Source organism: Shewanella fidelis ATCC BAA-318 (genome assembly GCF_000518605.1).
GTDB lineage: Bacteria > Pseudomonadota > Gammaproteobacteria > Enterobacterales > Shewanellaceae > Shewanella > Shewanella fidelis.
This window is the reverse complement of sequence record NZ_JADX01000004.1, coordinates 515,571-561,595: the sequence shown is the minus strand read 5'-3', so window position 1 is coordinate 561,595 and position 46,025 is coordinate 515,571. Positions and strand designations below refer to the sequence as shown.

42 protein-coding genes (1 of these 42 only partly in view) are annotated in these 46,025 nt (G+C 42.8%); 27 read left to right on the top strand and 15 right to left on the bottom strand.

Annotated features, from left to right (window positions below):
* A partial coding sequence (locus L884_RS21585) for a DUF2753 family protein (protein WP_051435497.1) occupies positions 1 to 427 on the bottom strand: 427 nt, incomplete at its 3' end.
* Positions 428 to 754: 327 nt separating this feature from the next.
* Positions 755 to 1,237 carry a GNAT family N-acetyltransferase gene (locus L884_RS0102430; protein WP_028765998.1) on the bottom strand — a complete coding sequence of 161 codons (483 nt, stop codon included), beginning with the start codon at positions 1,235 to 1,237 and terminating at the stop codon, positions 755 to 757.
* A 223-nt stretch (positions 1,238 to 1,460) separates the two neighbouring features.
* On the opposite strand from L884_RS0102430, the gene L884_RS0102425 reads away from it, so the two are divergent.
* The 6 genes from L884_RS0102425 (at position 1,461) to L884_RS0102400 (ending at position 5,393) form a co-directional block, all read left to right on the top strand.
* A complete protein-coding gene (locus L884_RS0102425; RefSeq protein WP_028765997.1) occupies positions 1,461 to 2,153 on the top strand; it encodes a 5'-methylthioadenosine/adenosylhomocysteine nucleosidase in 693 nt (230 codons plus the stop codon).
* Positions 2,154 to 2,209: 56 nt separating this feature from the next.
* Positions 2,210 to 3,190, top strand: a complete 981-nt coding sequence (locus L884_RS0102420) for a cobalamin biosynthesis protein CobD/CbiB (RefSeq protein WP_028765996.1) — start codon at positions 2,210 to 2,212, stop codon at positions 3,188 to 3,190.
* A 201-nt stretch (positions 3,191 to 3,391) separates the two neighbouring features.
* Complete coding sequence (locus L884_RS0102415; protein WP_028765995.1) at positions 3,392 to 3,769, top strand: DUF2721 domain-containing protein; 378 nt, start codon at positions 3,392 to 3,394, stop codon at positions 3,767 to 3,769.
* Positions 3,766 to 4,389 carry a trimeric intracellular cation channel family protein gene (locus L884_RS0102410; protein ID WP_028765994.1) on the top strand — a complete coding sequence of 208 codons (624 nt, stop codon included), beginning with the start codon at positions 3,766 to 3,768 and terminating at the stop codon, positions 4,387 to 4,389. Before L884_RS0102415 ends, L884_RS0102410 begins: the two co-directional genes overlap by 4 nt.
* On the top strand, positions 4,389 to 4,868 hold the full coding sequence (locus L884_RS0102405; RefSeq protein WP_028765993.1) for a nuclear transport factor 2 family protein: 480 nt from the start codon (positions 4,389 to 4,391) through the stop codon (positions 4,866 to 4,868). The genes L884_RS0102410 and L884_RS0102405 overlap by 1 nt, the downstream gene beginning before the upstream one ends.
* Positions 4,869 to 4,982: 114 nt before the next feature.
* Entirely contained in the window at positions 4,983 to 5,393 is a 411-nt protein-coding gene (locus L884_RS0102400; protein ID WP_028765992.1) for a hypothetical protein, read from the top strand.
* A 40-nt stretch (positions 5,394 to 5,433) separates the two neighbouring features.
* On the opposite strand, the gene tyrS is transcribed toward L884_RS0102400, so the two are convergent.
* Positions 5,434 to 6,630 carry a tyrosine--tRNA ligase gene (gene tyrS, locus L884_RS0102395; protein ID WP_028765991.1) on the bottom strand — a complete coding sequence of 399 codons (1,197 nt, stop codon included), beginning with the start codon at positions 6,628 to 6,630 and terminating at the stop codon, positions 5,434 to 5,436.
* A 127-nt stretch (positions 6,631 to 6,757) separates the two neighbouring features.
* Here tyrS and L884_RS0102390 point away from each other — a divergent pair, with 127 nt between their 5' ends.
* Positions 6,758 to 8,167 (top strand): peptidoglycan DD-metalloendopeptidase family protein, encoded by a 1,410-nt coding sequence (locus L884_RS0102390; protein ID WP_028765990.1) that lies wholly within the window; start codon positions 6,758 to 6,760, stop codon positions 8,165 to 8,167.
* A 57-nt stretch (positions 8,168 to 8,224) separates the two neighbouring features.
* On the top strand, positions 8,225 to 9,334 hold the full coding sequence (locus L884_RS0102385; protein ID WP_028765989.1) for an anhydro-N-acetylmuramic acid kinase: 1,110 nt from the start codon (positions 8,225 to 8,227) through the stop codon (positions 9,332 to 9,334).
* 6 nt (positions 9,335 to 9,340) lie between these two features.
* On the opposite strand, the gene L884_RS0102380 is transcribed toward L884_RS0102385, so the two are convergent.
* Positions 9,341 to 11,488: a winged helix-turn-helix domain-containing protein gene (locus L884_RS0102380; RefSeq protein ID WP_028765988.1), complete on the bottom strand. Its 2,148-nt coding sequence runs from the start codon at positions 11,486 to 11,488 to the stop codon at positions 9,341 to 9,343.
* A 353-nt stretch (positions 11,489 to 11,841) separates the two neighbouring features.
* On the opposite strand from L884_RS0102380, the gene L884_RS0102375 reads away from it, so the two are divergent.
* From L884_RS0102375 to L884_RS0102350, 6 genes are all read left to right on the top strand, one after another.
* Positions 11,842 to 14,607: a TonB-dependent receptor plug domain-containing protein gene (locus tag L884_RS0102375; protein ID WP_028765987.1), complete on the top strand. Its 2,766-nt coding sequence runs from the start codon at positions 11,842 to 11,844 to the stop codon at positions 14,605 to 14,607.
* Positions 14,608 to 14,696: 89 nt separating this feature from the next.
* Positions 14,697 to 17,201 carry an alpha/beta hydrolase family protein gene (locus tag L884_RS0102370; RefSeq protein ID WP_028765986.1) on the top strand — a complete coding sequence of 835 codons (2,505 nt, stop codon included), beginning with the start codon at positions 14,697 to 14,699 and terminating at the stop codon, positions 17,199 to 17,201.
* A gap of 112 nt (positions 17,202 to 17,313) precedes the next feature.
* Positions 17,314 to 18,765, top strand: coding sequence for an alkaline phosphatase (locus L884_RS0102365; protein WP_028765985.1), 1,452 nt, complete (start codon positions 17,314 to 17,316; stop codon positions 18,763 to 18,765).
* 170 nt (positions 18,766 to 18,935) lie between these two features.
* Positions 18,936 to 19,631, top strand: coding sequence for an aquaporin Z (aqpZ, locus tag L884_RS0102360; protein ID WP_028765984.1), 696 nt, complete (start codon positions 18,936 to 18,938; stop codon positions 19,629 to 19,631).
* A gap of 130 nt (positions 19,632 to 19,761) precedes the next feature.
* Positions 19,762 to 20,142 carry a DUF2750 domain-containing protein gene (locus tag L884_RS0102355; protein ID WP_028765983.1) on the top strand — a complete coding sequence of 127 codons (381 nt, stop codon included), beginning with the start codon at positions 19,762 to 19,764 and terminating at the stop codon, positions 20,140 to 20,142.
* Between the two features lie 186 nt (positions 20,143 to 20,328).
* The gene (locus tag L884_RS0102350) at positions 20,329 to 20,721 is read left to right on the top strand and encodes a hypothetical protein (RefSeq protein ID WP_051435503.1); all 393 of its coding nucleotides are present in this window, start codon (positions 20,329 to 20,331) and stop codon (positions 20,719 to 20,721) included.
* A 75-nt stretch (positions 20,722 to 20,796) separates the two neighbouring features.
* On the opposite strand, the gene erpA is transcribed toward L884_RS0102350, so the two are convergent.
* Complete coding sequence (gene erpA, locus L884_RS0102345) at positions 20,797 to 21,147, bottom strand: iron-sulfur cluster insertion protein ErpA (protein WP_012154245.1); 351 nt, start codon at positions 21,145 to 21,147, stop codon at positions 20,797 to 20,799.
* On the bottom strand, positions 21,140 to 21,943 hold the full coding sequence (locus L884_RS0102340; protein ID WP_028765981.1) for a DUF6776 family protein: 804 nt from the start codon (positions 21,941 to 21,943) through the stop codon (positions 21,140 to 21,142). The genes erpA and L884_RS0102340 overlap by 8 nt, the downstream gene beginning before the upstream one ends.
* A gap of 58 nt (positions 21,944 to 22,001) precedes the next feature.
* On the opposite strand from L884_RS0102340, the gene L884_RS0102335 reads away from it, so the two are divergent.
* On the top strand, positions 22,002 to 23,723 hold the full coding sequence (locus tag L884_RS0102335) for a chloride channel protein (RefSeq protein WP_028765980.1): 1,722 nt from the start codon (positions 22,002 to 22,004) through the stop codon (positions 23,721 to 23,723).
* Between the two features lie 62 nt (positions 23,724 to 23,785).
* On the opposite strand, the gene L884_RS21580 is transcribed toward L884_RS0102335, so the two are convergent.
* Positions 23,786 to 24,628, bottom strand: coding sequence for a hypothetical protein (locus tag L884_RS21580; protein WP_051435496.1), 843 nt, complete (start codon positions 24,626 to 24,628; stop codon positions 23,786 to 23,788).
* Positions 24,629 to 25,157: 529 nt separating this feature from the next.
* On the opposite strand from L884_RS21580, the gene L884_RS0102325 reads away from it, so the two are divergent.
* The 6 genes from L884_RS0102325 (at position 25,158) to L884_RS0102295 (ending at position 31,274) form a co-directional block, all read left to right on the top strand.
* Positions 25,158 to 25,478 carry a c-type cytochrome gene (locus L884_RS0102325; protein WP_028765979.1) on the top strand — a complete coding sequence of 107 codons (321 nt, stop codon included), beginning with the start codon at positions 25,158 to 25,160 and terminating at the stop codon, positions 25,476 to 25,478.
* Positions 25,478 to 26,704, top strand: a complete 1,227-nt coding sequence (locus L884_RS0102320; RefSeq protein ID WP_028765978.1) for a sulfite oxidase — start codon at positions 25,478 to 25,480, stop codon at positions 26,702 to 26,704. Before L884_RS0102325 ends, L884_RS0102320 begins: the two co-directional genes overlap by 1 nt.
* Positions 26,704 to 27,093, top strand: coding sequence for a hypothetical protein (locus L884_RS0102315; protein ID WP_028765977.1), 390 nt, complete (start codon positions 26,704 to 26,706; stop codon positions 27,091 to 27,093). Before L884_RS0102320 ends, L884_RS0102315 begins: the two co-directional genes overlap by 1 nt.
* Position 27,094: 1 nt before the next feature.
* On the top strand, positions 27,095 to 27,511 hold the full coding sequence (locus L884_RS0102310; RefSeq protein WP_028765976.1) for a c-type cytochrome: 417 nt from the start codon (positions 27,095 to 27,097) through the stop codon (positions 27,509 to 27,511).
* Between the two features lie 162 nt (positions 27,512 to 27,673).
* A complete protein-coding gene (locus L884_RS0102305; RefSeq protein WP_028765975.1) occupies positions 27,674 to 28,753 on the top strand; it encodes a glucosaminidase domain-containing protein in 1,080 nt (359 codons plus the stop codon).
* Positions 28,754 to 29,117: 364 nt separating this feature from the next.
* A complete protein-coding gene (locus L884_RS0102295; protein WP_028765973.1) occupies positions 29,118 to 31,274 on the top strand; it encodes a TonB-dependent receptor in 2,157 nt (718 codons plus the stop codon).
* An 88-nt stretch (positions 31,275 to 31,362) separates the two neighbouring features.
* Here L884_RS0102295 and lgt read toward each other — a convergent pair whose 3' ends face one another.
* Positions 31,363 to 32,148 carry a prolipoprotein diacylglyceryl transferase gene (gene lgt, locus L884_RS0102290; protein WP_028765972.1) on the bottom strand — a complete coding sequence of 262 codons (786 nt, stop codon included), beginning with the start codon at positions 32,146 to 32,148 and terminating at the stop codon, positions 31,363 to 31,365.
* A 282-nt stretch (positions 32,149 to 32,430) separates the two neighbouring features.
* Here lgt and L884_RS0102285 point away from each other — a divergent pair, with 282 nt between their 5' ends.
* The 3 genes from L884_RS0102285 to nhaD all read left to right on the top strand — a co-directional run bounded on the left by L884_RS0102285 (position 32,431) and on the right by nhaD (position 36,420).
* Entirely contained in the window at positions 32,431 to 33,450 is a 1,020-nt protein-coding gene (locus L884_RS0102285) for an aspartate carbamoyltransferase (RefSeq protein ID WP_028765971.1), read from the top strand.
* Between the two features lie 26 nt (positions 33,451 to 33,476).
* Positions 33,477 to 34,766, top strand: a complete 1,290-nt coding sequence (gene hemL / locus L884_RS0102280; protein WP_028765970.1) for a glutamate-1-semialdehyde 2,1-aminomutase — start codon at positions 33,477 to 33,479, stop codon at positions 34,764 to 34,766.
* Positions 34,767 to 35,172: 406 nt separating this feature from the next.
* A complete protein-coding gene (gene nhaD, locus L884_RS0102275) occupies positions 35,173 to 36,420 on the top strand; it encodes a sodium:proton antiporter NhaD (RefSeq protein WP_028765969.1) in 1,248 nt (415 codons plus the stop codon).
* Positions 36,421 to 36,768: 348 nt separating this feature from the next.
* On the opposite strand, the gene L884_RS0102270 is transcribed toward nhaD, so the two are convergent.
* Together L884_RS0102270 and L884_RS0102265 are read right to left on the bottom strand one after the other, a co-directional pair.
* Complete coding sequence (locus tag L884_RS0102270) at positions 36,769 to 37,779, bottom strand: general secretion pathway protein GspB (protein ID WP_028765968.1); 1,011 nt, start codon at positions 37,777 to 37,779, stop codon at positions 36,769 to 36,771.
* The gene (locus L884_RS0102265; RefSeq protein ID WP_028765967.1) at positions 37,779 to 39,392 is read right to left on the bottom strand and encodes an ExeA family protein; all 1,614 of its coding nucleotides are present in this window, start codon (positions 39,390 to 39,392) and stop codon (positions 37,779 to 37,781) included. The genes L884_RS0102270 and L884_RS0102265 overlap by 1 nt, the downstream gene beginning before the upstream one ends.
* Before the next feature lie 329 nt (positions 39,393 to 39,721).
* On the opposite strand from L884_RS0102265, the gene L884_RS0102260 reads away from it, so the two are divergent.
* Positions 39,722 to 40,960, top strand: coding sequence for a multifunctional CCA addition/repair protein (locus tag L884_RS0102260; RefSeq protein ID WP_028765966.1), 1,239 nt, complete (start codon positions 39,722 to 39,724; stop codon positions 40,958 to 40,960).
* Positions 40,961 to 41,175: 215 nt separating this feature from the next.
* A complete protein-coding gene (locus L884_RS0102255; RefSeq protein WP_028765965.1) occupies positions 41,176 to 41,442 on the top strand; it encodes an Lpp/OprI family alanine-zipper lipoprotein in 267 nt (88 codons plus the stop codon).
* A 453-nt stretch (positions 41,443 to 41,895) separates the two neighbouring features.
* Here the strand turns inward: L884_RS0102255 and L884_RS0102250 are convergent, their stop codons facing one another.
* The 5 genes from L884_RS0102250 to folB are packed head-to-tail and all read right to left on the bottom strand — an operon-like array spanning position 41,896 to position 45,403.
* Positions 41,896 to 42,795 (bottom strand): L,D-transpeptidase family protein, encoded by a 900-nt coding sequence (locus L884_RS0102250; RefSeq protein WP_028765964.1) that lies wholly within the window; start codon positions 42,793 to 42,795, stop codon positions 41,896 to 41,898.
* A gap of 52 nt (positions 42,796 to 42,847) precedes the next feature.
* Entirely contained in the window at positions 42,848 to 43,681 is an 834-nt protein-coding gene (locus tag L884_RS0102245; protein WP_028765963.1) for a putative RNA methyltransferase, read from the bottom strand.
* A gap of 53 nt (positions 43,682 to 43,734) precedes the next feature.
* Positions 43,735 to 44,535, bottom strand: coding sequence for an undecaprenyl-diphosphate phosphatase (locus L884_RS0102240; RefSeq protein ID WP_028765962.1), 801 nt, complete (start codon positions 44,533 to 44,535; stop codon positions 43,735 to 43,737).
* Between the two features lie 22 nt (positions 44,536 to 44,557).
* Positions 44,558 to 45,049 carry a 2-amino-4-hydroxy-6-hydroxymethyldihydropteridine diphosphokinase gene (gene folK / locus L884_RS0102235; RefSeq protein WP_028765961.1) on the bottom strand — a complete coding sequence of 164 codons (492 nt, stop codon included), beginning with the start codon at positions 45,047 to 45,049 and terminating at the stop codon, positions 44,558 to 44,560.
* Positions 45,050 to 45,403 (bottom strand): dihydroneopterin aldolase, encoded by a 354-nt coding sequence (gene folB / locus L884_RS0102230; RefSeq protein ID WP_028765960.1) that lies wholly within the window; start codon positions 45,401 to 45,403, stop codon positions 45,050 to 45,052.
* Positions 45,404 to 45,715: 312 nt separating this feature from the next.
* On the opposite strand from folB, the gene plsY reads away from it, so the two are divergent.
* A protein-coding gene (gene plsY, locus L884_RS0102225; RefSeq protein WP_028765959.1) for a glycerol-3-phosphate 1-O-acyltransferase PlsY crosses the window boundary here: on the top strand, positions 45,716 to 46,025 show its 5' portion. It continues 302 nt past the right edge of the window; 310 of the gene's 612 nt are visible here — the first part of the coding sequence; the start codon lies at positions 45,716 to 45,718; the stop codon falls past the right edge of the window.

Here is a 46,025-nt window from a genome sequence, read left to right as displayed (position 1 = left end):
AATGCAACGACGTTTGTCGCATACCTATTTTCTCTGCCGTTTGCTCTAACGCAGAAATGCAGTCATCACAAATAGGGTGACGTTTCGCGAACTCAAGCAATGGCGGAATAGTCAGACTTAAACTTTGAAAAGCAGAACTTCGTACCTCATCACTTACCGAGCGATCGTCAGATAGACTTTGAATCTCTTGATGAGCATTTTTTAAGTAATGTAGCGCAGCCTCTGTTTTGTCTTGGCACTCGAACAAATGCGCTAAGTTATGCATCGCCGCGACCCATCCAAATAGCAGCTCCCTATCGCTAACTTGGTGCGACCACTGACTCTCTATCATTGCCACAGCTCGCTGATAACAATACTGTGCATCCATCCAAGCAGCCTCTTTAAAGTGTTGATTACCAGAGTTCATAAGTTGTTGCCAATTTTCCATTTCACCACCAATGCAATAACACAAGATTTAAAACGATATGAATGACAACCTAGTTGCGACTGTTTCGCCGCCGCTATCATCCATCACCATTCATCTAAGAGTTCTAGATGATAATGATTATCAATTACATTAGCATGAGTGATAAATTCGCTCAAATGCCAAACCGATAATTTACGTATGTAAAGAACTCAGCTGAAATGAAAGAGACACCCTGGATCGTTTTGGAATAGATATTAGCTGCAAAACACCTGCGAAACAGGTTTGAAAATAGAAGCAGCTGCAGGCGTTGCAGCTATCAATGAGGAGGAACTAACAGAAAAAATACTATTAGAGCGTTAATGTCATAAATACACTATAGGGATCGGTTTTATAATCGGCAAAAGGCTCGCATTCTATAAAGCCAAATTGCTCGTATAATCTTTTAGCTGGCAAAAAAGCAGCCATTGCCCCCGTTTCTAAACTTAATTTTTTATAACCACGATTTCTGGCTTCAGCGATAATATGATTAAGCAACATTTGTGCGACCCCCTGTCGGAGAAACTGACTTGCAGTGCGCATCGACTTTATCTCACCATGGGTCAAGTCCAATTCTTTTAACGCACCGCAACCAGCCAACTGTTCGGCTTGAAAACTGACTTGCTGTTGATTGTTTTGCCATACGCTCCAAAATGTTACCTCTTTGGCTGCAAGCCCAGAGACGTCAAGTGCGTGTACACTTTCAGGTGGCGAATGTAATGCCATATCTTTATGGTGCTCAGCAAGCAATGACAGCACAAGAGGGTGTTGCAATTGCCCTAATAATATTTCCATAATCCCCCGAGTTAACTAAATAAATTGCACTTAATGTGACCTGATACTTTAAAATACCTCTATAGTGCCATCAAGCAAAGAAAGTCCCCTTTTAAGGCAACCGTTAAACAATAAACTGACTATTGCCCTACTTCTCATCTTATTTATAAGCCTTTTTCACTAACGCTAAACACCGTGGTATATTAGCGCCCATATTTCATTAGGTTGTTAAAAAGGTCATTTCATGAAAATCGGCATTATCGGCGCTATGGAGCCAGAAGTTGCGCATTTAGTTGCGTCAATGACAAACCCAAGCTCTAACACCATCGCAGGTATCGAGTTTGTTGCGGGTCAATTAGCAGGTAAAGAAGTGATTGTCACTCGCTCTGGTATCGGCAAAGTTACAGCCAGTATCGCAACAACACTGCTTATCGAAAAGTACGCTCCAGATGCCATCATCAACACTGGCTCTGCAGGTGGTTTTGTTGACGATTTAGCCATTGGCGATATCGTTATTTCATCAGAAGTGCGTCACCACGATGTTGATGTTACCGCTTTCGGTTATGAAATTGGTCAAATGGCACAACAGCCTGCTGCGTTTATTCCTGATGCAAACTTAGTTAGCGCTGCGCAAAAAGCTGTTGCAAGTCTTGGTGAAGTAAAAACCATTGAAGGCTTAATCTGTACCGGCGATAGCTTTATTTGTGATCCTATGCGTACCAAGACGATGTTGGAAAACTTCCCAACTATGGCGGCATGTGAAATGGAAGGCGCGGCAATTGCACAAGTATGTCATCAATTTGGTGTACCTTTTGTGGTTATCCGCTCACTGTCTGACAATGCTAACAACGACTCGCCAGTTGATTTCGATGAGTACATTGTTAAAGCAGGGCATCACTCGGCATTAATGGTTATTGCGCTACTTGAACAACTTTAAGCTAAACAGCTTTAGTCGTTTCATAAAGTAGAATAAAACAAGGATAGCGCGGCAATATGGTTCCAGAGTTTACTAAAATCTTTTCCCAAGATAGTCAGCTTTACACTGGAGCCTTAGTGCTTTTAGTGTCAGTTTTACTGGCACGCATCGCCCCTTTGCCACGCAACCTTCAACCACTTGAATGGCTATCTCAAGTCGCCAAAAACCTCAGTGTTAAAGTCAATCATACTCGCCGAGCCAGCTCGCAGCAGTTAATAGCTGGCACTTTAGCAATGTTGCTGCTTATTGTTCCTTTCTGGGCGTTAATTAGCTTTTTTGTTGAACTAGCTGAGTTTCCTTGGTTTTTTGAAGCTATTGTTATTTACCTTTGCTTACAAGACGATCACTTTCGTTATATCGCTAATGAAGTCGTCATATCAATTAAGCGTGATAATAAAGTCCGCGCTCGCAGTTTATTAGCACCTTGGCTTAACCGCTCTACACAGTCACTATCAAGCGTGGGCTTATGTAAGGCAACAATTGAACGACTTTCAACGACCTCCATTTATGGTACCGTATCGGCTATTTTGTTTTACTCAATTGGCGGCATTCCTTTATTTATTGTGGCTAGAATGCTTAAACAGCTTGAGTTTTGCTGGCCTATTTATAATCCACAGTACCGTCACTTTGGCATGCCTGTTTACGCGTTAAGCACGGTTATCCACTTTATTCCGGCTAAATTATGGTCACTAAGCCTTGCCATTCAAGGGGGGCCACAAAGCTTAGCAGCAATGTTTAACCCTAAAGTGAATGGTGTGCCGATGAACGAATATCAAACCTGTGAAGTTGTTGCCTGTGCGCTTAAGATTGAACTTGGTGGGCCAGTCAAATTTAACGACCTCAAAGTCAATATGTCAAAACTCAATTATGGCTGTCATCCCCAAGAGAATGATGTACAAAGAGCGCTAAAAATCAACTCAATCGCCTTTAGTTTATGGGCGCTGGGGATCATTGTGCTACCGGGGATCTGGGCCGCATTAAGGGTTATCCAAAGTTAGCTGAAGCAAAACTCATGTAGCCTATTTCAGTTATCATCAATAAGTCGACTAGCTGCAGTGTGAATATTATTTAAGTTTACTCAATTCTCGGCGCTTATTTGCTCACAAGAATGTCACTATCTTGTATAAATTGTTGGCATTGGTATCATCCCTTATACACTATGTTATCTCGGTTTAAGGCAGATCCTTTTGTTCGATAATATTCACGTTTCTCTGACAACGCCCGCGTTACTTTTTCCAGCAATCTCATTGCTGTTGTTAGCCTATACTAACCGCTTCTTTTCGTTAGCCGCACTGATCCGCAACCTAAGTGCAGATGGTAAACCCATTCAAAGCGATCAAATTAAAAACTTGCGTCAACGCATTAGCATTATCAGACGTATGCAAGAGTCTGGGGTTCTCAGTTTTGCACTTTGCGTGTTATGCATGATTTTTATCTACATAGGTTTTAATAAAACAGGCTCATTTATCTTCGGTTGTAGCCTGCTATTACTGCTGTACTCTCTGCTATTATCCGTTATCGAAATTCGCATTTCAGTTGATGCACTAAATATTCACCTTGAAGAGATGGATAAATGATCGATTGGATCTATTTTTTTGACCTTTGCGGTACTGCTGTGTTTGCCCTATCTGGTGCACTTGCCGCTGGTCGACATAAGATGGATCCTTTTGGTGTATTAGTTCTCGCCTCGGTCACCGCTATTGGCGGAGGTAGTATTCGTGATGCGTTATTAGGCACCACGCCTGTATTTTGGATCCAAGATCCCAACTACATTATTGTTATTTTAGCCACTGTAATACTGAGCTTTGTTTTTATCCGTAAGCCTAAGCGCGTGCCACGTTATATTCTTCCTGTAGCTGATGCTTTTGGTTTGGCATTGTTCACAGTTATTGGTGCAGAAAAAGCATTAAACCTTGGTTTAGACGGTATGACAGCGGTAGTCATGGGATTGATCACTGGTGTTGGTGGCGGCATTATTCGTGATTTATTGTGTCAACAAGTCCCTATGGTGCTACGCACGGAGATCTACGCAACCGCATCGATTGTCGGTGGCATAAGCTATACCATTAGCCTTTATTGGGGCGCAGCCGATATGTTTGCCTTATTATTTGCAATGAGTACCGCTCTCATGATTAGATTAGCTGCGATTCGTTGGCACCTTTCCTTACCTGCTTTTGATTTAAAGACACCGCGATAATGAAATTAGGATTTGTTAGTTTACTATTTTTGCTTATGAGTTTGCCTGCTAGCGCCAACATTGGCGATATGCCAAAAGAGCAGCAACTTGCAATAAAATATATCCAAGCCCTCACCCATCAAGACTATACCGGCTTGAGTCGTTTCTATAATCGAGAAAGCGTGTTTAACGACAGAACAGCTGGTCGAAAATATACTGGCAAGCGTCATATCCTTCAGTTTTTAAAACGTGCCCACCGTGGCGTGCTTGAATACAACTTTAATATTGAACATATGTTCAATACAGGCTCATTAGTGGTGTTAATAGGAAATTATCGTTATAAAGGCCCCGGAGAGTTATTTGGCAAACCAGGCAGAATTATTGATATCGCCATTCCTGGAGTCACAACATTAAAGTTAGATATGACCCACGAACGAGTAACTGAACATCAAGACTTAATCGACTACCAAACCATGGCTGATCAACTCGCAGTTCAATAGTGCTAGGCTAGATAAGCAAAACAGCGGCCATAGATCACATTTAGTCCAATTCAATGGAAACTTTTTAGTAATCGTCAGTCAAAGTAATAAGAACTTTGTAAGCTGTAGGTTGTTATGAGAGTTATCAATGTTATTCGCGCTTTTATACTACTATCACCACTGACGTTAAGTCCTGCATTCGCAATTGAGCAGCCCATAGTCGTGTCTTTCGCCGATCAGCCTATCAATACCTTTAACCAGCAGCTAAAACAAGCTCAGCAACAGCATCGAGACTGGAGTCAACAACCTGAATCAATTTCTAAGCACTATGCAGGGGCTAATTTTCGCGTTGCGAAGGTAAAGCAGTACCAAGGTAAAGTGTTGACTTACAATGTTAGCGCAGGTAATAGCAAGCATCCTAAAATGCTACTGATCCTGTCAATGCAAAAACAGCGTAATAATTGGAAGCTAGATGGCGCCAGATTGACCTGGAAATGCAAAAACGGCCAGCATTTTAGTACTGACCGTTGTTCAATTAACGATTAACAAGCTGATGGCTTGTTAATCTTACTAGCATAAAAGCAGATTAAACTAGCGTAATTTTAGCGAACTTGCGCTTGCCAACTTGGAATACGCCTGAAGTACCAGCAGTTAATTGTAGACGAGTGTCTTCAATCTTATCGCCATCAATCTTAGCTGCGCCTTGTTTGATCATGCGCATTGCATCAGATGTCGAGCTTACCAGTCCTGCTTCTTTTAATAAGTTTGCAATAGCGATACCTTCACCAGCAGCAATCTCTAACTCTTGAATGTCATCAGGGATATTGCCTTTCTGGAAGCGGCTAATAAACTCTTGATGCGCAGCTTCTGCAGCGGCATCATCGTGGAAGCGTGCGATGATCTCTTTTGCTAAAGCAATTTTTACATCACGAGGGTTGGCCCCAGCTTCAACGTCAGCTTTAAACTGTTCGATTTCGGTCAATGGACGGAAAGATAACAGCTCAAAGTAGCGCCACATTAACACGTCTGAAATAGACATGATTTTACCAAACATCTCACCTGCAGGCTCACTCACACCAATGTAGTTGTGGGCCGACTTAGACATTTTCTTAACGCCATCTAAACCTTCAAGTAGTGGCATCATGATAACCGTTTGCGGCTTTTGACCAGCAGACTTCTGTAGCTCACGACCCATTAATAGGTTGAACTTCTGATCTGTACCACCCAATTCAACGTCAGCTTCTAGTGCAACTGAGTCATAGCCCTGTAGTAACGGGTACATAAACTCATGGATGGCAATGGCTTGACCTGAACCGTAACGCTTTTTAAAGTCGTCACGCTCCATCATACGCGCCACGGTTTGTTGCGACGCTAGGCGGATCATGCCCGCAGCACCTAATGGCTCTAACCATGAAGAGTTAAATTCAATACGTGTCTTAGCTGGATCTAAGATTTTAAACACCTGCTCTTTATAAGTTTCAGCGTTGGCTAAAACCTGTTCGCGCGTCAGCGGTGGACGAGTGCTGTTCTTACCACTTGGATCACCAACCATACCGGTGAAGTCACCAATCAAGAAAATCACTTCATGGCCTAGCTCTTGGAAGGTACGCATCTTGTTTAAGATTACCGTATGACCAAGGTGAATATCAGGAGCTGTTGGGTCTGCGCCAAGTTTAATTTTTAACGGACGACCTTCTTTTAACTTCTCCAGCAAGTCCGCCTCGAGTAATATCTCGTCGGTGCCACGTTTTATTTCTGCTAATGCTTGCTCTAAATCAGCCATTTTGGCGCTTACTCCTGGGAGCCTAATCAAAAAAATATGGGCACTAATGTTACTTGTTAGCAAGCACAAATGAAAGTGTGTAAACTAAAGGGATCACTAAGAAAGAGTTAATTTGGTATCAAGGTCAATGGGAAAGGTTATAACTTTATTTAAATTACTGCCAAAATTACATCAAATGCTCTTATGCGGTTTAGTTTTTGTCACGTTAATTATTATCTTTATGCCGTCAGAAGAAGTACAGGCATCAAAACAAACCCCTTCTGCAAACGGAGAATATGAGGTTAATACACGTTATGACGTTCCATTAGCCTTTAGAGAACCCACTCCACCATCCGCGACATTAAGCGGATCAACACCCGAACAACGCAACCGTAAGCAGCAACTCGCCCCGAGTGCGGCTAAAGACAGCGTTACAGTCACGGAAACAGCTGTTAAACCAGAGCCACCCGCGCCCAAACTTAACGAAAAGCGCTTTCAAGTAAAAAGCGGTGATACTTTAGCAGCGCTTTTTGAACGTGCCGGCTTAACAGCCAAAGACGTTTATGATGTCACTCAGTTACCAAAGGCGAAAAAAAACCTGCTTAAAATTATGCCAGGAGATAATCTCGTCATCGCAAAAAGTGAAGATGGTAAGCTGGTTCAACTTAGGTATCACCTCGATAAAATTACCACACTTATTGTTGATAATGGCCCTGAGGGTTATAAAGAATCAATTGTTAAAAAAACCGTAGAAGCCCGCTCAAAATTCGCCAGTGCAACCATTGAAAATAACTTCTGGAATGCTGGCGTAAACGCAGGCCTAACACCAAATCAGATCATGCAGCTGGCAACGATTTTTGGTTGGGATATCGACTTTGCTTTAGATCTGCGCAAAGGTGACGAGTTCTCAATGATCTTTGAGGAAGAGTTTGCCGATGGTGAATTTTTGAAAAACGGCAATATTCTCGCAGCAGAGTTTATTAACCAAGGCGACCGCTATACGGCCGTGCGCTATAAAGACGGCAGTTATTACTCAGAAGATGGCCGCAGCATGCGTAAGGCTTTCCTGCGCTCACCCGTTGATTTTAAGTATGTTAGCTCGAGTTTTAATCCACGACGATTACACCCTGTAACAGGTCAAGTAAAAGCCCATCGTGGAGTGGATTATGTTGCTGCAGTTGGTACACCAATTAAAGCTGCTGGTAATGGTCGAGTCATTAAATCAAGCTACAACCAATACAATGGTAATTATGTGTTTATTAAGCACAATGATACTTACACCACCAAATACCTACACCTGACCAAGCGCAAAGTAAAAACAGGTCAATCTGTTAAGCAAGGGCAAATTATTGGCACCCTAGGTTCTACAGGGCGAGTCACAGGGCCACACTTACATTATGAGTTCATTGTTAACGGCGTACACAGAAATCCGCGCACAGTTAAATTGCCAAAATCGGATCCTATCGCCAAAAAGGAAAAAGCCCAGTTCGCTCAGCTAAGCAAAACCATGATGGCAGAGCTCGCTCAGCATAAACAAGTTGCGATTGCAGCGCACTAGCGCTGCCCGCTTTCCCATGTATTGTTGCTAACAAGCGCATTAAATAGGTCTGAAACTATGCAAAACAGTTATTATGTAGGCTTAATGTCTGGCACCAGTATGGATGGTATCGACGCTGTATTAGTGAGTTTTGACGGTGATATACCAACATTAATAGCCTCTCACACAGAAGCACTACCACAAGCATTACTTTCGAGCTTACAAAAGCTTTGCCTACCCGGGAACGATGAAATCAATCGACTTGGCCATTTAGACCGAAGCATGGGGATCTTATTTGGCAAAGCAACCAATGCCCTGCTAGCCAAGGCTAAAGTCGATAAGTCACAGGTTGTTGCTATTGGTAGCCACGGCCAAACAGTGCGACATATGCCTAATCTAGACATGGGGTTTACTCTGCAAATTGGCGATCCAAACACCATCGCCGTTGAAACAGGTATTAACGTAATTGCTGACTTTAGGCGCAAAGATGTTGCCCTAGGTGGTCAAGGTGCCCCTCTCGTCCCGGCCTTTCACCAGCACGTATTTGCCAGCCCAGATCACCAGCGCATCATTTTAAATATTGGTGGCATAGCTAATATCACCTATTTACCGGGCAACAGTGATGCCGTAACAGGCTTTGACACAGGTCCAGGCAATGGCTTAAGTGACGCTTGGATCCAGCACCAACTCGGTCAGCCTTTCGATAAAGCGGGCGCCTGGGCGAAGTCGGGCACAACCGATCAAAAAATGCTAAAGCATTTACTATCTCACCCTTACTTTGCACTTTCAGCTCCCAAGAGCACAGGTAGAGAGCTGTTTAATCAAGCTTGGGCGGAACAACAACTATCCGAATTTGGTTACCTCAATGAGGCCGATATCCAATCGACTTTATTAGATTTGACCTGTTATAGCATTGCAAACGACGCGCTAAAATTGGTAGAGAATGGCGAAATGTATGTGTGCGGTGGCGGTGCCTATAACGATGAGTTAATGTACCGATTACGCAAGTTATTGCCTAATTATAAAGTGGTGACGACAGCAGAACTTGGTATGGATCCGCAATGGGTTGAAGGCATTGCTTTTGCTTGGTTAGCCATGCGCTATCACTTAGGGTTACCCGGCAATCTGCCAGCTGTGACAGGCGCATCAAGAGAAGCCGTACTTGGCTCCTTCTACCCTGCTGCGTAAGCTAGGTTAATACAACAGCTTGTGCTGTAGCTTTATCACATCACGTTTATAGTTTTGCGATAAGGTCATCAGCAAGCTGTTGCCATTAGCAATATAGGTCATTGACCCCGAACGCGGAATACTCCCCGGTGGCAGCTTTAAAATAGGTGTGATCAAACCAGTATTGAAACGCCAAAAGTTAATCAATTGGTAACCTTGACGGTTTTGCCTAAAATACACGCCTTTATCATTCGCCACCCAGTTATACCCTTCACCAAAATGGTTCGCACTTATCAGTTCAGTGACTGAATCTGGATTTGCTAACGACAACACCCATAAACCACCTTTTCCAAGCTGAGTAAACACTAACTTATCGTCATTAATCATCTTACCTAAACGCATATTTACCGGGCTAATCACCTTAGGCAGACGATTATCAAGATAGAACTCGGTGATGCCATCTTTACTGCGTGCTAACACCATCTCATCATTCCAGCCCCAACTTGGACGATTATGATCTAAATATGGTGTAGCCAAGATACTTATATTGGCAGTTTGCATATCCAATACATGTATTTTATTGCCTTCGTTCTTATCATCCGGCGCTAAGAAGGCCACTTTACTGCCATCATGTGACCAACTTGGATAGGCTACTCGGCGTTTAAGATCGGTATGCTGTCGGCGCTGCTTACCCTCTATATCGCTCGTCCAAATTTCATTGAATCCGGTTTCATTAGATACATAGACAATGCGCTTAGCTTGCTCTGAATAATCAGGGTTTCGGTAGCTATATTCGACCTCTAATAGCGGGAATGTGGCTGTCGGGATAGATTGCTCTAATGCAAATGAGGCAACGCTATAGTCACGCATGTAATTTGAGTACACCAGCTCATCACTATTTGGGATTGAGCGTGGGTAGCTCATCCCTTCAACCTCTAATGGCATCACTTTAATATCATCAATACCAACGATATAGCCATTACGCACCCCGGAGTTTTCTGTACTAAAGATCAGCCGTTCACTGTCTTGGTGCCAACTCAAACCACGTATATCTTCAAGACCAAAGGTTAAACGTTTTTCGGCTCCGGTCTCTATATTAACGATAAATATGTCCTCTGAAATATTACCAAAGCGCCGAGCAATCGCCAGCCATTGGCCATCGGGACTAAAAGCAAGATCTCTATCGCGATAGCTGCAGCCTTCACTGCAGGATAAGCGTTGTGGGCTTGGGTCGGCTTCACGCAAAGATAACTCATATAAGCCTGAACCAGCGCCTTCTGAGCCGTCCCAGATGTATACCAAACGGCTACTATCAGGCGCGATATCAATCGCTGAGCTATAGCTATAACACTCAGCCAACCGACTAGCTTCATTACTGGCTAAATCTAACTTAGTTAAATAGCATTTATTTTCGCTGCGATGTTCAGAACCGTAATAAAGACTTCCACCATCAGGGCTCCAAATAGCTCTTATTTCTGAGCTTTTGGTAGAGGTTAAACGCTTAGGTGTTTCTGTCGGATTTTGTAGATCTTTAAGATATAAACTGGAATATCGATTACTGCCTCTACTGCCATACACTAACCAGCGGCCATCAGGCGAAACAGCCGGATAAAGCTCTGATCCCGCTGCGGTTGTTAGATTTTGTTTCAGCGTTGGTACATAGCGAATGCTATCTTGATAGAGGTGGTAACCCCACATGGCTATCACCAGTAGAAGCGCAACGAAACCGCCAAATTGTAATCTGCGATTAAACACAGTTAAGCGGGATATTTTCAGTTCAGCCTGTTGAAAAAGGTCAAGGTCATCGACTAAGTCCGCTTGGTTAAATTCAGGCTCAAGTTGCAAGCGATAACCGGTTTTACGTACGGTCTCAATAAGCTGCTTATCACTTACCCTGCTCAGTTGTTTACGTAAATGCCATATCGCGTTAGTTAACGCTTTACTACCAACATAGCTATTACCTTCCCAAATAGTGTCAATTAACTCCTCTCGAGTCACCACATTCGGATAATGACGCGCTAAATAACTTAATACCTCAATGAATTTTGGTTGAATTGAGACCTTTTCAATACTCTGGTTAGTATCAGTTATCTGATAAAAATTTAAGCTATTATCACTAGGATTAACCTCACAGCTACCTAGTCTAAACATCGCTTCTTTTCTAATTTCCACCATACAAACTCCACTTTAAACCACAGGCCTAATCCCTACATACCCCTGCAACCTCTTAAAAACAACATCTATTCAACATAGATAAACGTTTCAGCACCAGACAAAAATATACAATAACTAAATGAAAAATAAAACAATAGATATTAAATAGATTTATAAACAACATAGAAACGACTCTCATCCTGTTGCTGGTAAATAACAAAATAATTACAACTAACCTCAGTTGACAACCAACAGCATTGTAATTGGAACATCGACCATTTCTGCCCCTGGAATGAACCGGACTGAATCTGACCTTGTCGTGCGCAAACAAGATTTAGACGTAGACAAAATTATAAGAAAAGGACAGTAACCAAATGAAACCTAACATGAAGCTATCAGCGATAAGTTTAGCCGTTACTATGGCTGCACTTACCCCTACAACCTTGTTTGCGGCAGAGGCAGCAGATAAGTCAAATGCGAAAGAAGAAATTGAAAAGATTGAAGTAACGGGTTCACGTATTAAACGTGCTGATTTTGAAGGTGTCGCGCCAGTAACCGTGATTACTGCAGACGATATTGCCAATAGTGGCCTAAACTCAATTTCAGAAGTACTACAATCATCAGTCGCCAACAATGGTGGCTCATTAAATGGTGAAAGTGACGGTTACACCGATAGCGCAAGCTCTGTCAACTTACGCGGAATGGGCGCAAACCGTACCCTAGTATTAATTAACGGTCGTCGTCAGGCATCATTCCCGAGTGCCGCAGGTGGTACTTCTAACTTTGTTGATGTATCGGATATTCCGACCGCTGCCGTACAACGCATTGAAATCTTAACAGGTGGTGCATCAGCAATTTATGGTTCAGACGCCGTAGGTGGTGTAGTCAATATCATCTTAAAGCAAGAATTTGATGGGGCAAAAGTCGCAGCTAAGTATACCGACCCAACTCAAGGCGGTGGTGAGCAACTCGACCTATCTTACCTGCAAGGTTTTAATACTGATAAAAGCCAAACCTTGTTAATGCTTGAATATAAAAAAGTTGAGTCAATCCAAACTTATCAACGTGATGATCTATATAGCCCTGCATACTATGAAAATGAAGATGGCGAGCTAACGTGGGGCGCAGGACCATTTGGTGATGCCGCACCTTCTAGCTGGTCTTCAAGAATCACTGATTACAGTAAAGTTTATCACGGAGATAAATACGTCAATCTTAATGAGCAGCAATGTAGTGATCTGTTTGGCGACAAGGGCATTTACCGCCCAGATTACAAATACGGTTGTTACTATGACAAATACGCCGACCGTGGCCTACAGTCAGCTTATGATCGGGTTAACTTAGTACTGAATACTACTTACGAGTTAAACGATGACTGGCAGCTATACGGTATGATCAATGCTTCTTATAAAGAAGCCACTAAATATAAAGATGAAAAAGGTTTTGGTACTAGCATCTATCAAGATGAAGTGACCGGAGCACTAAGTTATGACAAGTACGAGTTTGAAGATGACAACCGTTTCTACCTTGCTCGTAGAATGGAAGAATACCCAGGACCGCGTACCTATGATACTCAAAACACTAAAGCAGCCATCTCATTTGGCGCTGACGGTACTATAGGTGATTATGAGCTAGATATCTCTTGGTCAAGCAGCTACAACAAGTATGAAAAACAAAACCATCACATGGTGAGCGCTGATGCACTGCTTGATATTGTTACCTTTGATCCAAACGATGCCGATCCTTCTAAATGGTATCCACATAATGAGCTAACCACAGAACAAGCAAATATGCTTATTGCTGACTCGACTAAAAACTCAGATTCAAGCATGCACCAGTTCCAAGCGGTATTTACCGGTGATCTAATGGAGCTATCAGCTGGTACTGTTGGTTTTGCAACAACCGCAGAATGGGCACGTGAAAGCTATGAAGATACTCTGGATGAAGTCACTTCAAGCGGTGGTTTAATCGGTATGGGTGGCACTGGTGGTAAAGGCGACCGTGACCGTGTTGCTGTTGCCGGTGAACTACAAGTTCCTTTATTAGCAAACTTGCCAGGAGTTAAATCGTTAGATTTGTCTGCAGCATTGCGTTACGACCAATACTTAGATGATTCAGATGTGGGTGGCGCAACTACGCCTCAAGTAGGTCTTTCATACCGTCCTATTGAAGAGGTTATGATACGCGCTAACTGGGGTAAGAGCTTTAGGGCACCAGATATGCACCGTCTGTATGCAGGGCGAACTATCGGATTTGGTGGCACCGATTATCCACACCCGACAATTCCAGGTGAGATTTACGAAGATGACTACCGCTCACTCACTCAAGGTAACTTAAACCTAGAAGAGGAGAAAGGTGAGTTCTGGAACCTAGGTCTTGTAGCCAATATCACAGATAACGCCGACATCACGGTTGACTGGTGGAACATTGAGCTTGAAGGCGCAGTGAAAACTATCTCTACTGATGAAATGTTAGCCGATGACTCATACTACCAAACAGGCAATTACAATAGCTGTGAAGAGATGGATGTGGTTGGTTACCTGACAGAGTATGACGATGACGGCATCGAAAATATTGCTTGTATGCGTAAAGGCCCTATCAACAGTGCCTATGAAGCATCTGAAGGTATCGACACTAGCTTTAATTATCAGTTCCCAGAAACCGCGATTGGTGACTTTAAATTTAAAGTTGCAGCCTCTTACCTAATCAAGAAAGAGTACCAAGAGCGTGTTGATAGTGACATTGAAGAGCAGACTGAAACCGATTACTTCCCTAAGTGGAAAGGTAACGCTAGCCTAAGCTGGAGCTATGATGATTTCAGAGCAACAATCGCTTATTACTATACTGGTGAAGCCAAAGGCATTGATCTGTTTGAATATGTTGACGCTAACGGTGATGATGTTGAGTCAATGGAAACCGATACCTTAGATCCATACCAAATCGTCAATATTACCCTTAGCTACTACGCACCATGGGATGGCAAATTTACTGCAGGTGTAAAAAACCTAACTGATGAAATGCCACCGCTATACGATGAGCGTAACGATAAGCACAACGACTGGCCTTTTTACGAGGACGACAACAGCAGTTACTCAGCAGTAGGTCGTAGCGTATTTATTGGCTACTCGCAGAAGTTTTAATCTGGTGTAAACCTCCAATCACCACCAGACGCTTAGCGCCCTCTCTGGGCGCTTTTTTCTACCGTTAGCGTTATTGTCAGGAGATAAGAATGTCTCGAAAATCGCTCTTAAAGTTTGCCCTGATAGCTATTTGCAGCCCGCTATTTATTAGCAACGCAATAAGCAGCACCTATAAACTACCTAGCCAGCCACTACAAAATGTCGTCGAACAGACTAAAAATGTAAGCACTCGCTTATCTCCTGATAAGCAATGGCTTGCGGTGCTTACACCAAGAACACACCTAACCATAAACAACTTAGCCGCCAATGAACGTAAACTAGCGGGCCTAAGAGTGTCTAAACAATCACTCACGCCAAGCCGTGTTAAATATAGTTACTCGGCTATCGAGTTAGTTAATCTAAATAACCCAACCACAAATATCCAACTACCACTAGCAAACAATATGCAGGTAGCAAACGTTAGCTTCTCTCCAGATAGCCGCTTTTTAAGTTATATTGGCTTAACTGAAATAGGCGCCAATCTTTATATTTATGATATCGCAAAAGATGCCACAACCCAGCTAAATACAGGCCGCTTAAATGCCACTTTAGGGCTAAAATATCTCTGGAAAAATAACAGCAAAGGCATCTTTACTAACCTAGCAATAGCCCATGACACCCAAGCAAAAGCAACACTTGCCATTGCACCAAACATCAGTCAAACCATAGGCAAAAAAGCACCACGACGTACCTATCAAGACCTATTAAAAAATCCCCAAGATGAAGCTGAATTTTCTGCACTCACCACCAGCCAACTAAGCTTAATTGACCTGCAAGGGAACTCTATCGCCATAGGTAAGCCTGCAATCAACATCAGCTATAGTTTATCGCCTGACGATAAATATCTGATAGTAAAACGAGTAAAAGCGCCCTTTTCTTATATGGTGAAATACTATGACTTTGCACAAAGTGTAGAATTATTTAGCACAAGCGGTGAGCACTTAACTACGCTTGCTCAATTAGAAAGCAGTGAATATCGTCCACCGGGCAGCGACTCTGTTAGAAAAGGTCCACGGCTCATCCATTGGCGCACAGACAAACCAAGCACTTTAGCGTTTGTAAAGGCTTTAGATAAAGGAGATAGCCGCTTAAAGACTGCTTTTCGCGATCAATTACTGCAACTAACTGCTCCTTTTAATCAGCCACCTACACCACTGACCAAAACCCCTTGGCGGATCAGTAAAGTTCAGTGGGGAGAGCTCAATACTGCAGTCATTACTGAGCGCCAATCAGATAAAAAACAGATGCGCGTCAGCCTATTAGATACGTCAGCTAATAGTAACCAACAGCTTTCACTTTGGTACCAAAAAGCGATTCGCGACACCTACAAAGATCCGGGCCGACTTTACCGCCAAACGATAGATATCAATGGTGAGCAGCTAGGCCGTGTGGTGAAACTGTATAATAATGGTTTTTTACATTACGGCTTAGGTGCCTCTCCCCAAGGCCTAAAGCCTTTTCTAAAGTCATTACCTATTGAGCAACATAAGCCACAAGTGCACAAGACTCAAACCTTGTGGTCATCTGCCAATGACAAACTTGAGAGCATCAAATACGTAGTAAACCTCGAACCCTTACAATTAATTATTAGCAGACAAACCGCTGATACCCCGCCTGAATTAGTGATGCTTGATACTCAATCGGGGCTAGAGCGTAGTTTATATAAAAATGATCAGCCGCTTCAGGCCTACAAAGGCATGACCAGACAACTGGTGAATTACACCCGTAATGATGGTCTGCCCTTATCAGGCATTTTGTACTTACCAGCAAACTATAATAAAGCCGATGGTCCACTTCCCGTTTTAATGTGGGCTTACCCTAGAGAGTACAAAAATGCTGAAGTGGCCAGCCAAGTGAATTACTCAGCTAATCAATATCAACACATCAGCAGCAAAGGTCCCGTGCCATTTGTCGCCAATGGTTATGCGATTTTTGACAAAGTTGCAATGCCAATAGTTGGTGAGGGTAATGAGAAACCCAATGACAGCTTTAGGGATCAACTTGTAGCCAATGCCAGTGCCGCCATCGACACCTTAGTTAAAATGGGGGTAGCGGATAGAGAACGTGTCGCCATTGGGGGACACTCTTACGGCGCATTTATGGTGGCAAATCTACTTGCGCATTCAGATCTGTTCGCAGCAGGAATTGCCCGAAGCGGCGCTTATAACCGCTCACTAACGCCATTTGGTTTTCAGCATGAAAAGCGCAACTTCTGGGAGGCGCCAAGCCTGTATCAACAAATATCACCTTTTACTCATGCCGATAAGATTGATGAACCTTTGTTATTAATGCATGGCGAAATGGATTCAAACTCTGGAACTTACCCTATGCAGTCAGCAAGACTATTCAAGGCCATTAGAGGATTAGGTGGACAAGCTAGACTAGTCACCTTTCCTTACGAAAGTCATAGCTACAAAGCCAAAGAGTCAATCATGCATATGCTTTGGGAGCAGGAAAATTGGCTTGAGCAATATCTAAAACAAGCCCCTTCAGCAAAAACGGATACCGCCTTTGGTCAGTCCGTTACCAATGACACACAAGTGACTTTCCATTAACAAACCGATAGTGGGCTTAAGTCTGAAATGATGGCGTCTTTAGGCGCCATCTGCTTAGTTGCTCAAACACTATCACCACAACCAATTCATATAATAAATGGAACTTAGCCCTATGACACATTCAACACGCTTTTCCCGTTTAGTGGCGCTCCAATCTAAACTGATATTTGGCGGACTCATTGCTAGCTTAACTGCAACTTACACTTTTGCTCAAAGCCATGATAACCATAGCAACTCAGCGCCTTTTGCTCCGGTTATTGCGACAGAGTACTTACCAAAGAACATCATCTACCTCATCGGTGACGGTATGGGACCGGCTTACACCACTGCCTACCGTTATTATGCTGACAATCCACAAACAAAATCAGTCGAAAAAACTATTTTTGACCAACTACTTGTTGGCATGTCAAGCACTTACCCTGATGACGATACCTATGTCACTGACTCTGCCGCAGCAGCAACCGCGTTAGCCACAAGCTACAAAAGTTATAATGGCGCGATAGCCGTTGATCATCAACATGGCGCATTGCCAACCATTTTCGAAATAGCCAAAGCACAAGGAAAAAATACGGCGATTATTGTGACATCGCAAATCAACCATGCCACGCCTGCAAGCTTTTTAGCCCACAATGAGAGCCGTCGTAATTACGACCAGATTGCCGATAGCTATCTCAGCAATCTGGTGCACAAGCGTCCTGTAGCAGACTTGATGTTAGGTGGCGGCACACAATATTTTGTCAGAGCAGATCGAGATTTGACGATTGAATTCCAAGAGTTTGGTTACCAGTATGCTGATCAACTAACAGAGCTAAATAGCATAGACAGCCTACCAGCCTTAGGCTTATTTGCACCTAAAGGGTTACCGGCAGCCATAGAGAGCAATGACCCGTTAAGACTCACAACTATGACAGCCAAAGCACTAGAGTTATTAAGCCAACAAGATGCGCCATTTATTGCCATGGTTGAAGCAAGTCAAATTGATTGGTGCGGTCACAGTAATGATATTGCTTGCGCAATGACTGAAATGCACGACTTTGCCAAGACGCTGGCGCTAGCTAAACGTTATGTCGACTCCCATCCCGATACACTACTTATTGCAACAGCCGATCACTCAACAGGCGGACTAACCCTTGGCAGAGATGGTACCTATCAATGGCAGGGTCAGCTACTGCATCAGGTGCACAGCTTACCTCGCAGTATTGCCAAATTGATAATGGAAACGCCAAACGTACTGAATGACTTAAATGCATTTAGTGTTTTTTTACGCCCGCATATCAGTATCGATATAGAAGATAGAAAACTAGATGGCTTGCGTAAAAAATTGAATTCTCGACTAGCTCAACATAAAGCTGAGCAAATCATCACCGACGATCTAAAGCAAGCTATTGATAAGTTGACCTATACAGGATGGACTACTGGTGGGCATGACGCAATCGATGTGCCTGTTTATGCCTACGGCAAAGGTGCACTGTACTTTAGAGGTCATAAAGACAATACCGAAATCGCGTCAACCTTAATTCAAATGGTACAAGACGAGCGTTATCGACAAACTCCAACACAATAATCAAATAAATAACGTTAATAAGTAGCTAGTTAATTTAATAGCTACTTAATTAGCATTTTATTGGAACTGGAGTATATTTAGCTTGTTGGGCAACAGCAGTAACATTGCCTTTTTTTACAGTTAGTGCGCCAAGCTCGTTAAAGCCACTAACCTATACTAGGAGCTGTTATATGAATATGACGCAAAAAATGACTGCTGAGTTTATTGGTACACTTTGGCTGGTATTAGGTGGTTGTGGCAGTGCAGTGCTAGCTGCAGCCTTTCCCGAAGTCGGTATCGGCTTACTTGGGGTTGCCTTCGCTTTTGGTTTAACGGTGCTGACAATGGCATTTGCTATTGGCCATATTTCCGGTTGCCATCTGAACCCTGCGGTCTCTATTGGGCTATGGGCCGGAGGACGTTTTCCCGCATCAGAGCTGGTGCCCTACATTATTGCTCAAGTTGCTGGTGGTATTGCTGGTGCAGGTATTTTATATCTCATAGCGTCTGGACAAGATGGCTTTAGCTTATCTGCAGGCTTTGCATCAAACGGCTACGGTGAGCATTCTCCCGGCGGTTACAGTTTAACTGCAGCGCTAATCTGTGAAGTCGTCATGACGATGTTTTTCTTAATTATCATTCTTGGGGCTACCGATGCTCGCGCCCCTAAAGGCTTTGCACCGATCGCGATAGGCCTTGGATTAACCCTTATTCACTTGATCAGTATTCCAGTAACAAACACCTCGGTAAACCCAGCCCGTAGTACAGGGCCTGCATTATTTGTTGGCGACTGGGCAACCTCCCAGTTATGGCTATTTTGGGTCGCACCTATTGTGGGAGCGATTATTGCGGGCGGCATTTACAAAATCTTTGATGCTAAAGAATAGGTAAAATAACAGAGCTGATTTAAGCTCTGTTTTCTTTTTCAATAGCCACCTAAATGTTATTATCCATCTCAATCGGCGCGCTTTGCTTATTTTCTAGGCTCGCCTCATTTACTATTAAGAGATGTACACCATGAGCAACAAAAGCAAAACACTTAAGCAACTCACTGAAATGACACCAGAAGCTCGCTACGACTACCTAGTTGAACAAGTGAAAGAACAGCAAACATTGTGGTCATTACAGGATTTAGATGGTTGTGTTATGTTGACCACTGAAGAGGAAGATTGCATTCCAATGTGGCCTACTGAAGAAGCTGCTGCATCATGGGCTGTTGATGACTGGGCTGATTGTCAAACTTTAGCTATCCCTGTTGACGAATGGTTAGAGCGTTGGGTGCCAGGAATGCAAGATGACGACTTATTCGTAGCAGTATTCCCAGTACAAGATGATTTAGGTGTAGTGATCCCACCTTACGAGCTAGAAGAGCGTTTAGTACCTAAAAAGCGTCACTAATCATTAAGCTCCTGTGATGGCGGGCGCTTTAGCTTGCCATCTTGATTTTTTATCTGCTCATAAAACTAAAAAGAGAATGAATAAGTGGATAGTGAAAAAACTGTACCCCCAGCTAAACCTGAAGCTAGCCCCACCTCGCTCGATCCCCAAACCGCTAAAACCAATAAAGAACCTGCTCCAGTAAAGATGCCTAAGCGCCTAATGCTGTTACTTGTGTTTTTAGTGATGATTTCTATCAGCGGGTTAATGGCTAAACAAGGTGTGCTTTTCTGTATCTTAACTCTGTTTATGGTGCTGGCTATTATTGGTAAACAAAAAGCAGGGTTATTGATGTTGAGAGTATATACCTCACTACAATTAATTATTGCTAGTGCATTGCCAATAATGCTGCAAGATCCTGATAACATGGTACCTTCAGAGCCGTCTAGCTATGGCATTGGTAGCTTTAGCATCCAGTTACCTGATTGGGTGGTGTTTGGTTTACTGATCATCATATCATTGGTGCAAGTTTGGATAGCCTTTACCCCAAAAGTCATTCGCTACTTTAGCCGAGCATTAAATCTAAATATCATGCGTTAACAGATATACTTCAGCAAAATGCAGATACAAAAAAGCCGTCAAAAGACGGCTTTTTTAATGGTTAACCACAAGTGGTTAAACAGAGAAACTTGCACCGCAGCCACAGGTCGTGGTTGCATTTGGGTTCTTAACAAAGAAGCGCGAACCTTCAAGGCCCGAGGTATAATCAACCTCACCACCAACAAGATATTGCAGGCTCATTGGGTCAACGACCAACTGAACACCTTGCTTTTCTACAGTAAAGTCGCCTTCGTTTACTTTCTCATCGAACGTAAAACCATATTGGAAGCCAGAGCAACCGCCGCCAGTCACATATACACGTAACTTTAGCGCGTCGTTTTCTTCCTCTTCAAGCAAGGTTTTTACTTTTGAAGCCGCCGCATCAGTAAAACGAATTGGCAAAGCATCTTCAGCTTGTTCAGTCATTACTACCTCTTACATCTGTTTGCTGCGCAGAATTATCTAATACCTGAGTGTTTTGTTCAAGTAATATGCCCTGCTCTTTTTCATCCACAAGTAAATCTTGTGCGTTATATTCCTGTTCAGTTTGCGACCCTTTGGTCCAGCGACTCGCAGGAACTATCACTTTTGCCTTCACTCTAGATAAGCTAAAGCCTTCAGGCAATGTAAATTCGCCATCTAAAATCTGAAAATATCTAAACTTGAACTTAAATGAGTCATCGGTCAAATCTGCTAGTTTAAGACTCACCGTTTTGCCATCTTGCAATCCAACTAACGTCACTTCACTGCGACCCGCTAATGAGCGTTTACGCTTTTCCAGTTGTGTCAGTACCAGTTTGATACGATATTGCCGCGGCTCAATACTCGGCGTCAATTCTAAACCATTAATGGCCACACCATCAGCACTATTTTCAGGCGCCATCACACTTCGGTAAAAAGCCAACTCACGGGCAAGCTCATTATTCTTAGCGTTTTGCTCAACAAACATAGCTTGCATGTTGTCATTCGCTTCACGTTCAAGGGCCAGCTCTATATTACGGGCTGCAAGGGTTTGTGCTTGCTCATGTAATTGAGCAATATATTGCTCTGATTTATCCACTTGTACCTTGGGTTTAGGCAAATAATGTTGCTTGGCAACATCATAACTTAAAGCACCTAAAACAAAGGCTACAATAACTAAAAGCAACAAATAAACACTCGAAGGCCTAATTTGTCGTTCAATCACTTGCATGCGATCGAGCCAACGATGATAATTTGACATTAAGTAACAGTCCCTTAATAAAAAAGCTCACATTGGCAAGCAATGTGGCCAACACGTTCTGGAAAACCCTGTGCACCCAGCAATAGAAAATAAGCGAGCGCAATTTCAAAAGTACTTTAATACTGAGCTTAAAGACATACTGTCTCAGTCTAAAGTCAGCGTGCAGCTATGTTTACTGGCACTGTTATTTGCACTCTTTGCTTCAGGTGTGATTCTACTTTTTCGACTACTTTTGGTTTGGTGCGATACCTTCACCAAAACCCAAGAGCTGAATTTTACGGATCTCATTGATGACTGGCGAGTATTATTACCGCTTTTAGGCTCATTTTTAATCTGGGGCGTCGCAAAAATGGGATCTCAGCGTTACAAACGCATGGGAATCGCTTATGTGATCCACAGAATGAAACTGCATTACGGCAAAATCCCACTCCAATCAGCGCCCGGTCAGTTCTTTCAAGCCCTATTTGCACTTGCAACCAACTTCTCTGTCGGTAGAGAGGGCCCCGCTATTCATTTAGGCGCTGTCAGTGCCAGCGTATTAGCTGAAAAATTTCATCTACCCGATAACAGTGTTCGGGTAATGTGCGCCAGTGGCATAGCGGCAGGTATTGCAGCGATTTTTAACGCGCCACTAGCAGCAGTTATATTCGTGTTTGAGGTGGTATTACGCGAATACAAAATTCACTACTTCTTTCCCATTATGTTATCAGCCATTTGCGGAGCATTAACCAGTCAAATGGTGTTTGGCGATGTCCATGAGTTTGAACAGATTGGTGCTGAGGTGATCCCATTAAGCCAATACCCGCTGCTGGCTATTTTCGGTATTATCTTAGGTTGTATCGCTGCATTTTTTAACACCAGCTTACTAAAAATCACAGCTATCGGACAAAAGTGGCCACTTATCAACAGACTACTATTAGCCGGCGCTGTAACGACCTTGGTCGGAATAATCCTACCGCCCGCGATAGGTAGCGGAGAGCTTGCCATTGCTGAAACAATTAACCAGCACCCAAGTATTCTATTCCTTTTAGCCATTTTAATTGGCAAAACCATCGCAACAATTGCGGCAATTGGCCTTGGGATCCCCGGTGGGTTAATTGGGCCGCTTTACGGTATTGGCGCATTACTCGGCACAATATTAGCTTTAATCAGTGCCATATTTTTCCCCAGTGTTGCCCCCTATATTGGTCTTTATACTATTATCGGCATGACTGGCATGATGGGCGTGTGTCTTAGTGCCCCACTCGCGGCACTTGTAGCATTAATTGAACTAACCAATAACGCCTCAATTATTTTACCCTCAATGTTTGTGGTTATTCCGGCGTTTCTCATTGCCCACCAAGGTTTTAATACTAAATCCATTTTCTTTAAGCAGTTGGAGATTATGGGATTAGGCTATAAGGTTGCCCCCGTTAATCTTGGCTTACAAAAGGTGGGAGTTCGTCACCTGATGGATAAACGCTTTGTTATTGTAAATGACAACGATGAGCTACTTTTAGAGGTACTTAAACGCGCTGAAGGACGTTCAGTTTTAGTTCGAAACAATAGCGGTGATATTGAAATGCTACAGCTACAACTGCAACGTCGTGATGAAGATAGCACGCTTACGCGCCACCCAGTACAAGGACTCCCTGATACGTGCACCTTAAATGAGGTATACCAACTACTGGCAAAAGAGCGTCGTGGAGAGGTCTATATTTATCAGCAAACGCCAGACAATATTGTCGGTGTTATAAATTGGATGGCACTACAAAAAGAGATCCGTTCAGGCCAAGTATAAATCGCTCAAGCCCATTATGTTTCGTTAGTTAGAGATGTTCATACGCAACTTCAAAGCATGGCTTAACCTAGCTTACGAAAACAATCACCAGCTAGCTGTAGCATCAGTAATAGCAGCAGATAAACAGTAGCAAACAAAAACGATAACAATGTACCGAGCCATAACCCTAATACTGGGTAAACAAAGCTAACTGAAAGTGTATAAATCATCAACGCGCCAAGCCCGTAGGGGTAATGCTTAATCACTGAGTGCACGCTAGCTGCACCGTAACTTAAGTGAATAATAATTAGAAACGGAAATAGCGTAATAGGAAAAGACGATAACACGCCAGCCCAACCAGTCCCCACCGTTTTGGCAATGCCCGTAATTAACAACACTATCGATGCTGCAGCAAGCGCCCTTAATAAACTCACCCTAAAAGTTAACGCCACTTTCGTATCAACTCTGGTATCGTCAATATGACGAAATAAAAACGCAAATAGGCAAATGCTCGCTAGCGTTATCATAAAACTTGCTGTCAAACTTAACCGGCTTAAATTCAATACATATGCCACTATTAAAAAGCCACTAATTGACATTAGTGCAGACATACTACAAATCTGCCAACGAGTATATTTATCGCCCTTTTCGAGCCACCTGCTAGCGTGATAATAGCAATAAGCCAACACCAAAGATGCCGAGAAGCCAGCCAGTGTAAAGGTCGCACTTTGCGCAGCAAACTCAATATCCATTTCTAGGCCAATATAAAATAAAGCTATTGCGCTCCCAAGAGGAAAACCTGATAACAAACCAGCCACTTTAGGGCTGACATTTTCCGCCACATAAGATAATCCCAGCACTGCAAAAATTGACACCAGTATTTTTGAAATGAATATCAGTTCAGGTATGACTTCGTTACTCGACATGATTGTTAATGCTCTGCATGTTTGCTTAAAAAAATGCCAAAATTAAACATATTAGTAAAATCGAGTCGACTTATTCCCCCAGTCTACCACCGTAAAAGTTTAACAAGACTAATGATTAACAAGTAAACATCACGTTCAAATTATCTACAGAACATAAGATAACAACTAAAATCCAGCATATTCAGTACGATAGCCTAATAATGCAACAACAAACACACCTCAAAATCATCAACACCAGTTATTAGAAAGCTTACAACCTCAATCGCATCAAACCTTTCTATTAAATAGTTCATTTCACAACTTTTTAGAACTTTTTACAGGCTAAAGGTCACATTTTTCTGTAATTTTACGAACTCAATCGCCTTCTTATGCAACAAAACGAAAAGATGCATCTGACGGCCTTGATAAAAAAACGTTGCAGGGTCGTGACTTGATATCGCCAGTATCAAGCTCTGTGCACTGAGATAGCGAATTCTTTTGCAGCCGCTATAGGCCAAACGTAAATAACATCACCCGATAAGGGCACCTAATGAGTGTATTAAAAAATAAAATAACAGCACTAGTCGTGGTTTCAGCTTCGATGATTGGCTTCAATAGCCAAGCACAAGCTGAGGACTATCAGAAGCTGCTCAACATGTGTATTGCATGTCATGGAGTCGACGGCAGTAATGAATTCGATTCAATCCCTAATTTGAAGGGGCAAAACGTGCAATACATGGTTGGACAATTAAAGAACTTTAAAGCAGAAACACGCCAAGATAAGACCATGAGCAAGGTCGCAAAGTTATTAACAGAAGAACAAATGCAAGCAATGGCGGTTTATTTCAATACTGGGAAGGAGCAAGACTAATGGCTATCGATAGACGTAAATTTTTAAAGGGCGCTGCGGCGACCTCTGTAACAGCCATGCTGCCTCTGAATTGGGCTTTTGCATCAAACCGTCCAGCAGGCATCGAGCCTATGGATGTTTCAGCAGTTAAGTGGAAGAACGTAGACGACTTACCAAGCCACTTTAAAGTACTAAACTCAAGCCCGCTTAACGCCTTTCCTCCAGAGCACTTACTTGCTCCAGTAAAAACTCCTGCTGACGTTGCCTTTATTCGCTGGAATGGTCAAATGCCAGAGTTCGATAAGATCGATCCTGATACGTGGGAATTCACTGTAGATGGTGAGTCAATCGAAACGCCAAAGACTTACACCATTGCTGAGCTAAAGAAAAAATTCAAAACCCACACTCAACAGTTAGTACTTGAATGTGGTGGTAACAGCCGTGAAAACTTCTATCCAAACGCAAAAGGTAACCAGTGGAGTAACACCGCAGTATTTTGTGCCGAGTGGACAGGCGTACTAATTAAAGACGTACTAGCAGACTGCGGTGTCAAGAGTGATGCAGTTTATACTGCTCACTACGGTGCAGATAAGCATATTAGTGGTAAAGGTGCAGCGATCTCTCGTGGTGTACCTATCGATGCGGCTATGAATGAAAACGGCATGATCGCTTGGGGCATGAACGGTGAAGATATTCCATACATGCACGGTTACCCATTACGTATCGTATTTGGTGGTCGTCCGGGCTCTGTTTCACAAAAATGTGCAACAGGCATGGGCGTTAGAGATCGCGTACACGATGGTAAGAAAATGGAAGCTCCAGCTTACCAAGTACCAAAATACCCAGTAGCGCCTGGTGAGAAAGTAGCAAACAAAGACTTTAAGATCATCGAGGAAATGATTGTTAAGTCGCTAATTACTGCGCCACAAACTGGCAGCGAAATGGCTTTAGGTAAAACACTTTCTGTAAGCGGCCATGCGTGGGCTGGTATGCGCGAAGTAGCTAAGGTTGAAGTGAGTTATGACTACGGTACAACTTGGACTACCGCTTCACTAACTAAACCTGTGAATCCTACAGCATGGCAGCAGTGGCAAGTTGATCTAAAACTACCACAGACTGGTTACTATGAAATTTGGGCCCGCGCGACTGATACTAAGGGCGATAGTCAGCCAATGGTTCAACCGCAATGGAACCCGAAAGGTTACCTATTTAATGGCTGTCACCGAGTGGCAGTAAGGGTCGTATAATGACAAAGACTCTATTTTCGCTAGGCTTACTTGCCTTAAGCAGCCTCTCGCCTGCTATGGCGGCTGATGCTGGAAAAAGCTACCCGATAGATCCTGAATCAGGTTTGATTATGGCACCGGGGTGGGAGATGGTGAACTATCAATGTAACGCCTGCCACACCACAGCTATCATTCCTCAAAACAAGGGTAACCGTGAAGTTTGGCGCGATACTATTCAATGGATGGTTGATACTCAAGGCTTATGGGATCTCTCAGATACTTGGGATCCTGTACTTGATTACCTTTCGACTTATTACGATGAAACTGGTATCGACATGAAGATCTTTAGACGTAAGCCTTTAGATAGCGAGCAAATGCCGCCAATGCCAACATCAACGAAGGAAGGTTAAGATGAGTAATAGCTTATTAAAACAAGTCTTAGCAACGAGCTTGATCTGGGCAACGTCTGTAAGCATTAGTTTAGCTCAAGCTGAGACAGATACTTCATTTAAAGATACACTTGCGGTTAAGGGCCTTAAGCTTGAAGCAAACGCGCTAAACTACCAAGCGGATGCAAGTAAAGGTGAAGCTCTCGCTAACCAACGTTGTATTGCTTGTCATGGTGATGCCATGCTTAAAATGATGACAACTTACCCCGACATCAAAGGCCAGAAAGCAGCTTACTTGTTTAAACAGTTAGTTGACTTTAAACGCGGTGATCGCAGTGATCCTCTCATGCAAGCTCAAGCAGGCATGCTGTCGGAAACTGAGATGAAAGATGTTGCTTACTACTACTCGACTCAGACTGCGTCTGACTTAAGTAAGTAGCACAATTAGCTAAGCAACCGCACTAAGAAGCCCAAATGCACTTGCAGTTGGGCTTTTTATTTCACCCCACCAGCAAAGTTTGCAGAATTCCTGCCAAGATTAGGTCTATAGATACAGATTAGGCTAAGTTTAAGCTAACTCCCCTTTATATTAGGACGCTTTATGCTTAAAAAGCCTCAAACTGTTTTTGCTCTAGCAGCACTTAGTGTGACACTTATTCTCTATGCTGCTAATTCACAATTTAACCCTGAAAGTGGCGCAAATCCGGTCACCCACAATGAGCAACACAATTCTAATAGTGAGCAAAAACAAACAATAAGCGAAAAGTCAGCAACAAGAATAAAGGCACAAGATCTGGCCACACCTGCTGGCTCAGCGAGTACACAGACTAGCTTCACTGCGGTTTCAGATGAACGTCCAACAAAAAAACCTAAAGATATGCGTGTCAACTCGCTCGATGAATTAATGGCGCTATTTGACTCTCTCAATTACAACACCCAAAGTTGGCAACAAGGCAACAGAGAGGTGCCAAGGCTGACTTTTGAATCAGTCAGTGAACGCTGGCAAAGGACCTCAAACCAAATTCCAGTACAACAAAAAAAGATGGTGTTCTTTCGTTTACTTGCGCCATTAATCCTTGTCGCTAACGAAAATATTTTACTCGAACGCAGACTTATCGCGGAGTCACCATTAGACGACGTATTACTGCAAAAGATCGCCTTTAAATACAAAGTCACCAAAGACGACAGTACTGCACTTACCGAGCAACAACGCAGAACACTATTAGAAGAAGTTGATATCCTGCCGCCGTCACTAGTACTGGCTCAAGCAGCTGAAGAGAGTGGCTGGGCAACCTCACGCTTTACCGTTGAAGGTAACGCATTTTTTGGTCAGTGGGACTTTAGCGGTAAAGGGATGATCCCCAAACAACAACGTAAAGAGTTGGGCAACTACGGTCTAGCCCGCTTTGACACCCCGCTAGCATCTGTTGAAGGTTATATGCTTAACCTTAATACCAATAACGCCTATAAAAAACTGAGGCAGTTGCGAGCAAAGTTACGTGCAGAAAATAAACCAATTACCGGAATGGAACTAGCAGGTACATTAGATAAATACTCTGAACGAGGCCAAGCCTATATTGATGGCATACGGCAAATGATTAGTTACAACAAGCTAGATCAAGTCGATGAAGCTTATTTAAGTGACGCCGCGCCACTACATTTAATCCCTAGACCTGATTAAGTAGCGGTAGCTTCCGACATAAGGTATTTAATTAAACGATTAAATACCTTAACTTTTATTACTTGCAAACAGAGATTATTCGCTACGCACTCACCACCAACGCAACAAATGTAATCAAATAGATAATTAACGCTTAATAAAACCTTAATTGCAACAAATTCACCACATACATAGAGACCTGCCTCACACTTCAAAAGATCTGCTGTGCAATGTTTGTACTTAGCATAGACATCACTTATTAGCACCATTACCCTAAAAACACTAATCATTATCATTTACATTTGTGAGTAAACACGCTAGGAAATAATTGCCAATGGATGGACACATAAAACTCATTAGTGTTTCCACTTAAACAGGGTCTAACATGCAGTTTAAGAACTCCATTATTGCGCTATCAATCACAGCCGCTATTGCTCCTCCCCTTGCTATCGCACAAGACAGCGATATCGAAGTCATCACAGTAACAGCAAGCCGAATGGATAAACCGGTCAGCGCCATTCCGAATACTGTAACAATAATCGATCAAGAGCAACTAAATGAACAACTTAGAACAACTCAAGATCTCTCAACGATTATAGGTAACCTCGCGCCAAGCTTCTCTCCTAGTCGCCAGAAAATGAGTAATACTGGTGAGACTTTACGCGGTAGGACGCCGCTAATTATGATTGATGGTGTTCCCCAATCAAACCCTCTTAGAAGTGGTGGCCGCTCAGGGCAAACCATTGATCCAGCCATGATAGAACGTATTGAAATCATTCATGGTGCGAATGCGATGCACGGACTTGGTGCTCAAGGCGGTATTATTAACTACATAACTAAAAAGCCCAGTGCTGATAGTGAGCACCATGTCAGTTTTGATGTCACTGTACCCAACAACCTTGAGTCTGATGGCGTGAGTTTTGGTACCAGCTATAGCTTCTCCGGTGAATCAGAGCACTTAGATATGATAGGCGCGGTAAGCTATCGTAATAACGGTGTTTATTACGATGCAAATGATGACATGATTGGTGTCGATACCACCCAAGGCGAATCAATGGATAGCCAAAGTATGGACTTCTTCATCAAGCTTGGACATAACTTTGACAACTCACGCCTTGAGTTAATGGTTAACCATTACAATATGGAAAACAATGGCGACTATATGGCCGTGACAGGCGATAAAGAAAATGACATTCCAACTGGCGCCATCAAACAAGAACAACCTTGGGACGCTGCAAATAATCAAGTCACGACAACGAGTTTGACTTATACCCATGAAGACATTGCGGGCCAACAGCTCAACTTACAATTCTTTAATCAAAATTTTGAAGCCGTTTATGGTGGTGGCTGTTGGTCTGACTTTTATGACCCGAGTATGGAAGGCAGCGATCAAGTAACCGTTTGCGGTACTGGTGAAAACGGCGAATCGCTTTACTATGAGCAGTCACGTAACAAATCAGTAAAATGGGGCATGAAAGCCTCTATGATGGCCAATAACATTGCTAACTCAGGGGTAAGCATAGCCTATGGTTTAGATATATTTCGCGATACTACCGAGCAAGATATGGTCATGAGTGGAGTATCATGGGTACCAGAAAGCACCTATGACAATATTGCTCCCTTTGCACAGTTTGATTACGACTTAATAGACAACTTGACTCTATCTGCAGGGGTGCGTTACGAGTACGCCAAACTAAAAGTCGATGATTATAAGACCATGTATGGTTACGGTAACAAACATGTGCAAGGCGGCAGTCCTGACTTTAATGAAACTCTGTTTAATATTGGTGCTTCTTATCAAGTCACTTCTGGACTGCGACTCTACACTAGCTTCAATCAAGGTTTTGGTATGCCAGATGTTGGACGAGTCCTACGTGATGGCGATAACTTCCAAGGCGTAAATCCTAGCATTGAAGATACGTTAGCACTCGATCCAATCGTGACTGACAACATTGAGTTTGGTGCCGATTATCAAGGTGAATATTTTAGCTCTAAAATAGCTTACTACCGCTCCTCAAGTGACTACGGTGCGCGCATGGTCGAAAAGGAGGATGGTAGCGGTTCGTTTGTAGTTAAACGTGAAAAAAGCCTGATAGAAGGAATTGAGGCCAATGTAACTGCTTACATTGGAGACAATGATGATGTCGGAGTTAATCTAGCGATTCAAAATGGTGAATACGACTCCAATGATGATCAACAAGTCGATACCGATCTTGACGGTGCGAATATATCACCAAATCGGGTAAACCTATTTTGGAATCACTACTTTGATAATGATATATCAACTCGTATTCAAGCTAATTTCTATATGGATAAAGACTTCAAAGACGCCAATAACAAGGTGTACGCCAACTTCGACGGCTACACCACGGTTGATGCATCAATTGCCATTCCAGTGTATAGCGGCACGTTAAGCATAGGTATACAAAACCTATTAAATGAAGACTATTACACCTACTACTCACAAACCGTTGGCAAAGATACCCGTTACTTTAAAGGTATGGGGCGCACCGCAACAGTAGGTTTTAGCTTGCCGTTCTAACCCTGTTATCATATAGAATCAAAAACTAACCAATAAAAAAGCCGTTAGCACACGCTAACGGCTTTGTATTAATTGAGCTTTGTAGACGTTACGCTTTCGCCTTCCTCACATAAGGTAAAACAAGCAGTACTATTCCCACCACTAAGAATGGAATACTCAGTAATTGTCCAGCACTAAATGTCCACGTATCGGCGTACACAGCTTGCTTTACTTTCACCATTTCAATTAAGAAGCGAGAGCTAAATACCAGCACTAGGAATAAGCCAAAAATCGCGCCGTGCTTTTGCTTCATATCGCTAAGTTTATAAATGGCCCATAACAATACAAAAATCGACAAATAAGCAATGGCCTCATATAGTTGAGCTGGATGACGCGGCGTCATATCTACTCGCTCAAAAATGATAGCCCAAGGCGCATTACTCGGTAGGCCTAAAATTTCTGAATTGACAAAATTAGCCATACGCACAAAGAAACCAAAAATTGCTGTCGCAATTGCGAGTCTGTCTAACAGGAATAAAAACGGTAACTTCACCTGACGCTGATAATAGTACAACGCCAATATTGCGCCAAGGCCACCACCGTGACTAGCTAAACCGCCTTCCCAAATCGCGAGAATTTTTATTGGGTTACTTAAATAGTAAGCGGGATCGTAAAACAAGCAGTGAGCTAAACGCGCACCGACAATAATACCCACAACGCAATACATTAATAGATTATCTAACGACTCAACTGGGAGACTTTCTTTAATATAAATACGTTTCATCACTTGAAAACCAGAGGCGATGGCAAGTGCAAATAAAATACCGTACCAGTGTACAGTTAATCCCATCACACTAAACGCAATAGGATCAATATTCCAAATAAAATGGTCCAAACTAAGCCTTCCAAATAGATTGTTCTGAATCGAAAAGATGATAAGTCATGGGCAGTTTTACCCCTCAAAACCCTCTTTGGCAAGGTTTTAGCAAAATTAGCGACAACTGATTGCCTGCGCAGCTGTCAACGAGTCATCAATCTCGATGATTTTATCCAAGGTTCTATGTTTGCATTATTTATCTAGCCAATAGATTCTGCTATAGTGCCGCCTCAGCCACCCTACATAAACTTGGGCAATAGCTTTGCTATTACGCCCCTCAGAAATTGGAAATATAGGCTGATGACTCAGTTTCAAGGTTCGCACATCCTTTCGGTAAACCAACTAGACTTGGAAGCCGTTGAAAAAGTTTTTTCTGTTGCTACCCGCATGACCCCTTATGCTTTACGACAAAAACGCACCACTGTTTTAGATGGCGCTGTTTTAGGCAACCTGTTTTTCGAGCCTAGCACCCGTACCCGTGTCAGCTTTGCCAGCGCCTTTAGTTTGCTTGGCGGCAGAGTTAATGAAACTGTAGGTATGGCGTCTTCGTCACTTTCAAAAGGTGAGTCGCTATACGATACCGCCCGTGTACTTTCTAGCTACTCTGATGTGATTGCTATGCGTCACCCTGACTCTTTCTCTGTACGTGATTTTGCCAAAGGCAGCCGCGTACCAGTGATCAATGGTGGTGATGGTGCCAACGAACATCCAACTCAAGCACTTTTAGACCTATTCACCATTCAAAAAGAGTTGGCTGCTGGTGGTCGTGATATTAGCGGCATGCATATCGCTATGGTTGGCGACTTGAAGTTTGGCCGCACTGTTCACTCTCTTTCCCGCTTGTTATGCATGTATAAAGATGTCAACTTCACACTCGTATCACCAAAAGAGTTAGCAATGCCTGACTCTGTGATCAGTGACATTGAAAATGCTGGTCATAAGATCACAATAACAGATCAGCTTGAAGGAAATTTAGACCGCGCTGATATACTCTATCTGACGCGTATTCAAGAAGAACGCTTCCCTTCTCAAGAAGAAGCGAACAAATACCGTGGTAAGTTCCGTTTAAACCAAAGTATTTATACACAGCATTGCAAATCAAACACTGTGATCATGCACCCGCTGCCACGAGACTCTCGTGAGCAAGCAAATGAATTGGACAATGATCTAAACGATCACCCAAATCTAGCTATCTTTAGACAAGCTGATAATGGCTTGCTGATCCGCATGGCGCTGTTTGCACTAACATTAGGCGTTGATGCTCAACTTGAGCAATACGAACGCCCTGTTAACTGGTATTCACGAAAAGCTGATTGCTAAGTCGGCTACAAATTTAAGGATTAAAAATGACTCGTTCTGACGAACTATTCGAACAAGCTAAAAAGACCATCCCAGGTGGCGTTAACTCTCCAGTACGTGCATTTTCTGGTGTAGGCGGTTCACCTCGTTTTATCGAAAAAGCAGACGGTGCTTATATTTTTGACGCTGATGGCAAAAAATACATCGACTACGTAGGTTCTTGGGGCCCAATGATTTTAGGCCACAACCATCCTAAGATCCGTGAAGCGGTATTAAAAGCGGTTGAAAACGGTCTATCTTTTGGCGCACCAACTGAACTTGAAGTCACTATGGCTGAAAAAGTAATCGAAATGGTTCCTTCAATGGAGCAAGTTCGTATGGTGAGCTCTGGTACTGAAGCAACAATGAGCGCAATTCGTTTGGCTCGTGGTTTCACTAACCGTGACAAAATCCTTAAGTTTGAAGGCTGTTATCACGGCCACGCCGACTGCTTACTAGTAAAAGCAGGTTCTGGTGCATTAACTCTTGGTCAGCCAAGCTCTCCAGGTATTCCTGAAGATTTCGCTAAGCACACGCTAACAGCAACCTACAATGACTTAGATTCTGTTAAGGCTATCTTCGAGCAATACCCAGAAGAGATCTCTTGTATCATCATCGAGCCAGTTGCTGGCAACATGAACTGTATTCCTCCAATCGATGGTTTCTTACAAGGTCTACGTGCTATCTGTGATCAGTACGGCGCGCTAATGATTATCGACGAAGTTATGACAGGTTTCCGCGTATCTAAGAGCGGTGCACAAGGTCACTACGGCGTCACACCTGATCTAACAACCTTAGGTAAAGTTATCGGTGGTGGTATGCCAGTTGGTGCTTTCGGTGGCCGTAAAGACGTAATGCAATTTATCGCACCAACGGGTCCGGTTTATCAAGCAGGTACGTTATCTGGTAACCCAATTGCGATGTCTGCGGGCCTTGCACAAATGGAAGCCCTTTGTGAAGAAGGTGTTTACGAGCAACTAGCAGCTAAGACTCAGTACATTGCAGAAGGCTTTAAAGCGGCTGCTAACAAGCACGGCATTCCAATGGCAATCAACTACGTTGGTGGCATGTTCGGTTTCTTCTTCACTAGCGAAGAGACGGTAACTAACTTCGCTCAAGTGACTAAGTGTGATACAGCATTATTTGCTGAGTTCTATCACATGATGCTTGATGAAGGGGTTTATCTTGCACCTAGTGCTTATGAAGCTGGTTTCTTATCACTGGCTCATGGCGAAGCAGAACTTGAAGCAACTCTTGCTGCAGCGGACCGCGTATTTGCTAAGCTTGCAAAGGCTTAAGCTGATAGGCGAGTAACCTAATAACGAAAACGTAAAAGGAACACTTATTAGTGTTCCTTTTTTATATTGGCTAAGCTTTACTCTCAAGCTGCATCAGCTTAACAACGCAAGTTTAGCTAACCATTTTTGGTTTAAGCTAAATTCACTAGTAAGTACTGCAAAATTAGCAAAAGCTTAAACTACGCAACACAAACAACTAATAGAACACTCCAACTCAGCTAAATTATCTACACAAAGCCCACACAAACAGCCTTAGATCACATTTACACACAAAATTAGACATGGTTAACAGTTGTGATCCCTCCTGCTCTGTGGTTTTATGTTGCCGCCAAACCTTAAAATAACCTTAATTTTATGACTAAGTGGCGCTCAAGCTCGTCATAACATCATCTATGTGAGTTAATCTATGTTGTACGCATTTTTGATTTCACTTGCAGTACTCGCGTTATTAAGTATTGTGTTTGAAGAGATCACCCACCTAAATAAAGCAAAAACCACACTGTTCTTTGGCTGTATCTCTTGGATCACCCTGTTCATGGCAGCAGGAGACCCAAGTCACGCAAAAATAGTCGAACATCAACTCAATGAAAACCTATTAGAAATCGCTACTTTATGGCTATTTTTAATGTCGACCATGACCTTTGTTGCTTATCTTAATGCTAAAGGCATGATCCAGATTTTAGTGCAAAAATTGTTTCCTAAGCGGGTCTCGGTGCGTATGCTAATGATGCAAGTTGCTCTATTCTCACTGGTTTTATCAGCCATTTGTGACAATGTCACTGCCACCTTAGTCTCGCTTGGATTACTCACAACCTTTAAATTAGAGCAACAGATCCGCAGGCGCATGGCAGTACTGATCATCTTTGCAGTTAACTCCGGCGGAGTCGCGCTAATTACTGGCGATGTCACCACCTTAATGATTTTCCTTGGTGGTCATGTCGGCATGTCTGAATTATTAATGCTATTTGTACCGGCAGCCATTAGCGTGATGTTATTAGCAGTGCTGTTTTCCTTAAAGGCTGAAGGAGAAGTCTCGACTAGCCCGATAACCAAACAAATTCGCGCGGTTGATATACTTATTGCCCTGATCTTCTTTAGCACTATTGTGATGACAATGGCGCTCAATATCTTATTTGCGATCCCACCGGTTTTAACCTTCTTAACCGGCCTTTCTGTGATGTTTTTAGTAGGACACACAATTAGAAGCGATAAAGAAGAGATTCAAATCCTTGAATATATTCGCCAAGTTGAGTATGACACCTTACTCTTTTTCCTAGGAATTTTACTACTCGTCGGCATGCTTAAAGAGATAGGAACCCTTGATTTACTCGCGCAAGTTTATGCTCAATACGATCCAAATATCTCTAATTTTGTTGCGGGTATTGGTTCGGCGTTATTAGATAACGTACCGCTAACTGCTGCATTGTTAAAAGCTGATCCGCTACTCAATACGCCTGAATGGTTAGGACTCACTTACGCTGTCGGTGTTGGAGGCTCGCTATTAGTCATTGGTTCTGCTGCAGGCATCATAGCAATGAGTAAGGTAAAGGAGCTAACCTTTGTCAGTTACCTCAAATATGTACCAGCACTTAGTCTTTGCTACACAGTTGGCTATGGCTTAACACTGTTTTTAGCCTATCACCTATATAAATAACCAGATGCTGAAATGTAAAAGGTCTGATGATACCAATCAGTACAAGAATTTGCTCAACTCAGAGCGGTTTTTGGCAAACTAATTCAAGGCGAATAGCTGCAAGCTGCAATAATGGTTATTCCCTTATAAAGCTAATCAACGCAGAAATAGGCAGCCAAAAACGCTCCAGAATGGCGAGTTTTAGCGATTCTGATGCTATGACTCTTAATAAACAAAGAGGGAGCTTAACCGTAGAACAACTATGCTCTTCACTCGTTGCCTTGCCTCAAAACCGCTAAACTCTCGCTGAGTGACTAAATGTTTATACTGATTGGTATTAGGCCTTTTACACGTTCAACAGTAATTAATTTAAATAGCCGGCACTTTAAACTCTGTGCCTTGAATCGCTAGCACCACGTCTCTTGGCCTTATTTCTACGATAGTTAACTTACCTTGAATACTGTCACCTTCTTGTAGCTCTGCTCCATCGACATTTAACCAGCGATTATCGGGTACGCTTGAATATACATGAGCGTTAATATTGAACTCTGGTACTTGTAACTGTAAACCAGCAGGTAACTGACCATACTTAGGAATATCATCCGACTTAGGTGTCACGGGGATCGGATCCAATTTTGCTTCTGTTACTGGAGTTTCAACGGCATTCTCGCGCTCAACTTCTTTAAGTGCAGCTTCAAATGCGGCCAATAAATTATTATCAGCAGCAGGCTTAGTCGTCTCGAGTCCAACATCATTGGCTGCATTCTCTACTTGATACTTTAATGACTCAAGCAGCTCATCACCGCGCTTATTACTATTGGCACCAAGAATAATAGGTTGGTTATCGCTCTCAGATAATAAGTTGCTGGGTTGGCTACTGCGAGCGCTTGCAGCGGTATTCTCAGAATGAGTAACTGAGGCTTCCGCTGCCGACACAGCATTCTTAAGCTCATCATTCGAGCTTGATGCGAACTGGTTATAACTCGCTGCAGTGCCACTTTGATGACTAACAGCCACTTGTGGCGTATAAGCTTGTGCCATTGGTAACGCGACTTTTCCAGCCAAACGCACCTCATTAGTGGTTGGTTCTGGGCTAATGTTTTGCTCATGGTCTTGCACACTTTTAGCTGGAGTGCTGAGTGCAATTTGCTCCTGTTTGTTACTTGTAGTGCTTTTCTCGCTGGGGTAAAGCGCAAGGCTTAATAACCACGCAGCTAACACCATCAACAATAATGACAGGCCATAAATCATTAGCGATCTAATATTATAACCCCGCTGTTGTTTTGCTCTATAAGGGGCACGCGGAGTTAATACTACATCATGATTATTTACTTGAGATTGTTGCTTATCTCGAGTCACTGCATCGAGTAAAATCGACATTAATACAACCTCTTAGTTTGTCCTAAGCGCGGGCCTGAATCACTTAAATACAAATTAAGCTGCACCAACGTTTGGCTACCGGCAATGCCATCAGGTGTTAAACCATGTTGACGTTGAAAAGCTTTTAGCTTTTGTTCTAGCTCTGCATCAAAACGGTTTACAAGTCTAGGAGAGGTATCTGTGACTCGCGCTAAACTGTTCTCTAACCATTGAATTTGAGCAGGATTTGCAGACTGTCCAATCTCTTTAGGTTGATTTGTTGGTGCCTGCCAAAGTATTTCAAAAGTGCCGGTAAAGTGACGATTAAACCAGTCTCGACTAACCCATAACTGTTGTTCATTGAGTTGCAACAAAACTTGCTCGCCTTGCCTTGAAACAATCGTGCCGTAAAAAGCTTGATTGTTATCATCAGCAAGATAAACCACTGCTGGGTAATTTAAGCGAACTAATGAATGCCAATTCCCCTGTTGTTGATAACAAGCTAAGCCTTGCTGCATAGCCGACTGGCAAGCAGACAATCCAATGTATGGCACTTTATCCCATAAGCCTAGAATACTTGCGTAAGCGGTATCAATATCACGACTCTGAGCAATCGCACTATTAAGCACTCGTTGACTATTATCGAGCACGGGTGTTTTTTGCTGAGCTTGTTGGCTAGTAACTTCTCTGGTTTGAGCTTGCTCAGCATCGCTAGCAGGTGTGTCAACCTGTGCGCCACTCGGCATAAACGCATATAAGGCAACCGCAAATGTCACAACTAAAGATGCCGCAATTATCGATGGCTTAAGCATAGTGCTTTGCTTAGGCTCTTCTCCTAATACTTCAACCGAAGCTAAGCGTACCATTTTGCTATCGATTGGCACTTTTGATTGAGCATAACTTGCCATTAAAGCTCGCTCACATAGTAAGTTGATTAAGCGTGGGATCCCACCACTGAACTTGTGCAGGGCTTTAATCGCGCTTTTATGAAATAAAGGTTCATGTCGCCCGGCCACTTGCAGCCGATGCTGCACATACAAACCGACTTCTTCAACCGTGAGTGGCAATAAATGGTAGCGCGCAGTGATACGTTGAGCTAATTGACGTAATTCTTGACGTTTTAGTAGCTGCTGTAGCTCCGGTTGACCAATGAGGATCACTTGCAGTAATTTCTTGGTGTCTGTCTCTAAATTAGTGAGCAGTCGTAGTTGTTCAAGCACTTCAGCTCTTAAGTGCTGCGCCTCATCAATAATCAATACTGTATTACGGTTTTTACTGTGATTCTCAAGTAAAAACTGGCTGATTAAATCAGTTAATTGTTTAAGGCTGGGTTCCTCACCATATACAATACCTAGCTCGTCACATAGCGTTGCCAGCAGCTCCGACTCTGTCAACGAGGGGTTTAATATAAAAGCGGTATCGGTATTTTCTGGCAACTGCTTTAACAGACAACGTGATACCGTTGTCTTACCCGTTCCAACTTCACCAGTTAGCAATACAAAGCCACCAGTTTCTCCTAGGCCATAAGTAAGATGGGCTAATGCTTCTCTATGACGATCACTCAAAAACAGGTAATGCGGATTAGGCGCGATAGAGAACGGGTTATCATTTAAGCCAAAAAAAGCCTTATACATGCGAGCTTGTATCCTTATAGAACCAATTGACTCCGATGTTTAAACCGGCGGAGCTTATATACTGTTTAATTACCACTACAAATCCAAAGTTGGCGATCATGCCACAAGCAATAGATCCCCAACCAATAATAGGCTCACGTTAAAGCCCTACTACTAGCTTGTCAAAAATTGCTACAACTAAAATCAGCTAAGCTTGCCATGATAGCAAATTGCGGCAAATTTTTTGTGGGTTGTTGGCAATATATCAAAGATAATTACCGCGCTTTACACACGAATATACCTGTCAGCCATGTTACACTTAGCAGCATAAACGATAAGTGAGAAATCCAGTGAAAATCTACCTAGTTGGCGGTGCTGTCCGCGATAAGTTACTCAATCTAGATGTAAAAGATCATGATTATATGGTTGTAGGCGCAACCCCAGAACAAATGCTAGCGGAAGGTTTCACTCAAGTAGGTAAAGACTTTCCGGTATTTTTACACCCTAAAACTCAGCAAGAATATGCACTGGCTCGCACCGAACGTAAAACAGCAGCGGGTTATGGTGGCTTTAGTGTTGATGCCGCTCCCCACGTCACACTTGAGCAAGATCTACTGCGCCGAGATTTAACCGTCAACGCTATTGCACAAGATGAGCAAGGGAAACTATACGACCCTTATAATGGCATTACCGACATTGAAAACCGTATCTTAAGGCATGTTTCAGACGCCTTTATTGAAGATCCACTAAGGGTACTGCGTGTTGCCCGCTTTGCCGCGCGTTTTCACACTCTCGGATTCACCATCGCCACTGAAACACTCGAGCTTATGAGCAAGCTCAGCCAAAGCGGAGAGCTTGAAGCGCTAACCCCAGAGCGAGTTTATATTGAGCTAAATAAGGCATTATCAAGTGCAAGTCCACAGGTATTTTTTGAGATTTTGAGGCAATGTGGCGCGCTTAAAGTACTGTTCCCTGAAATCGATGCGCTATTTGGTGTGCCACAACCTGAAAAGTGGCACCCAGAAATCGACACCGGGATCCATACCTTAATGGTACTTCAGCAAGCAGCAAAGCTTAGTCAAGATAACGCTGTTAGATTCGCAGCATTAGTGCATGATCTAGGTAAAGCTTTAAGCCCAAAGGCGCACTTACCTAAACACCATGGTCATGGACAAAAAGGCTTACCACTGATTAAAGCACTATGTACTCGCTATAGAGTCCCTAACGAGTACCGAGATTTAGCGCTATTAGTCAGTGACCAACACCAGAACATTCATAATGTGTGGCAATTAAGAGCTGACACTATTGTTTCGCTATTTGATAAAGCCGATTTCTGGCGAAAACCGCAGCGACTTGAACAGCTATTATTAGCCTGTGAAGCTGACAGTAAAGGCCGCTTAGGATTAGAGCTTCAACCTTACCCTCAAGCTGACTATTTAAAGAACTGCTTTAAGGCTGCATCTGATATCGCAGTACAATCCATTATTGAAAAAGGATTTAAAGGTGCAGAGATCCGTGCACAACTGTCTGTCGAAAGAGTTGCTGCAGTGCAGAAGATTAAAGACTTACAAAGCGAGAAACCTGAATAAAAGTACTATAAATTCACATTTATAGACTAAGATTAGACATACCTTGTTCACGGTTTATTTGCACTTAACTTGCAATTGCTCAAATTTTCACTAAGTTATTCAGAGCTTAGCGTTAAAAGGCATAGCAAAATTTTTTCTCTGTGACATAATTAACTAGTTCAGTTGTGATGTGCAGCTGTGCTTATTTAAACCAACCTATATAAAGGGAATTCCCGATGAATAAAAAAGTACTTTTGATTGCTGGTGTAGCAATGACTGCCCTTCTAGGTGGCTGTGCAAACACTACTGCTCTTGAAGAAAGCGTTGCAAACCTAGGTAACAAAGTTGACCAACTTTCAGCTGAAGTTAGCTCTCTAAAATCTGAGCAAGGCAAGCTATCTGCAGACGTTAACGATGCAAAAGCTGCAGCTATGGACGCTCAAGCTGAAGCACAACGCGCTAACGCTCGTATCGATAACGTAGCTTCTTCTTACAAGAAGTAATTACGTTTAGGACTTAACCGTATTTATTTACGGTGACATCCCAAGGCTTGGTTTCAAGTATTACACTTGGCCAAGCCTTATACCAATCAGTATAAGAATTTGATCAGCTCAGAACGATTTTTGGCAATCTAATTCAAGGCGAATAACTGAAAGAATGGTTGCTCCCTTGTGAAGTTATTCAACGCAGAAGTAGGCAGCCAAAAACGTTCCAGAATGGCGAGTTTTAGCGATTCTGATGCTGTGTTAACGAACTTGAACGTAGAACAACTATGCTCTTCATTCGTTGCCTTGCCTCAAAACCGCTAAACTCTCGCTGAGCGACTAAATGTTTATACTGATTGGTATTAAATTTATCTGTAGTTTGTCGTTTGCTTTCCTTGCCCAATAGTCGTCATTAATTACAGACACAAAAAAGCGCCCTACTGGACGCTTTCATACTATCGATATCCTCACTTACTCCTCGATATTGACCGGTATACCAGCCTGAGTCAGCAATGCATCATTAGCTTTAGTGTAATCAACATCATCTTGTCGAATAAACTCAACAACACCGCGTTTAAGTTCTTTCACTGTGTTATCACCACCATTAGCTGTCGATAATGGCGAATGGACTTCAATCAGTTGTCTACCATCAGGCTCTGTAGAGGTTTTGATAGTCTCATTGATGATAGTCACTTGATCACCATAACGAACTTGGTCAAACAACCACTCAATATCATCAGGATTTAAGCGAATGCAACCAGCACTGACTCGCATACCAATACCAAAGTCTTTATTGGTACCGTGGATCAGATAACTGCCATCACCGTACGATAATTGAATAGCAAACTTGCCTAAGGGATTATCTGGTCCAGCAGGTACCACGCGTGGTAATACTTCACCACGCTCTTCTAAATGTTCCTTACGAATACTGGCAGGCGGTGTCCAACTTGGATTGGGTATGCGCGATTTAATTCGAGTTACCATTTCAGGAGTTTCACGACCAACGCGCCCGATCCCGACAGGAAACACATGTACTTCCTTACCGCCTTTTGGAAAGAAATATAAACGCAACTCAGCAAGGTTTATCACTACACCTTTATGCGGAACATCTGGCAGTAGCATCTGAGTAGGGATCAGCAAGCGAGTACCCGGTGTGGGCAAAAACGGATCAACACCAGGGTTGGATGCCATCAACTCCAAAATACCAATGTTATATTGCTTTGAAATTGTTTGGAAATAATCACCTTTTTGCACCACGTGATGCTGTAACTCCCCAACTAGCCGTCCGCCATTTTCAGGAATAGAATAAACATTAGCAAACGCAGTCAAGGGCAATAGCGCCAAGATGAACAACAGCAAATTACGCATCATCAGTAGTCGATTTCCATTAAGTTAAGTAGACAAAGGTTACCCTGTGTACAAACTATTTTCTAGTCATCACATTAATAACAAAGTCTATTTCTAACGTGTCAAACCTTGTTCGCTGGATGTCATGACGTACTTTATCGTTCGCTCTCCAAGCATAAGGAGTCATTTCAAGTAAAGCGATAGCCTGCTCACCCGATACGCTGACAGTCAACGAAATACGTTCACTGTGTTGTAAAGCCAACTCTTTAGGAAGGTTTTCGCTAACAGGCTTTTCCGTTAGTTCAGGATAGATAAACTCGCGAATTTGCCACAAATGACGCGGCCCAGCTGCGACCTGCAATAACACGCCACCTTGCTTAAGCACTCGCGTCAGCTCTTTGCCCTTTAGCTGTTTGTCTATAACAGTGACTAAATCGAAGCATTCATTCACAAAAGGTAACTGCTTAAGAGTAGAAACCATATAAGTTGGGCTTGCTTCAGCTTTGGCTGCTGCAAATATTGCATTTTCAGCTTCACAAATACCGGTTTGTTGCAACAACAACTCAGGTTTAATCTCTAACAGTATGTTTTTCAGCGTTCGCAAAAAGTAGCCATCACCGCAGTCGTAATCTAACTGTGAAAGCGACTGCGCGGCAGCGATTTGCGGAAGCTCAGCAATGACCTTTGCCATACGCTCAGCCAAGGGTACATAAATACCAGACTCAAGCACGTAACGTTTGGCACGCATTACCGCTCGAGAATCAGCTTTAGGCTTTTTAGGTTGACTAAAAAGCCAATAACCATGCTCATTCTTATCAAAATGGTGTTTGTTTTCACAATGTAGCCCTTTTGACTCTTGATGGATCTGCAAAGGCAATTTACATACAGGGCAAAGAAAAATACTGTTCATTAATAACTCATAGTTAAACGCAGATAGTTATATGTTAGTCAAACAATCACGCGTTATAGAAAAATCACACCACACAGCACCGCACCCAGTGCTAAACGGTAAATAACAAAAGGAGTCATGCCCATTTTACTAATGATTTTCAAAAAGTAATGAATACATAAGTAGGCAGCGACAAAGGATACAGCGATCCCTAAACCTAATGCTTGATAATCGATAACCTGACCACTTTCTAACAAATCTTTAGTCACCAGCAATGCCGCCCCTAAACTAACAGGTACTGACATTAAGAAAGAGAAACGAGCAGCAGCTTCACGACTTAAGCCTAACATTAATGCTGCAGTAATCGTGGCACCAGAGCGAGATGTACCAGGAATCAATGCCATTGCCTGTGCTACACCAATGATTAATGCCTTTTTCCAGCCAACTTGAAATTCACTAAAACCTTGACGCTGTAATCTATCTGCCCACCAAAGTAGTAAACCAAAAATAATCGTGGTTGCAGCTATCACTTCAATATTGCGTAAGTGAGTTGCAATAAAGTCTTTAGCGGTGAAACCAAGAATAACTGCAGGAATTGTTGCTAAAATAATCCACCACGCTAATTTACTCTCTTGTGTTTGCTTACGACTAGCAATGCTGCCTGTCCATGCGGTAAACATTGAAAAAAGCTCGCGACGAAAATACATCACAACCGCCATCAAAGAGCCAGTATTAACCGCCACATCAAATGATAACCCCTGATCTTCCCAACCTAGAAGTTGAGCAGGCAAAATAAGGTGAGCAGAGCTCGAAATCGGTAAAAACTCGGTGAGGCCCTGAATAAGAGCTAAAATAATCACCTGAAAGGTATCCATAACTATCCTATAAACTGTGGGTTTAAGCAGACCAATCGAACTCAATTGGCCATAATGACTGTTGTTGCTTGTCGTAATCGTGCCAAAGGGATTGATACGACTGCTTAACAACAGGGTGATGCAAATGAGGGGCAATTTCCGCTAGTGGCCATAATACGAAGGCATTATAAAGGATTTCAGCTCTCGGTAACTCTATTGGTTGTTGACTAACAACATCGTCATACAGTAATAGATCGATATCTAATGTTCTTGGAGCAAATTTCTTTGCGCCTTTAACACGGCCATGATCTTGTTCAATCTGCTTAAAACAGCTCACAACCTGTTCAATGGTCATATTGGTTTCTGCCGCTACCACCATATTGAGAAAGTTTGTGCCGTCAAAGCCTACCGCTTCACTTTCATATACTGAAGACAATTCTAGCTTATCAAAATGATGACCTAGGTCGATTAAAGCAGCCTTAAGGTGGCTTTCAGGCTCGATATTGCTACCAAGGCTGATAAAAATCTTTGCCATTTATCCATGACCCCGCTCAATTTCAACACCTACAGCAGCCGCGGTAGGCACAGCGCCAGGCTTCATCACTTTTACTTTAACCCAAGGCACATTAAATTCATCCATAACACATTTAGCAACCATTTCAGCCACAGTTTCAATGAGCTCAATAGGTTTTTCAGTAATTAGTGCAGTTAATCTATTTGAAACAGTTTCGTAGCAGAGTGCATGTTGATAATCATCTCCTGCCGCTGCTTGGCGATTATCCCATGCCATATCTAAATCAATAAGTAAGCTTTGGTGGATCTGCTTTTCCCACTCATAAATTCCGATAACAGTTTCAATTCTTAGTTCTCTAATCAGTACTTTATCCATGATTTCTCCAAAACTCTAATCCATGACACTGAGGTCTGATAAGCTAAAACGGACAAACGAGATATAATCCGTTGCAATGCTGAAATATTACGCTATTGCTCTTTCTTACAAGACCAAAGCAAAGTAGGATAAGCCTCGCTACATAAAGATTTTATTTAATACTGTCGCTTTTAAAGCAAGGTTGCTAAGCAAAGGTTGTTCGGCAGTATTTAAACCAATCTTTACCTGTTTATTTCATCACTTAGAACAAAATATACGGGCACAGTTTTTTATGTGGCGCGATAATACCCTAAGACGGATAAGGAAACCAATTTGAGCCTAACAGTAGTTACAATAGTCATGATCTTGAGCGCATATTTAGCAGGCTCAATTTCCAGTGCTGTTCTGGTATGTAAACTACGAGGCCTTCCTGATCCGCGCACTCAAGGCTCAGGTAACCCTGGTGCAACCAATGTGCTGCGTATTGGTGGAGCAAGCTCCGCTGCACTCGTGCTGTTTTTTGATATGCTAAAGGGCGCAGCACCTGCTTATTTAGCATTCAGACTTGGCGTTGATCCTATTGCATTAGGCGTTATTGCGATAGCAGCCTGTCTCGGGCACATTTTTCCAATCTTTTTCAACT

Excerpts from the sequence above, each read along its gene's own strand:
- folB (WP_028765960.1), bottom strand. The coding sequence starts at position 45,403 with ATGGATAAAGTACTGATTAGAGAACTAAGAATTGAAACTGTTATCGGA.
- L884_RS0102285 (WP_028765971.1), top strand. The coding sequence starts at position 32,431 with ATGACTCAGTTTCAAGGTTCGCACATCCTTTCGGTAAACCAACTAGAC.
- L884_RS0102250 (WP_028765964.1), bottom strand. The coding sequence starts at position 42,795 with ATGATGCGTAATTTGCTGTTGTTCATCTTGGCGCTATTGCCCTTGACT.
- L884_RS0102340 (WP_028765981.1), bottom strand. The coding sequence starts at position 21,943 with ATGTCAAATTATCATCGTTGGCTCGATCGCATGCAAGTGATTGAACGA.
- L884_RS0102410 (WP_028765994.1), top strand. The coding sequence starts at position 3,766 with ATGATCGATTGGATCTATTTTTTTGACCTTTGCGGTACTGCTGTGTTT.
- L884_RS0102255 (WP_028765965.1), top strand. The coding sequence starts at position 41,176 with ATGAATAAAAAAGTACTTTTGATTGCTGGTGTAGCAATGACTGCCCTT.
- L884_RS0102350 (WP_051435503.1), top strand. The coding sequence starts at position 20,329 with ATGCCTAAGCGCCTAATGCTGTTACTTGTGTTTTTAGTGATGATTTCT.
- tyrS (WP_028765991.1), bottom strand. The coding sequence starts at position 6,630 with ATGGCTGATTTAGAGCAAGCATTAGCAGAAATAAAACGTGGCACCGAC.
- L884_RS0102315 (WP_028765977.1), top strand. The coding sequence starts at position 26,704 with ATGACAAAGACTCTATTTTCGCTAGGCTTACTTGCCTTAAGCAGCCTC.
- L884_RS0102425 (WP_028765997.1), top strand. The coding sequence starts at position 1,461 with ATGAAAATCGGCATTATCGGCGCTATGGAGCCAGAAGTTGCGCATTTA.
- L884_RS0102370 (WP_028765986.1), top strand. The coding sequence starts at position 14,697 with ATGTCTCGAAAATCGCTCTTAAAGTTTGCCCTGATAGCTATTTGCAGC.
- L884_RS0102365 (WP_028765985.1), top strand. The coding sequence starts at position 17,314 with ATGACACATTCAACACGCTTTTCCCGTTTAGTGGCGCTCCAATCTAAA.
- L884_RS0102355 (WP_028765983.1), top strand. The coding sequence starts at position 19,762 with ATGAGCAACAAAAGCAAAACACTTAAGCAACTCACTGAAATGACACCA.
- L884_RS0102385 (WP_028765989.1), top strand. The coding sequence starts at position 8,225 with ATGCAAAACAGTTATTATGTAGGCTTAATGTCTGGCACCAGTATGGAT.
- L884_RS0102400 (WP_028765992.1), top strand. The coding sequence starts at position 4,983 with ATGAGAGTTATCAATGTTATTCGCGCTTTTATACTACTATCACCACTG.
- L884_RS0102380 (WP_028765988.1), bottom strand. The coding sequence starts at position 11,488 with ATGGTGGAAATTAGAAAAGAAGCGATGTTTAGACTAGGTAGCTGTGAG.
- L884_RS0102245 (WP_028765963.1), bottom strand. The coding sequence starts at position 43,681 with ATGAACAGTATTTTTCTTTGCCCTGTATGTAAATTGCCTTTGCAGATC.
- L884_RS0102405 (WP_028765993.1), top strand. The coding sequence starts at position 4,389 with ATGAAATTAGGATTTGTTAGTTTACTATTTTTGCTTATGAGTTTGCCT.
- L884_RS0102375 (WP_028765987.1), top strand. The coding sequence starts at position 11,842 with ATGAAACCTAACATGAAGCTATCAGCGATAAGTTTAGCCGTTACTATG.
- L884_RS0102325 (WP_028765979.1), top strand. The coding sequence starts at position 25,158 with ATGAGTGTATTAAAAAATAAAATAACAGCACTAGTCGTGGTTTCAGCT.
- L884_RS0102390 (WP_028765990.1), top strand. The coding sequence starts at position 6,758 with ATGGGAAAGGTTATAACTTTATTTAAATTACTGCCAAAATTACATCAA.
- erpA (WP_012154245.1), bottom strand. The coding sequence starts at position 21,147 with ATGACTGAACAAGCTGAAGATGCTTTGCCAATTCGTTTTACTGATGCG.
- folK (WP_028765961.1), bottom strand. The coding sequence starts at position 45,049 with ATGGCAAAGATTTTTATCAGCCTTGGTAGCAATATCGAGCCTGAAAGC.
- L884_RS0102265 (WP_028765967.1), bottom strand. The coding sequence starts at position 39,392 with ATGTATAAGGCTTTTTTTGGCTTAAATGATAACCCGTTCTCTATCGCG.
- L884_RS0102305 (WP_028765975.1), top strand. The coding sequence starts at position 27,674 with ATGCTTAAAAAGCCTCAAACTGTTTTTGCTCTAGCAGCACTTAGTGTG.
- L884_RS0102310 (WP_028765976.1), top strand. The coding sequence starts at position 27,095 with ATGAGTAATAGCTTATTAAAACAAGTCTTAGCAACGAGCTTGATCTGG.
- nhaD (WP_028765969.1), top strand. The coding sequence starts at position 35,173 with ATGTTGTACGCATTTTTGATTTCACTTGCAGTACTCGCGTTATTAAGT.
- L884_RS21580 (WP_051435496.1), bottom strand. The coding sequence starts at position 24,628 with ATGTCGAGTAACGAAGTCATACCTGAACTGATATTCATTTCAAAAATA.
- L884_RS0102295 (WP_028765973.1), top strand. The coding sequence starts at position 29,118 with ATGCAGTTTAAGAACTCCATTATTGCGCTATCAATCACAGCCGCTATT.
- L884_RS0102430 (WP_028765998.1), bottom strand. The coding sequence starts at position 1,237 with ATGGAAATATTATTAGGGCAATTGCAACACCCTCTTGTGCTGTCATTG.
- L884_RS0102240 (WP_028765962.1), bottom strand. The coding sequence starts at position 44,535 with ATGGATACCTTTCAGGTGATTATTTTAGCTCTTATTCAGGGCCTCACC.
- hemL (WP_028765970.1), top strand. The coding sequence starts at position 33,477 with ATGACTCGTTCTGACGAACTATTCGAACAAGCTAAAAAGACCATCCCA.
- L884_RS0102320 (WP_028765978.1), top strand. The coding sequence starts at position 25,478 with ATGGCTATCGATAGACGTAAATTTTTAAAGGGCGCTGCGGCGACCTCT.
- L884_RS0102270 (WP_028765968.1), bottom strand. The coding sequence starts at position 37,779 with ATGTCGATTTTACTCGATGCAGTGACTCGAGATAAGCAACAATCTCAA.
- L884_RS0102420 (WP_028765996.1), top strand. The coding sequence starts at position 2,210 with ATGGTTCCAGAGTTTACTAAAATCTTTTCCCAAGATAGTCAGCTTTAC.
- aqpZ (WP_028765984.1), top strand. The coding sequence starts at position 18,936 with ATGAATATGACGCAAAAAATGACTGCTGAGTTTATTGGTACACTTTGG.